The following is a 55,555-nucleotide window of genomic DNA, read 5'->3' on the forward strand; positions in this document are numbered from 1 at the left end:
CGGCATCTTTATGTGCCGCGTTGATCTTCTCTTGAACGAGTTGCAGGCCTTCGCGCCGGACGTGCTGCAGGCCGCGCGCGAGGCGGTAGAGAATGCCCATGTCGATCTCGACTTTGTGCGTCTGGACATCGCGAGCTTCGGGCGCAGCCCGGACATTTCCATCGACTATGCCGTCATGGAAAAGACCGACAACGCCGCCGTCGTTCCCTCCTCATTCTCCTGGTCCGATCTCGGCAGCTGGGATGCGGTCTGGAAGCTCGGCGAAAAGGACGAAAACGGCAATGTCGTGATCGGCAATGCCACGGTGATGAACTCGGAAAACTCGCTGGTGCTGTCACGCCACAGCCATCTCGCCGTGCAGGGCCTGAAGGATGTCGCAGTCATTGCCGCCGAAGATGCGGTCTATGTCGGTCGCCTCGACGAGGCGCAGCAGGTGGGCAAGCTGGTAAAGCACCTCGCGTCCATCAAGGCCACGTCCAACCTCACCGAAACCCATCCGACATCCTATCGCCCCTGGGGCGGTTATACGTCGCTTCTGAACGGCGACCGGTTCCAGGTGAAGCGCCTGTTCGTTCTGCCGGGCAAGAAGCTGTCTCTGCAGAAGCATTTCCACCGCTCGGAGCATTGGGTCTGCGTGAAGGGAACCGCCGAAGTCACGATCGGTGACAGCGTTACCTTCGTCCGGGAAAACGAGTCGGTCTATATCCCGCAAGGGGAGCTGCATCGTCTCTACAATCCCGGCAAGATCATGCTGGAAATGATCGAGGTTCAAACCGGGTCTTATCTCGGTGAGGACGATATCGTCCGCGTCTCTGACGAGTTCGGCCGCGACAAATCGTAAGATTGCGACTTACCCCTTCCGGGCCCGTCAGGATGGCGGACCCGGAAGGGCAAATTTCTCAGTGCGGGCGGGGAGTGGTACTTCCGTTACCGCTCCGATATTGCTTCGTTTCCTCCACAATGCGGTCGCGTGCGACGTCGTGAACCTCGGCCGCGACCGAGGCCACCTTCTGCGAAACGTCCGAGGCGACATGTTCCGCCTCGTCCAGCGCGCTGGACGCCCGGGCGGCGACATTGCCCTTCACCTCATCCGACATCTCACCCATCATCTCATCTTCCCGCTCCGTTCGCGGAAGGGCTGCTCCGATGGCCGCGCCGATCGCAAAAGCCAGCGCTCCGCCGATGAGTGGCTGGTCCTGGAACTGGCGCATCAACCCGTCATTCATGCGCGCCGTCTGGTCCCGCATGGAGGCACCCATGGCCATCGACCCACGGCCCGCACTGCGACCGGCTTCGCGGATGTTGCGACCCATGCGGCTTGCCGAGTGGCCGAGACTTGAGACGGTATCGGACAACCAGCCCGACGCGTCGTCGAACAGCTTGCCTGTCTCATCGCGGATATCCTGAACGCGCCGACCGGTGGTATCGACGAAACCGCGATAGGTCTTGCCGCTTTCGTCCATGAAGTGACCGGCCCGCCGGCCCGTCTCATCCGTGATCGCGCGGAAGCGGGTACCAGTCGCGTCCTTGAAATGGCTGATCCGGCCGGAGCTGTCGTGCTCCACCGGCCCAGTCCGCTGGACCGGTGTCGTGACGGTCGCAAGCGGATAATCAACCTCTTCCCCAACGGCGTCGTCATGGCCGTTCGAGTGGTTCGGGCGGTTTCCGCTGGCCATCAGCCACGCAAGGCTGATGCCCATCAGGGCGACCGGCATCGGGTTGGTCTTCATCGATCCCGTGAGGTTGGTGAGGAACTCGGCACCGCCGCTGCCCTTGGCATAGGCGATGGCCTCGTCGACCAGCTGACCGGGCGACATGCGGTTCTGGATTTCGTCCAGCTTGGCGCCGATCCGCTCACGATCCTGCTCGATTTCACGCTCGATGTCTTCGGGGCGCGCTGTTTCGGAATGATAGGCCATCACGTTCTCTCCTTCAGGACCTGCGCATCGCGGCGAAGCGAGGTGGTGGTGCGGTCAAGGTTCAGGTTCTCGCCCTTCAGGGCATTCAGGCCCTTGGAGATCATGCCCCAGGCAATCAGAGCAATGACCACCCCGACGACAACCGCCGACAGCGATTCCGCTGCGTGTTCAGAAAATCCGCGGGCGACAAGGAAGGCTGCGAGCCCCGCAACAAGACCGGCCAGCAGTACGCCCACGGCGCCGATGGCAAAGATCACGCCGGCAATCAGCGCCTCCACCCCGGTCATGGCCTTCGACATCTTTTCGGAGACTTCGGCACGGGCCAGACTGATCTCCTTGCGAAACAATCCGGAGATGTCGCCGACCAGACCGGTCACAAGTTCGGAAAGGGAGCGGGAATCATGTGTATCAGCCATGGGAACCTCCGGCCGTCGGAGCGGCAGTTTTTGGGGATGTGGTGGGGGCGGTTGCAGGTGCGGGCGTGATGGGTCGCGTTCCGGTCGCGGAGGGATCACGGCCGCCGCCGCCCATTGACGATGCCGGCTGGCGCGCGCCTGCCTGACGTGACGCCATCGGGGACTGGCGGCTGGCGGAGGCGCCGACAAAACGGCTGGCGGCGAGGCCTGCGATGGCGGCAATGCCGAGGAAGGCGAGCGGCTGGCGGCGACCGAAATCTTCCGCCATCGCGGCAATTTCGCTCAAGCTTCTGCCCTGCAGATCATCCGCAAACCGGCCGACGCTATCGCCCAACTGACGGGTCATGCGACCAATCTCGGGCTGCTCCTGGCTTTCCAGCTCGGAGCCTGCCTTCTGCATGGCGCTCGCGATCCCGGAAACGCGATCAGCCGCATACCCCTTCTGGCGCTCTGCCGCGTCTTCCGCGCTGTGATAGACGCCGGAGATCTCATCCTTCGCCGTGGAGCGCATCGCCGCCATGTCTTCCTTCGCCTTCTGGCGCAGATCGACCTGAGGTTTGGGCGGCGCGGTACCGGTTGGGGTGTCAGCGCCACCGGTGTCTGCGGCGCGGGTCACATCCGGCTTCTGCTGGTAGCCGACGTAGGAGGGGGAGGTCTTTGGACCGTCACCCTTGAACTCGTTGTCCGTCATGGAACTCTCCCTTGCGTGTCCAGGTGATCGGCGTTGCGAAGAGCTCGCAACGATCGCAAACCGAACAGGTGGAGGGGCTGATTGTTCCAGCGGAATGGAGATGGGCGGCGACGAGGCGCAAGCGCGGGGCGATCAGCCCATCATCTTCTGTGTCATCCAGACACCGGCGGCGGCGGCGGTGCCCGTCAAGACGGTCCCCCATGCCATATCGACGATGCTCATCATCACCGGCCAGTTCTTGAGCGTCGCCATGTTGGTGATGTCATAGGTGCCGTAGGCGATGAGACCGAGGATCGCGCCGGAGACGAAGGCATTCAGCACCGTTCCGGATGCAAGATGCGGCTGGACGGCAAAATAGACGATGCCGCCGACATAGAGGAGATAGAAGACCCCGGCTACGGCGAGGTTCGGTCGCTCCAGCATGAGGTCGCCCAACTGGTCGCGGTAAAACGATGTCGCCACCTTGCCCAGCCAGAGAAGATCGAGACCGAAGAAGACTGCCGCGGTCGAAAGATAAGCCACAGCATAGACGAACATGGCAGTCTCCAGGGTCAGATCTTGAGGATTGGCTGAATGAGACGGACGATCCAGCTGGTGAACTTGAGCGGCGCCTCGGTGACGGCGAGGCAAATGCAGTCCTCGCCTTCGGTTGCCGTCGGCGTGTGCAGGAGATCGCCGTCGGCCTCCTCGAGGTCGCCGCGGGCAAACAGGTCTTCGCCATCCGTGAAGGCGCCGGAGAGAACCAGCGTCAGCTCCCGCCCATCATGGGTATGTTCCGGCACCGGCTTTCCAGCCGGGATCTTCAACAGGCGAACCTGCGTTTCGGAATCACCGGTGTCGATGCGGATCTGGAAGGCGCCACGGCCGAGCGCGCGCCATTTCAACTTGTCCACATCGCCGCCCAGATAGGAGCGCAGTGGTTCTGGAATGACACCCGTTGCCGGCGCCGCCTTCCTGTCCCGGATCACGGCTCTCTTGCGTTCGCTCACCGCTGCCGCCGGGTCGCAGACGATGCGCGCACGCATCTTCTCCCAGTCCGAACCGGAGACCGGGTGGTCCGCGACGATCTTGTCGAGAAGGGCACCTGCTGCACCTTCCATGGCGTCCAGCCTGCGCCGACAGTTGGGGCACAGGGCGAGATGCGTCGCAACGGCAAGGCTCCAGCCTTCCGACAGATTGCCGGAGGCGTAATCGAGAAGAAGCGTGTCGCTGATGTGGTGTCGAATACTCATCGTTTACCCTCCAGCGTCGTCCGCAACTTGTCGAATGCGAGCCGGATCCGTGATTTGACTGTTCCCAAAGGCAGGCCCATGTCCTCGGCAATGGCCGAATGGGAGGCCTCATCGAAGAAGGCGCGTTTCAAGACGTCCAGTTGCTCCGCAGGCAGCGTTTCCATCGCCTTGCGCAGCAATTCCGCATCCTGCCGGCCCTCCAGTTCAATGTCGGCCGGAGCAACGTCATCCCTGACGAAGGCCGGGTCGTTTTCATCGAAGACGGGGCGCTTGCGCCGGAAGGCATCGATCCGCAGGTTTCGGGCGATGGTGAAGATCCAGGCCGAGGCGTTGCCGCGCGCCGGATCAAACTGCGTCGCCTTGTTCCAGACGGCCATCATGGTTTCCTGCATCAGCTCTTCGGCCATCTGCGTGTCGCGGGTCTTCATGGCCATGAACGAGCGTATGCGGGGGCCGTAATGCCGAAAGATCGTCTCGAAGGCATCCACGTCGCGTTCCTGACCCACCTGGGCCAGAAGAACCGCAAATTGGGCCGGCGAAAGCTCCGTTTCCGATTGTGTCTTGTCCGTTCGTTTCATCCTGGCGCCATGCTTGACCGTCGAACGTGAGCGAGCGCTCACTTTCTGATCGTTGTGGCACGTCGGGGCCAGGATGGAAACAGTCAAGCTCATGGCCTGCTTTACGCCCCCTCCTCCGCGACGGATCAGCGGAAGAAAAGAAAAATTGCAGAAATCCGTTTGGACGCAGCTGGCGTAGAGCCCAAGCAGAACCCAACAACGGACATTGCAAATGGTTTCAAAACATTCCGGTCGTCGTCGTATTGCCGTTATCGGCTCCGGGATCAGCGGCCTGTCCGCGGCCTGGCTGACATCCAAGGCTCATGACGTGGTGCTGTATGAACACGGCGACCGGCTGGGAGGCCATTCCAATACCGCGCTCGTTGCCACGGCCGATGGCGACATTCCGGTCGATACCGGCTTCATCGTTTTCAACGACAAGAACTATCCGAACCTCGTTGCGCTGTTTCAGCATCTCAGCGTCGCGACCGAGGCGTCCGACATGTCGTTTGCGGCCTCCATCGACGATGGCGGCTTCGAATATTCCGGAACCGGCCTCAAGGGCCTGCTCGGCCAGCGCAGCAATGCCGCGCGGCCGCGCTTCTGGCGCATGCTCTCCGACGTCCTCCGCTTTTATCGCGAGGCAGAAGCAACGCTTGCACGTTCCGATCTGGAACGGGTGACGCTTGGTGAGTATCTCGACCAGCAGCGTTTCTCAAAAAGCTTCATCGATGATCACCTCTTGCCGATGGGCGCGGCGATCTGGTCGATGACGACGACCGACATGCGCTCCTATCCGCTGCATGCTTTTCTGCGGTTTTTCGTCCATCACGGTCTCATTCTGCTGTCGGGGCGTCCGCAGTGGCGGACGGTGACCGGCGGCAGCCGCGCCTATGTATCGCGCCTGGCCGAGGCTTTCCGGGGTGAAGTCCGGCTCGGTTGCGGCGCGGCCAGCATTGAGCGCAAAGCCGATGCCGGTGTCCGCGTCAAGGATACGAAAGGGGGCGAGGATCATTTCGATGAGGTGATCATCGCGACCCACGCCGACCAGGCGCTTCAGCTTCTCAGCGATGCAGACACGGCAGAACGCGGCATTCTCGGTGCCTTTCGCTACACCGACAATGTCGCCATCCTGCATTCCGACGAGCGCCTTATGCCAAAACGCAAGGCGGTCTGGTCCAGCTGGAATTATATTGGCGGCAAGCGCCAGAATGATACCGCACCGCTGTGCGTGACCTACTGGATGAACCGGCTGCAGAACATTGACGAGCGTCATCCGCTGTTCGTGACGCTGAATGCCTGCCGCGAGGTTCGGGAGGAGAAGGTGATCGGGACCTATCATTACACCCATCCGCTCTACGACATGGCGGCGATGACGGCGCAGCGCCAGCTCTGGGATCTTCAGGGCCGCCGCAACACCTGGTTCTGCGGGGCCCATTTCGGCAGCGGCTTCCACGAGGATGGCCTGCAGTCGGGTCTGGCGGTCGCCGAAGCCGTGTCGGGCGTGCGGCGCCCCTGGGCGGTGCAAAACGAATCGGGCCGAATTTTCGCGACCCCGCTTCTGGCAGCGGCCGAATGACGGGCGGCTCGGCCATCTATTTCGGCAGCGTCGTTCACCAGAGACACCGGCCGAAAAAGCACCACCTGCGCTACCGGGTGTTTTCGCTGCTCCTCGATCTCGATGAACTCGAAAGCCTTGACCGGGGGCTGACGCTGTTCGGCTACAACCGTCCCGGCATCTTCAGCTTCTGGGACAAGGATCATGGCCGTGGCGAAAAGGGCGGTCTTCGCGCCTGGGTGAGCGCGCATCTCGCCGAGGCTGGCATAACGGCCCAGGCGATCCGCGTGCGCGTGCTCTGCTACCCGCGCATCTTCGGGTACGTCTTCAATCCGCTGACCGTGTATTTCTGCGAGGACGGTGACGGGAGGCTGCTGGCCTTGCTCTATGAGGTCTGCAATACTTTCAAGGAACGGCATACCTATGTCATTCCCGCAGCAGGCATCACGGAGGGGGCGGTGCGGCATTCCTGTTCGAAGGCGATGTATGTGTCTCCCTTCATGCCGATGGACTGCACCTATGACTTCGACATTACGCCGCCTGGCGAGCGCGTGACGATTTCCATCAGCGAACACGACCTAGACGGCAAGCTGCTTTTCGCCAGTTTCAGCGGAAAGCATTCGCCCCTGACGGATGGCACGCTGTCGCGCGCGCTGTTCACCTATCCGCTGATGACGATGAAGGTCATGGCGGGCATCCACTGGGAAGCCTTGCGGCTCTGGCTGAAGGGTGTGCCGATCCATCGGCACCGGCCCGCAGACAACCGCATCGCAAGCTCCGTGGAACATCCGGTCTTGAGTGGAGGAACGCAGACATGACGCATGCCGGACATGGAGACCCGATCCTGTTTGCCGAACGCACACCGCTTTGGGAACGCATGCTCTGCCGCATGCTGGCACGCACCCGGCACGGGCGCCTCACCATCATCTTCCCGAGCGGGCGTGAGCACCATTTCGGCGAGGGCAGCCTGGGCCCGAATGCCACCATCCGCTTCAATCGCTCCCGCGTGCTGCGCCGTATCGTCGCCGGCGGCAGCCTGGGTTTTGCGCGCTCGTACATGGATGGCGACTGGTCGACGCCGGATCTCGGCCAGGTTCTCGATCTCGCCATCGCCAACGAGAAGGACTGGGCGAAACTGGCGCGGCCCATGGCGCTGATGGCGCGTGTGGCCCACTGGCGCCACCGCCTTCGGCACAATTCGAAATCCGGCAGCCGCCGCAACATCGCCTTCCATTACGACCTCGGCAACGGCTTTTACCGCCACTGGCTGGATCGCTCGATGACCTATTCGTCGGCGATCTACACGCATCCCGAAATGAGCCTCGAAGAGGCGCAGCGGGAAAAATACGGCCGTATCATCCGCGAACTGAAGATTGGCCCGGACGATCATGTGCTGGAGATCGGCTGCGGTTGGGGCGGCTTCATGGAACAGGCGATCCGCGACACGGGCTGCCGCGTGACAGGCCTGACCCTCTCGAAGGAACAGGCTGCCTTTGCCGAGGAGCGGCTGGCGAATGCGGGTCTTGCGCACAAGGGTGAGATCCGGCTGCAGGATTACCGCGATTGCCGCGGCCAGTTCACCAAGATCGTCTCGATCGAAATGTTCGAGGCGGTGGGCGAGGAACACTGGCCGGTCTATTTCGAGCAGGTGCGTGAGCTGCTGCAGCCCGGTGGGCAGGCGATGATCCAGGTTATTACCATCGATGAGAGCCGCTTCGAGCACTATCGCCGTCATGCGGATTTCATCCAGACCTATATCTTTCCGGGCGGCATGCTGCCAACACTCACGGGATTTGCAGAGATTGCCCGCTCAGCTCGGCTGACGGTGGAGGACTGCTTCCGTTTCGGCCGCGATTACGAGCGCACGCTTCTCGTCTGGGACAAGGCCTTCCGCGCCACCTGGCCGAAGATCGCACCGCTCGGCTTCGACGAACGGTTCTTCCGCACCTGGCACTATTACCTGCATTATTGTGCCGCCGGTTTCAGGACCGGCCGCATCGACGTGGCGCAGTTCAAGCTGGAGAAGGCTGCTGCTTGATCTATCGGCTTCGTGAAGAAGGGCTCGGCAGGAATGCCGGGCCCTTTTCGTCAGCACTGACCGTGACGAAGACTATTGCGGTTTGCGCAGCATGCGGCGCGTCAGACGGAAGAGCAGGCTCTTGGGTAGGGCGGCCAGCAGCTTGATGCCAAGCGCCATCTTCCAGGGAAAGATGATCTCGTAGCGGCTGGTCTTCAGGCCGGCAACGATCGCATCGGCGGCTTCTTCGGACGAGACGAGGAAGGGCATCGGAAAATCGTTCTTCTGCGTGAGCGGCGTGTCGACAAAACCCGGATTGATGATGCGCAGGCGAATCCCTTCGCGCTCCAGTTCCGGGTAAAGCGCCTGACAGAGATTGTTGAGGGCCGCTTTGCTCGCTCCATAAAAGCCGCCACCCGGCAGGCCGACCAGCCCCGCCACCGAGGCGATCACGGCAATCTCGCCCTGATGGCGGGCAATCATATCCGGGATGACGGCTTCCATGGTGTTTGCCGTGCCGACCACGTTGAGGTTGATCGTGGTGGCGAGATCGCGGGCGTCGAAGCGGCGCACACTGTCGCGCTTGTAGGTACCGGCGGAAAAGATGGCGAGATCGATCGGGCCGTGCGCCGAGCGGATGGCGTCTGCGGTGCCAAGCGCTGCGTCGCGATCCGTGATATCCAGCGGGAAGGCAAAGACGCGGCCGGCGTGCTGTCCGGCCAGTGCCTGCAGTTTCTCGGCACTGCGGGCGCTGACGGCCACCCGCCAGCCCTCGCGCGCAAGCCGTTCGGCGACGGCCTTGCCGATGCCGGAACTGGCGCCGGTGACCCAGGCCAGTCTGCCGGTCTGTGATGCGCTTGTCTCGTTCATGAAAACCTCCGTGTTTGCTGAATACTACGCGGCGGAGGCTGTTTGGTTCTTTTGCTATCTACGGAGGATGCTGCCAAACCCTTGGGCTTTGTCTCAGGGCGAGGCATCGCCCGGGTTCTCCTTCTCCTCGTCGCACGGGGAGAAGGTGGCCGGCAGGCCGGATGAGGGGCAGATCTGTGCGTGGCTTCAATGGCTGAGGCCCCTCACCCCGGCCCTCTCCCCGCCTGCGGGGAGAGGGGGCGCGACAAAGGCTGTGCCAGGACAGAGCCCCTCTCCCGTTTGCGGCGAGGGGTCTTTCCCAACGGCAAACGCGCGTGGAAGGCGTCAGGCCTTGCCAAATCCGCCGGCCGTCGGGGTGCGGACGGTGATCGCCTCGCCGCTCGCCAGATGCGTCTGGGCGCAGCCGGCCAGTTCCTCGATGGTACCATTGAGACGACGCACGAGGGTTCGCCCCAGTTCGCCCGGCTCGCCGCCCTCCAGCCCATGCGGACGGATGGTGCGATGGGAGGAGAGGATCGCGCAATCCATCGGCTCGAGGAAACGGATGGTGCGGTCCGTGCCGTCGCCGGCATGGAAGCGGCCCTTGCCGCCGGAGCCCTTGCGGATATGGAAATCCTCCAGCAGCACCGGATAGCGGGTTTCCAGGATTTCCGGGTCCGTCAGGCGCGAGTTGGTCATGTGCACATGCACCGCATCCGTGCCGTTGAAGCCGCGGCCATCGCGGAACTGACCGGCTGGCGAACCGGAGCACAGCGTCTCGTAATACTGGTAGGTCTCGTTGCCAAAGGTGAGGTTGTTCATGGAGCCCTGGCTGGCGGCCATGGCGCCGAGCGCCCCGAACAGCGCGTTCGTCACATGCTGGCTGGTCTCCACATTACCGGCGACGACCGCGGCCGGATAATGCGGCTTCAGCATCGAGCCTTCCGGAACGATGATGCGGATCGGCTTCAGGCAGCCGGCATTCATCGGGATCGCGCTTTCGACCATGACACGGAAAACATAAAGCACCGCGGCGCGCGTGACGGGTTCCGGCGCGTTGAAGTTGTTCTTCTTCTGCGCGCTGGTGCCGGTGAAATCCACGGTCGCCTCACGGGCTTGCTTGTCGACCGTGATCTTCACCTTGATGACGCTGCCCTGGTCCGTCGCGTAGGAAAATTCCGAGTCCGACAACTTTTCGAGAACGCGGCGGACACTTTCCTCGGCATTGTCCTGCACATGGCCCATATAGGCCCGGACGACATCAAGCCCGAACTGCGCGATCATCTTGCGCATTTCGTGCACGCCCTTTTCGTTAGCCGCGATCTGGGCACGCAAGTCGGCTACGTTCTGGGCGACATTGCGGGCCGGATAGGGATGATCCGTCATCAGACGTATGATGCCTTCCTCGTCGAACCGGCCCTGATCCACCAGGCGCACATTGTCGAACAGTACGCCTTCCTCATCGACGGTGGTGGCAAGCGGGGTCATCGAACCCGGCGCCGTGCCGCCGACATCGGCATGGTGGCCGCGGGAGGCGACGTAGAAGAGGATATCTGTGCCCGCCTCATCGAAGACCGGTGTCACGACGGTGATATCCGGCAGATGGGTGCCGCCGTTATAGGGGGCGTTGAGGGCAAAGACGTCGCCGGGGCGGATTTTCCCCTGGTTGGCGGCAATCACCGTCTCGACGGAGCGGTCCATCGAACCGAGATGCACCGGCATGTGCGGCGCATTGGCGACCAGCGCGCCGTTTGCATCAAAAACGGCGCAGGAGAAATCGAGCCGTTCCTTGATGTTGACGGAGGAGGCCGTGTTCTGCAGCGTCACGCCCATCTGCTCGGCGATCGACATGAAGAGGTTGTTGAAGACTTCGAGCAGCACCGGATCGGCGGCCGTGCCAACGGCATTGGCGCGCGACAGAGCCTTCACCCGCTTCAGCACCACGTGATCGAGCGCCGTCACCTCGAAGGCCCAGCCTTCCTCGACCACGATGGTCTGGTGCGGTTCGACCAGCAGGGCAGGCCCCATCGCCTTGGCGCCCGGGCGAATATCCTTGCGCAGGAAGACCGGGGCTTCCCGCCAGGCGCCGCCGGAGAAGAAGCGGGTGTCCAGTGCCGGCACGGGTTTGGCCTGGTCGAGCTCATGGCGCGGTTCCTGCGAATCCGCCCCGCCGCCAATGGCTTCCACCTCGTAGGATTCAAAGACGATCTCGCGGCCTTCGAAGATGAAGCCGAACTGTTTGCGGTGAGCGGCCTCGAATGCCGCCGCCATGGCGTCTGCCGTATCGAGCGTCACGGAGAGCGTGGTATCGGTGCCCTGGTAACGCAGATGGGCGCGGTGCAGCACCGCGACATCCGCGCCCGGCACACCCTGCGCCTGCAGTTCGGTCATCACGGCATCGCTCAGTTCCGTCTGGAGGGACGGCAGGCTTTGCAGCGCTGTTTCCAGCGTCGCCGACACCGTGCGCTGACGGTTGGCGCGGATATCGGCAAGGCCCATGCCATAGGCGGAGAGGATGCCGGAGAAGGGATGGATCAGCACTGTCGAAATGCCGAGCGCATCGGCGGTCAGGCAGGCATGCTGGCCGCCGGCACCGCCGAAGCAGGTCAGCACATAGTTGGTGACATCATAACCGCGCTGCACGCTGATCTTCTTGACGGCATTGGCCATGTTCTCGACCGCGATGGCGAGGAAACCATCGGCCACCGCTTCGGGCGTGCGCCCGTCGCCGATCTCGGCTGCAAGCTGCTCGAAGGCCGTGCGCACGGCCTCGGCATCCAGCTTTTCATTGCGGCCCGGGCCGAAGATCGCCGGGAACAGGTCCGGCGAGAGCTTGCCGAGCATGACATTCGCATCCGTCACCGTCAGCGGTCCGCCGCGGCGATAGGCCTTTGGCCCCGGATTAGCGCCGGCGGAATCCGGCCCGACACGGAAGCGGCCGTTTTCGAAATGCAGGATGGAGCCGCCGCCGGCGGCCACGGTGTGGATCGACATCATCGGCGCACGCATGCGAACGCCGGCAACCTCCGTCTCGAAGGACCGCTCCAGTTCGCCGTCATAATGGGAGACATCCGTCGAGGTGCCGCCCATGTCGAAGCCGATCATCCGGTCGAAGCCGGCAAGCTTCGAGGTCTCGACCGCACCGACGACACCGCCGGCCGGGCCGGAGACGATCGCATCCTTGCCCTGGAACAGGCTGGCGGCGGTCAGCCCCCCGGAGGATTGCATGAACATCAGCTGCGCGCCGTCATCGCCGCCGGCCCCGAGCTCGCCTGCGACCTGCTCCACGTAACGGCGCAGGATCGGCGAGAGATAGGCGTCGACGACAGTGGTATCGCCACGTCCGACCAGCTTGATCAGCGGCGACACTTCGTGGCTGACGGAGACCTGGGTGAAACCGATCTGGCGGGCAATCTTCGCCACCAGCTGCTCATGGGCGGGGAAGCGGTAGGCATGCATGAAGACGATGGCAATGGCGCGGAAACCGGCATCGAACTCAGCCTGCAGTTGGTTTCTCACCACGTCCGCATCCGGCTCGGCCTCGACGACGCCATCGGCCCGCACGCGTTCGTCGATTTCGACGACGGCCCTGTAGAGCAGTTCCGGCTTCAGGATTTCCTTGGCAAAAATGTCGGCGCGCGCCTGGTAACCGATCGCCAGCGCATCGCGGAAACCGCGCGTGGTGACGAGCAGCGTGTTTTCGCCCTTGCGCTCCAGAAGCGCATTGGTGGCAACGGTCGTTCCCATCTTGACCGCACCGATCATCCCCGGCGGAATCGCATCCCCGGCCTTCAGCCCCAGAAGCTCGCGAATGCCCTGGACGGCGGCATCGCGATAAGCCTCCGGGTTTTCCGACAGAAGCTTGTGCGGGATCAGCCGTCCGTCCGGCGCGCGACCGACGATATCGGTGAACGTGCCGCCGCGATCGATCCAGAAGTCCCATTTTTTCTGCGTCATGTTCCCGTCTCCAGTTTCTGATTTGGCTTAACAGAAACATTTCATCGACAAATCGTCAATGTTAAGTTGACGAAAAATCCTTCTTCCGTCATCATGCCTTCTCAACGGTGTCAGAGGCGGAAAAGCCCGACCGAAAACGGCAACCGAGGGGAAGCCAATGACTGCTTTTTCTGCGTCAAGCGGGGGGATTTGCCATGTCTTCCGCTAAATCCACACGACACCACGCCCTCTTTCCCGACTGGCTGACGGCACTGCTGGACGGGATTTACCGTCTGTCCGGCTGGCTCGCCGGCGTATTTCTGGTGGCGATCTTCCTGATCATGATTTCGCTGTCCGCCGGGCGTCCTCTGGGCATAGACGTGCCGGCAGGCGACGATTTTGCGTCCTGGTGCATGGCGGCCTGCGCCTTCCTGGCACTTGCCCACACCTTCCGCTCCGGCGAACTGATCCGCATGGAACTGCTGATCGACAAGCTTGGCGGTCTGCCGCGGCGCCTGGTGGAAATCACCTGCACGGCGCTTGGGACCGCCGCCAGCGGATACTTCGCCTGGTACGCCATCGAAATGGTCCTCGTTTCCTTCGAGTTCAACGACATGTCGCAGGGGGTGATTGCGGTTCCGCTCTGGATCCCGCAGCTCGGCATGGCCGCAGGGCTTGGCATCCTGGCGCTCGGTTTCGTCGATGAACTCCTCCATCTGCTTGCCGGCGGCGCACCACGCTATGAGAAACCGAAACCGGTGACGACGGACGAGTTCGTCGAGCGCGTGATGGAAAGCGGGGTCTGACGATGGAGAGCATCCACCTTGTCGAAGTCTCCGGCCTCATTCTCGGCGCGCTGGTTTTCCTGCTGGCCGGCGGGCTTTGGATCGGCATCACCCTGCTGCTCTGCGGCTTCATTGCCATGCAGTTCGCCCCGCCCGGCATTTCCATCGGCGCGGCGCTTGCCACCAATGCCTGGAGCGGCAGCGCTTCCTGGAGCCTGACAGCCCTTCCGCTGTTCGTCTGGATGGGCGAAATCCTCTTTCGCACGCGGCTTTCGGACGAGATGTTCCGGGGTCTTTCTCCCTGGCTGAACTGGCTGCCGGGCCGGCTCATCCACGTCAACGTGCTGGGTTGCGGCCTGTTCGGCGCCGTCTCCGGCTCATCGGCGGCAACGACTGCGATGGTCGCCAAAATCACGCTGCCGGAACTGAAGACACGCGGGTATGACGAGATGATCAGTCTCGGCTCGATTGCCGGGGCCGGCACGCTCGGCCTTCTGGTGCCGCCGTCGATCCCGATGATCGTCTATGCGGTCGCGGCGAATGTCTCGATCATCCAGATGTTCATGGCCGGCCTTCTGCCGGCCGTCATCGTGATGGCGCTTTACATGAGCGCGATCGGGGTCTGGGCGCTGATGAACCCCGGCAAGATGCCGAAAAAGCCGGCGCCCATGCCCTTGCGGCAAAAGCTCAAGGAAACACTGAACCTCATTCCGCTCGGTCTCCTCATCTGCTCCGTCTTTGCAGCCCTGCTGATGGGCTGGGCCACGGCCACCGAATGCGCGGCCTGGGGTGTTCTCGGTTCCCTGGTTCTGGCCGCCTCGCAACGGTCGCTCTCCTGGAAATCCTTCCGTGACAGCGTGATGGGCGCCACCCGCATGACCGGCATGATCATGCTGATCCTGACCGGTGCCGGCTATATGTCGATCGCCATGGGCTATACCGGCATTCCGAACGCGCTGGCCGAATGGGTCAATGGCTTCCAGCTCAGCCCCTATGCGCTGATCGCGGTGCTGACGGTCATGTATATCCTGCTTGGCTGCGCCATCGACGGGTTGTCGATGATCGTGCTGACCACGGTGGTGGTGCTGCCGATGATCCAGCAGGCCGGGTTCGATCTCATCTGGTTCGGCGTCTTTCTGGTGCTGATGGTGGAGATGGCGCAGATCACGCCGCCGGTCGGCTTCAACCTCTTCGTGCTGCAGACGATGAGCGGCCGGGACAGCCTGGCCGTGGCGCGCGCCGCCCTGCCCTTCTTCCTGCTTCTCGTCGTTACCGCCGTTATCATCACGGTCTTCCCGGATATCGTGCTGATCCTGCCAAAACTGGCTTTTCCGGGATAACATCAACCAAGGGGAACTTGAGACCATGACACTGACGATGCCAATCCTTCGCCGTCTTTCGCTTGCTGCCGCAAGCCTATTTGCCCTCAGCGGCCCGTCCTTGGCCGAAACCCAGTGGGTTCTGCCCTCTGCCTATCCGCCGGCGAACTATCACGTCGAAAACCTCAATGCCTTTGCCAAGGATGTCGAGACCGCGACCAAGGGTGAGTTGAAGATCACCGTCTATCCAAGCGCCTCGCTGTTCAAGGCGCCGGATATCAAGCGCGCCGTCCAGACAGGTCAGGCGCAGGTGGGCGAGGTCCTGCTCTCGCTGCACGAAAACGAAAACCCGGTCTTCGGCCTCGACGTGGTGCCCTTCCTCGCCACCAGCTTCGAACAGTCGAAGAAGCTGTGGGCGGCTTCCAAGCCGGCAATCGAAAAGGCCCTCGACGGCCAGGGCCTCAAGCTGCTTTACGCCACCCCGTGGCCGCCGCAGGGCATCTACACGAAGAAGGATCTCAATACCGTTGCCGACATGAAGGGGCTGAAGTGGCGTGCCTATAACGTCGGCACCTCGCGGATTGCCGAACTGGTCGGCGCGCAGCCGGTCACCATCCAGGCAGCCGAACTGCCGCAGGCGCTGGCAACCGGCGCCGTGGACGGCCTGATGACATCGAGCGCGACCGGCGTCGATTCGAAGATCTGGGAATCGCTCACCCACTATTACGATACCCAGGCCTGGCTGCCGAAGAACGTGACCTTCGTCAGCAAGAAGGCGTTTGCCGCGCTCGATCCGGCGGCCCAGAAGGCTGTGGAAGAGGCTGCTGCCGCCGCCGAAGCCCGCGGCTGGAAGCTCGCCGAGGAAAAGACCGCCGCCTACATGGCGACGCTGAAGGAGCACGGCATGACCGTTGCAGCGCCGAGCGCCGACCTGAAGAAGGGCCTTTCCGACGTTGGCGAAAAGCTGACGCAGGACTGGTTGAGCAAGGCCGGAGCCGATGGCGCCACGATCGTGGACGCCTATAAGAAGATGTGATTTATGAGGTGCCGCCGGGCTGTTGTGCCCGGCGGCATTCTTGCGCGGGAGACATAAAAGCATGCCGAACCTCGAGGATCTGACGGGCCCGATTGTTTCCTCGGAACACCTGGCAAGCGGTGCGCTTCCCGCGCTGTCCGAGATCGAATTCGGCCTCGTGATGCTGAACCACGCCTTCAGCCGCTGGATGGTGCGCTGCATGGCGGCCTCCGGCGTTCCGGACCTTTCCCCCGTCGATACGCTCGTGCTGCACAACGTCAACAGCCGCGGCAAACCGAAAACGCTTGCCGATATCGCGCTCGTCCTCAATATCGAGGATACCCACGTCGTTACCTACTCGCTGAAGAAGCTGGAGCGGCTGAAGCTGATCAAGTCCGGCAAGCGCGGCAAGGAAAAGCTGGTGATGGTGACGGACGCCGGCGCCGATGCCTGCCGCCGCTACAAGGCCATGCGCGAAACCTTGCTGGTGCGATCCGTTCTGTCGACGGAGGTGTCCGCCGAGACCCTGTCTGAAATTGCCGCACGCCTTCGGGCGCTCTCCGGGCACTATGATCAGGCTGCCCGCGCCGCCGCCTCGCTCTGACCTCTCCTCACGGTTTCGCCCGGTTCCGGTGGCTGCGGCATCTCTTGCTCCGCTGAGCAGGACATGCGAAAGCCCTTGCCTTCCGGCGGATTTGCCGCACTCCTTTCCACGACCAAAGAGACAAAAATGCCCCAGAAGATCATTATCGATACCGATCCCGGCCAGGACGATGCGCTGGCCATCCTGCTGGCCCTGGCAAGCCCGGAGATCGAGGTTCTGGGGATTACGGCTGCGGCCGGCAATGTTCCGGTGGCGCTGACTTCGAGGAATATCCGCAAGGTCTGCGAACTGGCGGGCCGCACCGACGTGAAGGTGTTCGCCGGTTGTGACGGACCGATGGAAGGCAGCCTGTTCACCGCCGAATACGTGCATGGCGCAACCGGCATGGACGGCGCCGACCTGCCGGAGCCCGGCATGCCGCTGCAGTCCCAGCACGGCGTCGATTTCATCATCGAAACGCTGATGGCGCATGAGCCCGGCACGGTGACGATCTGCACGCTTGGCCCGATGACCAATCTCGGCACCGCGCTTGACCGCGAGCCGGCGATCGCCGCACGGATCCGAGAGATCGTGCTGATGGGCGGCGGCCTGTTTGAAGGCGGCAACGTGACGCCGGCTGCCGAGTTCAACATCTTCGTGGATCCAAAGGCCGCCAAGATCTGCTTCGGCTGCGGCGCGCCGATCGTGATGATGCCGCTCGACGTGACGCACCAGACGCTGACGACGGCGAGCCGCGTTGCCGCCATCAAGGCGCTCGGCACGCCGCTTGCCAATGCTGTGGTCGGCTGGCTGGAATTCTTCGAGCGTTTCGACGAGCAGAAATACGGCACCGATGGCGGCCCGCTGCATGACCCGAACGTGATTGCCTACCTGCTGAAGCCGGAGCTTTACGAGGGGCGTCTCTGCAATGTGGAGATCGAAACGGAATCGCCTCTGACCAAGGGCATGACGGTGGCCGACTGGTGGGGCGTGACCGACCGGCCGAAGAACGCCACCTTCATGCGCCACGTCGATGCCGACGGCTTTTATGCGCTTTTGACGGAACGGCTGGCGCGGCTGCCGGCAAAGGGCTGATCAAGCAACGAGCGCGTAGGGTTGAACCAGGCAATCGGCGGGAATGTGCCATTCCTGCCGAAGCCTGTTGATCATATCGAGCGTCAGCGCCCGCTTGCGCCGCAACACTTCCGAGGCCCGCGACCTCGAACCGAAAAGCTCAGCCAGATCCGATTGCGTGCGGCCCGTGGTGTCCATGTAGAACTGCAGGAGATCGATCGGATCGGAGGCTTCGAGTTCAACAACCCGGTTCTCATAGGCTTCGATCAGGTCCGACAGAATGTCGAACCGGTCGGCCTCTTCCGTTCCGGCCTGCGGCGGCTCCTGGAAGTAAGGTTCGACTTCCGCCAGCGCCCATTCAAGATCTGCCTCGTTTCTGATTGGCCTGATATCCTTCATCAGATGGTCTCCGCATTGATCCTGTCATATTCGGCATGGGTGCGAAGACCGCAAGAGGGAGCGCGTTACGTGCCCCCTCTCTCGCCAGAGATCAGGCGCCTTTCTTCAGCGCCGCATAAGCCACCGCCATGCGGGCGGCAAGCGCTGCATTGTTCTTCACCAACGCGATGTTGGCCTTCAGGCTTTCGCCCTTCGACAATTCGTTGATGCGGGCGAGCAGGAAGGGCGTGAGCTCCTTGCGGCCGATGCCCTTTTCCTCTGCCTCGCGAACGGCATCGGCGATCGTGCCATCGATGAAGTCCGGCGTCAGGGCAAATTCTTCCGGGATCGGATTGGCGATCATCAGGCCTGTGCCGGTGCCGAGCCTGTGGTGCAGGTGCATCGCTGCGGCAATCTCTTCCGGCGTATCGAGGCGATGATCGGCCTTGTAGCCGCTCTTTCGAGTGAAGAAGGCTGGGAAATCCTCCGTGCCATAGGCGATGACCGGCACGCGCTGGGTTTCCAGATATTCGAGCGTCTTGGCGATATCGAGGATGGATTTGACGCCGGCGCAGACGACGGCGGTCTTCGTGCGGCCGAGTTCGGTCAGATCGGCGGAAATGTCAAAGGTCTGTTCGGCGCCGCGATGCACACCGCCGACGCCGCCGGTCGCAAAGATGTCGATGCCGGCAAGATCGGCGAGCAGCATGGTGGCGGAGACCGTCGTGCCGGCGGAGGCCTTGCGCACCATGGCCACGGCGAGATCGCGGCCGGACGCTTTCACCACGCCCGTGGCCTGTGCCAGCGCCTGCAGTTCGTCATGTTCGAGACCGGCCCGCAGTTCGCCATCGATGACGGCGATCGTCGCCGGGACGGCGCCGTTTTCCCGCACCACGGCTTCGACCGCGAGTGCCGTCTCCAGATTGGCCGGATAGGGCATGCCATGGGTGATGATGGTGGATTCCAGCGCGACGACGGGGCCGCCGGCGGCCAGCGTCTCGGCGACTTCGCGGCTCAGTTTCGGTTTCAGAAGGGTCATGGATCATCCTTTCCTGTCGGCGAGCCGATGGAGGTTGGCTTGAAGAAAATGCGGCGAAAGTTCCGCGTGAACGCTGGCGGCCGTTTCGGTTGTCAGCGCGCCAAGAAGTGCGCCGGTGCGGGCAGCCTCGACGGTGGTGTCGCCCGCGAGCAGGCGGTGCAGGGTTCCGGCAATCATGGCGTCGCCCGCCCCGGTCATATCGACGGGAGCCGCCGTAACCGACGGCACATGGAGAGCTTTGCCATCGGAAGCCACCGCCATGCCCTGGCTTCCCATGCTCACCACCGCTTCTGAAACACCACGCGTCGTCAGGGCACTCGCTGCCTCGAAGGCATCCTTCGCCGGCGGCAGGCCCTCGCGCTCCAGGAGCGCATTGGCTTCATCGAGGTTCATGAACAGAAGATCGATGCCAGCGAGATCGGATGGCAGCCGCACCACCTTCGGCGTAGAAACGGCATCGATCGCCAGCCGGAAGCGGGCGCCTTTTCTCCGCGCGATTAGGTGATGCAGCACCTCGGCCGGCAGATTGCAATCGGCAAAAACGAGGCTTGAGGCGGCCAGATGCGGCCAGGCGCGATCGATATGGGCGGGCTGGAAGAGATCGAAGATGCCCATATCGGCAAGCCCGATGACCAGATCGCCGGCAGGATCAAGCACGGCGGCATATTCGGCGGTCGGCCGTTCGCTGGTGGTCACCACCTGGCTCACATCCACGCCACGCGCTTTCAGCTGCGCCAGAAGGGCCTGGCCCGTCTCGTCCTCTCCGATGATCGAGATGAAACTGACCGGCGTGCCGAGGAGCGCCAGATTTTCCGTCACGTTACGGGCGACGCCGCCAAAACTTCTAGCGCCATCGACCGGATTGGAGGTGGCCGGAATAACCGTGTGTCTTGCGCGGTATTTTCGATCGAAGACGGCGCCACCGATGCAGGCGGCCCGCGACGGCTCCGGCAGCACGTAACCGCGCCCCAGAATATGCCCCTTGGCGACCAGCTGGACGATGTGCGCAGCGACCGTGGAACGCGCCAATCCCAGCTGGTCGGCAATCTCCTGCTGTCCTGCAAAGGGGTTGTCCTGAATGATCTTCAGGACCGCCTGTTCCTGCGCGCCCAGTTCGCTCATTGTCGCCTCGATCTCATTGTCTCCTACGAATACAACATATGTTTATTCTGTCAACATCTGTTTTGATAGCGCTTTCTCTCGCCCCTTGTGTCTGAAGAACACGAAAGGTGAGCGGGTGTAAGGAACGAAAATCCGCAGATCGGTGTTGTTGGGCCATTGGATTATCAGAGAGGAGACAACCCAATGCGTAAGTTGATGCTGACTTCTGCCGCTGTTCTTGCAGCGCTTTTCGCAACACAGGCACCGGCCCAGGATGGCACCGTGAATGGGGCTGCCGGCGGCGCGATTACCGGCGCCATCGTCGGCGGTCCGATTGGTGCAGCCGTCGGCGGCATTGCCGGTGCGGCAATCGGTACGGCCATCGATCCGCCGCCGCAGGAAGTCGTCACTTATGTTCGCCAGCAGCCGGCACCGCAGCCGGTGGTGATGGAACGCCAGGTGGTGGTGGGTGAAGCCATCCCGCAGACGGTGGTTCTGACGCCGGTTCCGCAGCATCAGGATTACGCTTATGCTGTGGTCAATGAACAGCGCGTGATTGTTGACCCGAAGACCTACAAGGTCGTCCAGATCATCGAGTAATCACAGGCAGGGGCTGGCGTCGCCCGACGCCGGCCCTTTGCTTAAACGAGAACCGCCTGTTCGACGCGGTCCTCCTGACCGAAGAAACGCAGATAACGCTGCACCTCATCCGGATCGCCGGTTGCCTTGCGCGGATTGTCGGACAGTTTGACGGCCGGACGGCCATTCGCTTCACTGACCTTGCAGACAATCGAGATCGGCTTCAGCCCGTCAATCTGGCTTGGTGCACACCCGGCGAAATCATTGGTGAGGTTGGTGCCCCAGCCAAAGCCCATTCGCACCTCGCCTTCGAAGTGCCGATAGGTATCGATGATGGCATCGACGTCCAGACCGTCGGAAAAGATCAGAAGCTTCTGCTTCGGATCGCGGCCCATCTTCTTCCACCAGGCAATGATCTTCTCCCCGCCTTCGATCGGCGGCGCACTGTCGGGGCGAAAGCCTGTCCAGTCCGCTACCCATTCCGGCGCATCGCGCAGGAAGGATGCGGTACCGAACGCATCCGGAAGTACGATCAGCAAATTGCCGCCGTAGAGCCGGTTCCAGTCCTTCAAGACCTTGTAGGGTGCGGCCCTGAGTTCCGCCTCGCTATTGGCGAGCGCTGCCACCACCATTGGCAGTTCGTGCGCATTGGTGCCGACGGCTTCCAGATCCGAATCCATGGCGAGCAACACGTTGCTGGTGCCGGTAAAGGCCGGGCCGATGCCTTCCTTCAGCGCCTCCACGCACCAGCGCTGCCACAGAAAGCTGTGGCGGCGACGGGTGCCGAAATCGGAGATGCGCAGACCCGGCAGCGTTTTCAGCCGATCCACCTTTTCCCACATCTTCGCCTTGGCGCGCGCATAGAGCACATCGAGCGTAAAGGGGCCGAGCGATTTCATTGCGGCGCGTGAACGCAATTCGTTGATGATGGCGAGCGCCGGGATTTCCCACATAGTGGTATCCGTCCAGCGGCCATGAAAGGTCAGCTCATACTGGCCATCCCGCTTGGAGAGTTCGTATTCCGGCAGTTGATAATGGGCGAGCCAGGACAGAAATTCCGGCTCGAAGATCTGCGAACGGCCATAAAACGTGTTGCCGGCGAGCCAGATCAGTTCCTTCTTCGACAGGCGGAGCGAACGCGCATGATCCAGTTGATTGCGCAGTTCCTGTTCGTCGATCTCATCCGCGAGCCTGACGCTTTTGGTGCGATTGATCAGCGAGAACGTGACATCCGTCTCCGGATACAGCTTCCAGATCATCTGCAGCATCAGGAGTTTGTAGAAATCCGTATCGATGAGGCTGCGGATGATCGGGTCGAGTTTCCAGGCATGGTTATACACACGCCGGGCGATATCGGTCTTTGCTGCCATGTCTGCCTCTGCCCCGGCTCTTTCAAGCGGCTGGGGCATCCTTCCCTCGACCAAGAGGTTTCAGCACGACAACCTCCGCGCCCGTTATCGAAAAAAGCCGAAGCAAAGTCCAGAGATCGAACCATCAAATCGATTGATGGTGTCGATCACCCGTTCGCTGGCAATGCTTCCATCACGGATTGGACGAGGGCTGCGCGTTCGGATTGACCGGCGTTGTATCGCCGGCTGGCGGTGTGGCGGTCTGTTCGGCGGGCGGCTCCGTTGCCTGGCCCCACCATTCGGCGGCACCCCAGGCGACCATCGCCAGCACCAGACCAATCGCCAGCACCATGAAGACGGGCGTGCCGCGCCTCCCCTGGCGTGCTTCCGTGGCGCTCAGTGGCGTTTCGCCTGCCTGGGTTGGACGCGTCGTGCGTGTGGTGGTCGTGGTATCGGGATTGGGTTGGCGTTCCTGCATGCCGCGCTCCTCCGCTGAGCCTGGGCAATCCAGGCGGGTCATTGGATAGGCAACGGTCCGAAACGGCGCTTTGTTCCCAAACCCCTTACTGGCTGATGCTCGGGGCGTTGATGGTCTTCAGGTTGAAGGCCGCCGCCATCAGCGCCTTGGTGTAGTCGCTCTTCGGGCTGGCGAAGAGATCAGATGAGGGGCCTTCCTCCATCACCTTGCCGCCGCGCATGACGATGACGTGGTTGGCGAGCGCCCGGACCACCTTCAGATCATGGCTGATGAAGAGATAGGCGAGATCATGCTTCTTCTGCAGATCGCGCAGCAGGTCGACCACCTGCGCCTGCACGGTCATGTCGAGCGCCGAAGTGGGCTCGTCCAGCATGACGAAACGCGGCTTCAACACCATGGCGCGGGCAATCGCAATGCGCTGGCGCTGACCCCCGGAAAACTCGTGCGGATACCGCCAGCGGGTGGCTGGATCGAGACCCACTTCATCGAGCGCCGCAGCAACGGCCTCATCCCGCTCCTCGGCCGACATCTGCGGCTCGTGCACCTTCAGTCCTTCGGCGATAATTTCCCCAACCGACATGCGCGGACTGAGCGAACCGAAGGGATCCTGGAAAACCACCTGCAGCCGGTCGCGCAAGGGGCGCATCTGCTTGAAGGAGTAGTGTCCGATGTCGCTGCCGACGAAACTGATCCGGCCTTGCGAGGAGATGAGCCGCGCCAGCGCCAGACCGAGCGTCGTCTTGCCCGAGCCGGATTCGCCGACGACGCCGACCGTTTCGCCGGCACGCAGCGTCACATCGATGCCATCTACCGCCTTCACGTGATCCACGATGCGGCGGAAGAAACCGGCCTTGATGGGGAACCAGACCTTGATGTCCTGCCCCTCCATCACGACCGGGCGCGACGGATCGGCAAGCGGCGGCTCGCCGCGCGGTTCGGAGGACAGAAGATGGCGGGTATAGTCATGCTGCGGGGTCTCGAAGACAGCCTCGACCGCCCCGGTTTCGACGATCTTCCCCTTGGTCATGACGCAGACACGGTCGGCAAACCGCCGGACGATCCCGAGATCGTGCGTGATAAACAGGATCGACATGCCGTATTCATGCTGGAGTTTTTTCAGAAGCTCCAGGATCTGCGCCTGTACCGTCACGTCCAGCGCGGTCGTCGGCTCATCGGCGATCAGCAGTTTGGGGCGGTTGGCCAGCGCCATGGCAATCATCACCCGCTGGCGCTGGCCACCCGAGAGTTCATGCGGATAGGCCTTCAGCCGCTTTTCCGCCTCGCGGATCCCCACCTGCTGCAGGAGTTCCAGCGTGCGCGTCCGGGCTGCCTGCGGCGTCATCGCCTGGTGTAGTTCGAGGATCTCCCCCACCTGCTGCTCGATCGTGTGGAGCGGATTGAGCGAGGTCATCGGCTCCTGGAAGATCATCGTGATGTCATTGCCGCGCACCGCGCGCAGCTCTCGTTCGCTCACCCTCAATAGGTCGCGGCCCTCAAAGAGGATTTCGCCGGACGGATGGCTTGCCGCCGGATAGGGCAGCAACTGCAGGACGGAATTGGCGGTGACGGATTTTCCCGATCCGCTCTCGCCCACAAGCGCCACCACTTCGCTAGGGGCGATGTCGAAGGAGACCCGATCGACGGCGAGCGTTTCGCTGCCTCCCTGGTGGAAGGCGACGGACAGATCGCGGACGGAGAGGAGCGGATTGGTCATGCGGTCATACTTTCCAGCAGGGCCGTGAGAGTGGGTTCGTCGGGACGGATGATGGTGAGCGGCGTCAGGTCAACAGCGCCCAGAAACGGATGTTCCAGCGCCGGCACATCCGCGAACGCCTTATCCGCCGTGAGCAATTCAGGACAGCGTTCGGTGATGGCCGTTGCTAGATGAATTGCGTCCGGCAGCTTCAGCCGCGGTTGTTTCACTCTCAGCAGCGGTGCCAAATCCAGGACGTTCTGGTCCACGTCACAGACCCTTAGCCATGAACTGCTGAGGGACCAGGACATGTAGATCGAAGCCATAGCCCGATCCTGGTCACGAAGCGGCTTCACCATCAGTTCCGTAAAGGTTAACCTGCTGGTGACGAAGAGAGGCGCCGCGCCGAGGGGCTGTCGAGAGATCACCTGCGGCAGGATGCGCCCCGCATCGCTATTGCCATCGCCAAAGCTGATCAGCACGTTGGTGTCGAGATAGATTTTGCGGAGAGTCCGCATCAGTCATCCCACTCATCGCGAAGGGCACGGATCTCGGCGACAGCCTCTTCCTGCGAGACAGGCGCCGGATTAGACGCCCTGAGAACACGCAGTTGCTCCAACAACGCGTCCCGGGAGAGGGCCTCGCGCTCTGCCGGCTTCTGCGACCAAAAATTCTCGGACCAAGCGTCAAGTTGACGTCTTGCGGCCTCGGCTTCGCCGTCCACCTCCAGCACCACCCGCACGGTAGCGCCCGGCTCAAGTCCCTCTCGCAGGTCTTCCGGCAGTTTCTCCACGGGATAATGCTCACGCACAATCTTGTTCATGGCGCGCCTCTTGGTGTTGTGCGGGTGCCACTCTGCCATAGAACGGGGCGCAAGACGATGCCGCTCACCGGAAGGTCTTCCTCGGATCAAAGGCATCGCGCACCGCTTCGCCAATGAAGATCAGAAGCGACAGCATGATCGACATGGCGAAGAAGGCCGTCAGCCCCAGCCATGGCGCCTGCAGGTTGTTCTTGCCCTGCGCGATCATTTCGCCGAGCGACGGCGAACCGGGCGGCATGCCGAAGCCGAGGAAATCGAGCGAGGTCAGCGTCGCAATCGAACCCGACAGGATGAAGGGCAGGAAGGTCAGCGTCGCCACCATGGCATTCGGCAGCAGGTGGCGGACCATGATCGTCCAGTCGCCGACACCAAGCGCCCGGGCGGCGCGCACATATTCGAAATTGCGCGCCCTCAAAAATTCCGCACGCACCACACCGACGAAGCCCACCCACTGGAAGAGCAGCATGACACCAAGCAGCACGAAGAAGCCCGGCGGCAGGATGGCGGCGATGATCAGCAGGATGTAGAGCGAGGGCATCGACGACCAGATCTCGATGAACCGCTGCATCAGTAGATCCGTCCAGCCGCCGAAAAAGCCCTGGATGGCGCCAGCGGTCACGCCGATCAGAGCGGACAGAACCGTCAGCGCCAGACCGAACAGCACCGAGATGCGGAAACCATAGATGAGGCGGGCCAGCACGTCGCGCGCCTGGTCATCCGTGCCCAGCCAGTTGAGGTTGCCGAGATTGCATTTCGGATCGGCAGCCCCTTGCGGGTAGGCGCTGCAGCGCTCCTCGGCACCCATCAGCCAAAAGGGCTTGGTTGGCGCGGAATGCGGGATTTCGGAATTGACGGTCTGGTAGGAGTAGCGCACCGGCGGCCAGATCATCCAGCCATTGGCGTTGATCTCCTCCTGGATGAAATCCGAACGGTAATCCGTGGTTGCCAGGAAGCCGCCGAACTTTTCCTCCGGGTAGTTGACGAGGACCGGCGCCAGAAGCTCGCCCTTGTAGGACACGAGGATCGGCCGGTCATTGGCGATCAGTTCCGCGCAGAGCGACAGCCCGAACAGGATGAGGAAGAGCCAGAACGACCAGTAGCCGCGCCGGTTGGCCTTGAAATTCTGCCAGCGGCGCAGATTGGTGGGCGAAAGCCGGGGCCGGCGGGCGGCGGCGCCCATAGTGGCTTCCCGGGACGAAACGGTGGCGGGAGCGTTCATCACACCTCCCTCTTTTCGAAATCGATGCGCGGGTCGATCCAGGTGTAGATCAGGTCGGAGACGAGACCGACGACAAGGCCGAGCAGCGAGAAAATATAGAGCGTGCCGAAGACGATCGGATAGTCGCGGTTGATGATGGCGAGATAGCCGAGGCGACCCAGCCCATCGAGCGAGAAGATGTTCTCGATCAGCAGCGAACCGGTGAAGAAGGCGGAGATGAAGGAGGCCGGAAATCCGGCGATCACGATCAGCATGGCGTTGCGGAAGACATGGCCGTAGAGCACCCGCCGCTCCGGCAGTCCCTTGGCGCGTGCGGTGACCACATACTGTTTCTTGATCTCATCGATGAAGGAATTCTTCGTGAGAAGCGTCGTGGTGGCGAAGGCCGAGAGCGAGAGCGCGATCAGCGGCAGCGTCAGGTGCCAGAAATAGTCGGTGATCTTCTGCCACCAGGGCAGTTCGCTCCAGTTGTCGGAGACGAGGCCGCGCAGCGGAAACCAGTCGAAGAAGGAGCCACCGGCAAACAGCACGATCAGCAGGATACCGAACAGGAAACTCGGCACGGCATAACCGATGATGATCACGCCGGACGTCCAGACGTCGAAGGTGGACCCGTCCTTGACCGCCTTGCGGATGCCGAGCGGGATGGAGATCGCATAGGACGCAATCATGATCCACACGCCGAGCGAGATCGACACCGGCAGCTTGTCGATGATGAGATCGATCACCGGCGTGTTGCGGAAGAAGCTTTCGCCGAAATCGAAGCGGATATAATTGCCCATCATCTCGAGGAAACGGGTGAGCGGCGGCTTGTCGAAGCCGAACTGCTTTTCCAGCCGCTCGATCAGTTCCGGATCGAGCCCCTGGGCGCCGCGATACCGCGCGTCATCGCCGCCGCCGATCTGTTGCACGTCGGAGCCGCCGCCGGACAGCCGGTCGCCGCTATCGGAACCCTGGATCTGGGCGATCACCTGTTCGACGGGGCCGCCCGGCGCGAACTGGACGACGAGGAAGGAGATGCCCATGATGCCGACGATCGTCGGGATCATCAAAAGCAGGCGCCGCAGGATATAGGCTCCCATCAGGCCGCTCCGCCCAAGCCCGCACGGGGGCTTCCGTTCTCAATCCGCTCCAATTCGCACTCTCTCCTGACGTCCTTCAAGAATCAGCTTCACCTGTTATGTGGCCTGTGTGGCAGCATTGGCGCAAGCATCTTGAACGGGGCTTTCGCCTGCCCTCACTTTGCCCACCAGAGGCTGGGGAAACCGATGCCATATTCCGGCAGCGGTTCGGGATGGGCCAGTTTAGCCCAATAGGCGATGCGCGTTTCGCCGGAATAGAACATCGGGATGACGAAGTGATTGGCAAGCAGCACGCGGTCGAGCGCATGCACGGCGGCGATCTGATCATCGCGCGTCGGTGCGAAGGTGACCATCTTGATCAGTTCATCGACGGCGGGATCGGCAATGCCGGCGAGGTTGCGCGAGCCCGGCTGATTGGCAGATTGCGATCCCCAGTAATTCGCCTGCTCATTGCCAGGATTCATCGTCTGCGCCCACACGCCGAAGATCATATCGAAATCGAAACTGCGGACGCGGTTCACATATTGCGAGGAATCGACGGTGCGAATGCTGGCATCGATGCCGATCTTCTTCAGGCTCGCCACGTAAGGCAGGACCGTGCGCTCCATGGAGGGGCTGTTCAGCAGGATCTCGAAGCGCATCGGCTGGCCGGTCTTGGTGTTGACCAAGCGATTGCCCTTGAGCTCCCAGCCGGCCTCTTTCAGCAGCCCGATTGCCTTGCGCAGGTTGTCACGCACCTTCTGCGGATCGCCGCCCACTGGGTTCGTATAGGGTTCGGTAAAGACGCGGGCGGGGATCTTATCCTTCAGCCCGTTGAGGATCTCCAGTTCCTTGCCCTGTGGCAGACCCTTGGCGGCAAGATCGGTCCCCCAGAAGAAACTATCGACGCGGTTCAGCCCGCCATAGGCGAGGTTCTTGTTCAGGTCCTCGAAATCATAGGCATAATTCAGCGCCTCGCGCACCCGAGCATCCTTGAACTGGTCGCGCCTGAGGTTGGGCACATAGGCCTGCATCACCCCTGTCGCCCGAAAGGCGTTGCGCAGCGCCTCGCGCTTGATGCGACCATCCTTGACCGCATCGAAGTCATACCGCGTTGCCCAGCGGCTGGAGCTCAATTCCTGCCGATAGTCGATATTGCCAGCCCGGAAAGCCTCGAACTCGACATCACTGTCGGCGAAATAGGTGTAGCTGATCACCTTGAAATTGTGCTGGCCGATATTGATCGGCAGGTCCTTGCCCCAATAATCGTCGCGCAACTCGTAACGAAGGGTCGAGCCGGCCTGGAAAGAGGCGAGCTTGTAGGGACCGGAGCCCATCAGCGGCTCCAGCGTCGTCCTCGAAATGTCGCGGTCCTTGCCGCTCGCATCCTTGCCCTGCCACCAGTGCTTCGGAAGAATCGGAAAATCACCGACGATCTGCGGCAGTTCCTTGTTGTTCTTCTCGTCGAAGCGGAAGGTGACTTCGCGTTCGCCGGTCTTTTCGGCGGAAATGACGTGACGATAATAGTTGGCGAGCGTGGTGCTGTTGGCCTTGGCGCTGTCGAAGCTGAAGACGACGTCGTCCGGGGTCACCGGCTGTCCGTCGGCCCATTTGGCTTCAGGGCGCAGGCGGAAAGTGACCGACGACCGGTCCTCCGGATAGGACAGCGTTTCCGCCAGAAGGCCGTAGCTGACGCCGATCTCGTCCTCCGACGACACCATCAGCGTATCGTATATCAGCGACAATCCGGAGGCAGGATTGCCGCGATCCACCAGCGGGTTGAAATTGTCGTAGGTTCCCTCGTCGGACAGTTTCAGCTCGCCCTGCTTCGGCGCATCCGGGTTCACATAGGGCAGGCGCTTGAAGTCGGCAGGGAGCTTCGGCGGTTCAAGCGTGCCGATCGCATGGCGCCAGGTCTGCTCCTGCGCATGGGATGCCATTGGCGACAGGCCAATGGCCGCACAGGCAAGAACAAGACAACCGGTTCGGATGCGCGCCAGGATCATTCGCAAGCCCCTTGATTATTGATGTGTTAGCTGGGGAGCATAGGGGCAAAAGACGGCGGAATACAGTCTCCCGGCCTCACATGGGCTGTCACAAGCTCTTTACAAGCCAGCGTGTCGCCGGTGATGGACGTCCACAAACGGACGATGGATTCACCTCAGCCGCAAATCAGTCTAGAATCACAGGCAGAACCATCGAAGGCCGCGCATGGCGGCCTCTTCGAAACAGATGTCGAGATCACGCTTGTCCAGACGCCAGATCCTTTCCGCAGCCCTTGCCCTCCTTGTCCCCCTGTCCCTGCCGCTTGCCGTCCGGGCCGACCAGGAGGCGAAAAAGGCATTCGGGGCCGTGCAGGCGCCCAATGCCGGCGCGCCGATGCCGATCGGCTCCTATGCCAAGGGCTGCGTCTCCGGTGCCGTGCAGCTGCCGGATGACGGACCGAACTGGCAGTCCATGCGTCTCGCGCGCAACCGGCACTGGGGCATGCCGCAGACGGTCGCCACGCTGGAACGGCTGTCGCAGGATGCCGCACGCCTCGGCTGGGGCCAGGGTATTCTCGTCGGCGACATGTCGCAGCCGCGCGGCGGACCGATGGCCTTCGGGCATGCCTCGCACCAGATCGGCCTTGACGTCGATGTCTGGTTCACGCCGATGCCGGAGCGGCGGATGACGGCCGAGGAGCGGGAAAAGCTGCCGTTCACCTCGATGCTCGACAAGAGCAAGTTCCTGACGGTCGATCCCCGCAAGTTCACGCCGACGGCTGCCCGGCTGGTGATGACGGCGGCGAGCTATCGTGAGGTCGAGCGGATCTTCGTCAACCCGGCGATCAAGAAGAAACTGTGCGACACCTGGACCGGCGACCGCAGCCTTCTCGGCAAGGTGCGACCGATGTATGGTCACGACGAGCATTTCCACATTCGATTGCAGTGCCCCCCCGGCGTGCCAAGCTGCAAGGCGCAGGCCGCTGTGGCTGCCGGCGACGGTTGCGACAAGTCGCTCGCCTGGTGGTTCACCGACGAGCCGTGGGCGAAACCGAAGCCGGACCCGAACAAGAAACCGCCGCCGCCCCCGCGCCCGGTGATGGTCTCGGACCTGCCGCAGGCCTGCAGCGCGGTGCTCGCTGCACCGGCGGCGAAAGGTGCGGCGGTCACCGCCACCTCCTTTGCACCGCCTGTCGAAACCGAAGCCGCCCCGGCGTCCGACCTACCGGTCCTGCCGCCGAATGCGCCTGCTCCGGTTCCCCGTCCCCGCGGATGAGGGTGCGGACGGCGCGTGCGCCATAAATCGATTTAAAGCCTTCCATTTGCGCCCGCCTTCAGTATAGAAAACGGCAATCTTCCAAGCCTGCGGAGCACGATCCCGTGTCGGACAAGCCATGCATCGCGCTGATCGCGCATGACCAGAAAAAGGCCGAAATGGCTTCGTTCGCGCTGAAGCATCAGGTGGCGCTCTCCCGCTTTCGCATCGTTGCCACCGGCACGACCGGGGGTCGCGTGCTGGAGGCGGCACCGGGTCTCGATGTCACGCGCCTCAAAAGCGGGCCGCTCGGCGGTGACCAGCAGATCGGCGCGATGATTGCGACCGGCGAAGTCTCGATGCTGATCTTCTTCACCGACCCGCTGACGCCGCTTCCGCATGATGTCGATGTGAAGGCCTTGACGCGGCTTGCGACGGTCTACGACATTCCGATGGCGCTCAACCGCGCCACGGCCGAAAAGCTCATCGATTTTCAATAAGCGCCCGCGACACGCGTCAGCCACGGAGTTCCTTGATGTCCCATCCAGTCGAGAGCCACCCGGCCTTTCCGATCCTGATCGGCGATATCGGCGGGACCAATGCCCGTTTCTGGATCCTGACCGACGCGGCCGCCGAGCCGCTGCAGTTTCCGAATGTGCGCACCGCCGAGCATGCCGGTCTCGAAGCAGCGCTGACCATCGATGTTTTCGCCAAAACGACGGTGAAGCCGCGTTCGGCAATCCTGGCCATTGCCGGGCCGATCGAAGGCGATGACATTCCGCTGACCAATTGCGACTGGGTGATCCGTCCGAAGAGCCTGATTGCCGAACTGGGCTTCGAGGACGTGATCGTCATCAATGATTTCGAAGCCCAGGCGCTGGCGATTGCCACGCTTCCCGAAGAGGCGCGCGAAACCATCGGCGTTTCGTCCGCCGCGCCGCTGGCCTCCCGCGTGGTGTTGGGTCCCGGCACCGGGCTTGGCGTGGCGGGACTTCTGAGAGCGCGCGACATGTGGTTTCCGATTCCGGGCGAAGGCGGGCACGTGGATCTCGGCCCCCGCTCGGCGCGCGATTTCGACGTCTTTCCGCATATCGAACAGATCGAGGGCCGGGTTTCGGCGGAACAGATCCTCTGCGGCCGCGGCCTCGTCAATCTCTACCGCGCGGTCTGCCAGGCCGATGGCGTGGAACCCGTCTTTTCGGACCCGGCGGATGTGACGGCGCAGGCTTTGTCCGGCGCCAATGGCCAAGCTGCCGAAACGCTGAGCCTCTTCGTGACCTACCTCGGCCGCGTTGCCGGTGACATGGCCCTGGTGATGATGGCCAAGGGCGGGGTTTACCTTGCCGGCGGGATTTCGCAGAAGATCGTTGCCGCGCTGAAGAAACCGGAATTCCGGGCGGCTTTCGAAGACAAGGCGCCGCACAGCGCGCTGATGCGGCATATTCCCACCTTCGTCGTCACGCACCCGCAGGCAGCGCTGGCCGGCCTTGCCTCCTATGCCCGGGCGCCCCAGAGCTTCGGACTGGCCACCGCCGGACGCCGCTGGCGCCGTTGACCCACAAGCCGACTTCATTGCAACATCGACGGTGAATCTTTCCCGCCTTCTAGCCAAAGATGGCGCGACTGGTTAAGACCGCCTCGCGCGGCACGAATGCCGCAACGGATAGGGGAACCCCTTTATTGGCAGCCATCGAGACAGTCAGCAAGCGCAAGCGTCACGTCGATCCGAGCACCCTCACCGCGGTGCTCAAACGCATCATTGCCGAAAACGGTCGTGAGCATATCGGCGGTTATGCCTTCGCCATCCTCTGTCTGGTGATCGTGGCGCTGTCGACGGCCTTTACCGCCTGGATCATGGAATCGGTGGTCAACGAGGCCTTCGCCAACAAGCGCGCCGATCTCGTGTGGATCATCTGCGCGACGATCTTCCTTGCCTTCCTGATGCGCGGTCTCGCGACCTATGGTCAGGCCGTGACGCTGTCGAAGATCGGCAACAACATCGTCGCGCAATACCAGCGCCGGCTCTATTCGCATCTGATGACGCTGTCGGTCGGCTTCTTCAACGAGTCGCGCTCGGCGCATCTGGCCGCGCAGATCAGCCAGAACGTCAACGGCATCCGTGACGTGCTGAACCTGACCGTGACTTCCACCGCCCGCGACTTCCTGACGCTGATCGCGCTGATCGGCGTGATGGTCAGCAAGGACCCGGTGCTGTCGCTGATCGTCTTTGCCGTCGCGCCGCCGCTCCTCTATGCGCTGCGCTACGTGTCGAAGCGGCTGCGCAGTGCTACGAAGGAATCCGTGGAACTCAACAGCCACGTGGTGGGCGCCATGCAGGAAACCGTGCAGGGCATTTCCATCGTGAAAGCCTTCACCATGGAAGGCGAGCTCAGCCGCAAGGTGAACACCATCATCGACGCGGCGGAAAACCGTGCCAACCGCATCGCGCGGCTGACGGAGCGCACCTCGCCCTTGACGGAAACCTTTGCCGGCCTGTCGATTTCCAGCGTGATCGCCTATGCGGCCTTCCGTTCGATCTATGACGGTGTGCCGCCCGGCGCCTTCTTCGCCTTCGTTGCGGCGCTCTTGATGGCCTATGATCCGGCCCGCCGGCTGGCCAAGCTGCAGGTGCAGCTGGAGCGCGCCGTGGTGAATGCCCGGATGATCTACGAGCTTCTCGACCTGCAGCCGCTGCAGCGGGAACGCCCGGACGCGAAGGATCTGGTCGTGACCAAGGCGCGGATCGAGCTGAAGGGCGTCACCTTCCGCTACGGCGAGGGCGATGCGATCCTCAAGGGCGTCGATATCGTCGCCGAGGGCGGTGAGACGACGGCGCTGGTTGGCCCGTCGGGCGCCGGCAAATCGACGATCATCGCGCTCATCCCGCGCTTCTACGATCCGGCAGAGGGTGCGATCCTGATCGATGGACAGGACATTTCGCATGTGACGAAGGCATCGCTGCGCCGCCAGCTCGCCTATGTTTCGCAGCAGCCCTACCTGTTCGAAGGCACGATCCGCGACAACATCCGCTACGGGCGACCGGAAGCCACCGATGCCGAGGTGGAGGAAGCCGCAAAGCTTGCCTATGCGCATGATTTCATTCTGGCCCAGCCGCGCGGCTACGAAACATCCGTCGGCGAAAACGGCGTGACGCTGTCTGGCGGGCAACGCCAGCGCCTGTCGATCGCCCGTGCGCTCGTGCGCAATGCGCCGATCCTGCTGCTCGACGAGGCCACCTCCGCGCTCGACAACGAATCGGAAGCCGCGGTGCAGAAGGCGCTCGATACGGCCATCAAGGGCCGCACGGTCGTCGTGGTCGCGCACCGTCTTTCCACCGTCGTCAAGGCGGACAAGATCGTCGTGATGGCGGACGGGCTTGTGGTGGAAGAGGGTAATCACGAGACGCTTGCGCGCCGACCGGACGGGCTTTACGCTCGTCTGAACAATCTTCAGACGCCCGTCTGACACGACCATCCGAACGGATGGCCATTCACTGAGGAGCCGATTTCCCGCATGAGCGAACAGGACATGAAGCTGGTGGTTGTGGGTGCCGCCGGACGTATGGGCCAGACCATCATTCGCGTGATCCAGGACACCGCCGGCGTGAAACTGCACGCGGCGCTGGAGCGTCCTGGCTCCTCATTCATCGGCAAGGATGCCGGCGAGATTGCCGGTGCTGGTTTCCTCGGCGTGCCGGTGACCGATGATCCGATGCAGGCCTTCCTCAATGCCGAAGGTGTGATCGACTTCACCTCGCCGGCCGGCACCGTGGAATTTGCCGCGCTCGCCGCCCAGGCGCGCATCGTGCATGTGATCGGCACCACCGGCTGCTCGGGCGCCGATGACGAGAAGATTGCAGCTGCCGCCCGTCATGCCCGTGTCGTGAAATCCGGCAATATGAGCCTCGGCGTCAACCTGCTCGGCGTGCTGGCAGAACAGGCGGCGAAAGCACTTCCGGCCGCGGGCTGGGATATCGAGATCCTCGAAATGCATCACAAGCACAAGGTCGATGCGCCCTCCGGTACGGCGCTGCTTCTCGGCGAAGCGGCAGCCAGGGGCCGCGGCATCGATCTCGCCTCGCAGTCGGTGCGCGTCCGTGACGGGCACACGGGCGCGCGTCCCGTCGGCACGATCGGTTTCGCGACACTGCGCGGCGGCTCCGTCGTGGGTGAACATTCGGCGATCTTCGCCGGCGAAGGCGAACTCGTCACGCTCTCCCATTCAGCGCTTGACCGTTCGATCTTCGCGCGCGGCGCCATTGCCGCGGCGCTCTGGGCACGGCATGAAAAGCCCGGCTTCTACACCATGCTCGACGTGCTCGGGCTCTCCCACTGATCTGATTTGGAGGAAATTATGAGCGGAACCCTCGTCCTCGTTCGCCACGGGCAGAGCGACTGGAACCTGAAGAACCTGTTCACCGGCTGGAAGGACCCGGAGCTGACGGCACTCGGCGTCACCGAAGCCGAAACCGGCGGGCAGGCTCTGGCCGATGCCGGACTGAAGTTCGACATCGCCTTCACCTCCGGCCTCAAGCGCGCCCAGGACACCTGCCGCATCGTTCTCGATAAGGTCGGCCAGCCGGATCTCGAAACGATCCGCGACATTGCGCTGAACGAGCGCGATTACGGCGATCTCTCCGGGCTCAACAAGGACGATGCCCGGGCGAAGTGGGGCGAGGAGCAGGTGCATATCTGGCGCCGCTCCTACGACATCCCGCCGCCGGGCGGCGAAAGCCTGCGCGACACGGGCGCCCGCGTCTGGCCCTATTATCTCACCGAAATCCTGCCGCGCGTGCTGAAGGGCCAGACGGTGCTGGTCGCCGCCCACGGCAATTCTCTGCGGTCTCTGGTGATGGTGCTGGATCGCCTGTCGAAAGAGGAGATCCTGAAGCTGAACCTCGCCACCGGTGTGCCGATGGTCTACAAGCTGAACGCCGATTCCACCGTTGCTGCAAAGCAGGTTCTGGGCGATATGTCCGGCGCCCATTGAGGCAATCGACCCGCTCCTGATCACAGGCGCTGCCCGATCCGGCGGCGCCTTTTTTACTTGGCGTACCAGTAGGCGGTGACGAGACCGCTGGCGGCAAAGACGCTGATGAAGGTGGTGAAAAGGACTGTCGCTTCCATGACGTTCTCTCCTGTTTTGCATCCTCAACGCAGATGAACCGGATTTCGTTGCATGCGCCTCGTCCTGCCCAGCCGGATCCATCTGCAACGAGACTGTCATGGTTTTCCGCTAGCGCTTGAGCAAATCCACTGATCCTGAAGAGACATCTCCATGCGATACGCCCTCTATTTCACACCCCCGGCAACCGACCCTCTCACTAAAGCGGCTGCCGCCTGGCTTGGGCGAGACCCTTTCACTGAAACGCACCGTCCGGCACCGGAGGGGCTCGATGAGGAAATCTGGCAAAGCCTGACGGCCGAACCGCGACGTTATGGCTTCCACGCGACACTGAAGGCGCCGTTTCACCTGGCTGCCGGGACGACGGAAGCCGAGCTGGTGGAAGCCTTCCGTTCTTTCTGCGCATCCACGGCGCCAGTGGCGATCCCGAGCTTGGCACTTCGCGCGCTTGGTCCGTTTTTCGCCCTGGTGCCCAGGGACGATTCGGCGGATATCGACAGCCTGTGCACCGCCATTGTCGAAACATTCGAGCCGTTCCGGGCGCCGCTGTCACCCGAGGACGTTGCGCGGCGCAGACCCGAACGGCTGACGGAACGGCAGAGAGAGCTGCTGACCCGTTTCGGCTATCCTTACGTGCATGAGCAGTTTCGGTTTCACATGACGCTCACCGGTCCGGTTGTCGATCAGCAGCATGCCGGCGTGTCCGCTCTGTTGAGCGAACGGTTTGGCCCGTTCCTGGACCGGCCTCTGGACATCGCCCATCTCGCCCTGTTTGCCGAGCGGGAACGCGGAGCGCCTTTCCACGTTCTTGTTCATAATAGTTTGGAAGGTCGTGAAGCGATCTTGGCGCGCTGATTAGCGCTAACAACAAGATCTAATCCCCCGAATGCTCTAGTAGCCTCTGGCTTCACTCCTTACTACACTAAACGCATTGGTTGTTTTTCCACATGCGAACATAATCGAGTGAGGACATGGGTAAACTTCAGGCCGAGGACGACAGAACGCTGCAATTGGTCCATGAACTGGAGACACGTCTGGTCGTGCTTGAAATTGTCTCCATGTCTGCTCTCGCCATGGCGCTCGATACATCGGAAAACGCTGATTCCGAGCAGGCTCGTGCTCTGGCCGGCTTGATCATCGAAACCGTGGAGCAGCGGTGTCACGAACTCGGATTCGGCGACCACGCACGCAAGGCGGCCGCCGGCTACGCCGAGCGGTTGATGGGAACCGCCGTGGCTTCGCTGTATCCGACGACGCAATAGGCTGACAGAGCCAGCTTATCTCTAGAAAATCAGTGGGCTTCGTCCCAGTTCAGAGCGGCGCGGGCATCCACCTTCAGCGGCACGCGCATGGATAGCGCCGGCATGGCGGCATGCTCCATGGTCCGAACGATCACGGGCATGGCAAGATCCACGGCCTCGTCCTCCACCTCGAAGATCAGTTCGTCATGCACCTGCAGCAGCATGCGGACCCGTTCGGAAAGGCCGGCGGCCTCCAGCGCGGGTTCCACCTGCACCATGGCGCGGCGGATCACGTCCGCTGCAGACCCTTGAATCGGTGCATTGATCGCCGCTCGTTCGTTGAAGGCGCGAACGGAGGGGTTGGACGACTTGATTTCCGGGTAGTGCGCCCGGCGGCCGAAGATGGTTTCCACATAGCCATGTTCGCGGGCGAAAGCCTTGGTGCTTTCCATGTAGTCGCGGATGCCCGGGAAGCGCTCGAAATACTTCTTGATGTATTCGCCTGCCTCGGAACGCTCGATCGACAGCTGGTTGGCAAGACCAAAGGCGGAAATGCCGTAGATGATGCCGAAGTTGATGGCCTTGGCCCGCCGGCGCACTTCCGACGGCATGCCTTCGACCGGAACGCCGAACATTTCCGACGCCGTCATCGCATGAATGTCGATGCCATCGGCAAAGGCCTGACGCAGTTGCGGGATCTCCGCGACATGCGCCAGCACGCGCAACTCGATCTGGCTGTAATCGGCAGACAGAAGCTTATGACCGGGCGTCGAGATGAAGGCCGTGCGGATCTTGCGGCCTTCGGCATTGCGCACCGGGATGTTCTGCAGGTTCGGCTCGGAGGACGACAGGCGGCCGGTGGTGGTGGACGCCAGCGAATAGCTGGTGTGGACCCGCTTCGTCTGAGGATGCACGTAGGATGGCAGTGCATCCGTATAGGTGCTCTTCAGCTTGGTCAGCTGGCGCCAGTCGACGATTTTGCGCGGCAGTTCGATGCCCTGCGCCGCCAGATCCTCCAGCACCTGCGCCGATGTCGACCACTGGCCGGTTTTCGTCTTCGAGCCGCCTGGCAGGCCCATCTTGCCGAACAGGATATCGCCCAGCTGTTTTGGTGAGCCGATGTTGAAGCGTTCACCCGCCAGTTCGTAGATCTCGTCCTCGAAGCTTGCGGCCTTCTGCGCCAGCTCGCCGGAGAGGCGGGAAAGGATCTGGCGGTCGATGGTGATGCCGCGCTCTTCCATATGGGCCAGAACCGGCACGAGCGGCCGCTCGAGCCGCTCATAGACGCGGGTCAGACCTTCGGCCACCAGGCGCGGCTTCAGCACCAGCCAGAGCCTGAGTGTCACATCGGCATCTTCCGCCGCATAGGCGGTCGCCTTGTCGATATCCACCCGGTCGAAGGTGACGGCGGATTTACCGGAGCCTGCTACATCCTTGTAGGCGATCGGCGTGTGGCCAAGCCAGCGTTCCGACAGCGCATCCATGCCATGATTGCCGGCACCGGCCTCCAGCACGTAGGAGATCAGCATCGTATCATCGAAGCCGGCCATGGAGATGCCATGGCGCTTCATGACGAGATAGTCGTATTTCAGGTTCTGGGCGACCTTGAGGACCGACGGATCTTCGAGCAGCTCCTTCAGAAGCGCGAGCGCCACATCCATCGGCACCTGGCCGTCCACCAGCTTAACGCCATCGCTGAACAGGTCATCGCCGCCGGATTTGTGGCCGAGCGGCAGATAGGCGGCGCGGATCGTCTTCGAGGCGGGTGTCGCCGTATTGTCCTGGATGGCGAGCGAAACGCCCACCAGGTCCGCCTGCATCGGATCGAGCGAGGTCGTTTCCGTATCGAAGGCGACGAGGCCGGTTTCGCGGGCAACCGCAATCCAGCTCTTCAGCGTTTCCACGTCGCGGATCGTCACATAGGCCGCATGGTCGATCGGCTGGGCGGAAAAAGCCTCGTGGCGTGCGGCGGCAATTTCGGCGGCGCGTGCGCCATCCGGGGACGCACTCTTGGCTGCGGCATTACTCTTGGGGGCCGGAGAGGCCGCGTCGGCACGTTCCAGATCCTGGTTGTGCTCCGCACCCGGATCGAGATCCGGCCCATGCGCGGCCGGTCCCCATTCCACCAGGATTTCCGCCGGTTCAATGGCGCCGGCATCGCATTCGCACGCTTCCGCCACACGCCGCGTCAGCGTGCCGAACTCCATGGCCTTCAGGAAGGCGACGAGCTTCGGCCCGTCCTGCTTTTCTAGCACTAGCGCATCCAGCCCGAGCTCCAGCGGCACATCGGTGCGCAATTCCACGAGCTTGCGGGAGAGCCGCGCCTTTTCGGCATTCTCGATGATGTTTTCGCGGCGCTTGACCTGCTTGATCTCCGCGGCGCGGGCAAGCAGCGTTTCCAGATCGCCGAACTCTTCGAGAAGCTGGGCCGCCGTCTTCGGGCCGATGCCGGGGATACCCGGCACGTTGTCCACCGAATCGCCGACCATGGCCTGGAGGTCGATCATCTTTTCCGGCGGCACACCCCATTTTTCGATGACGTCCGGAATGCCAATCTGCTTGTCCTTCATGCTGTCGTACATATGGACGTTCGACGTCACCAGCTGCATCAGGTCCTTGTCGGACGAGATGATGGTCACGTCGGCACCGATCGCTTCGGCGGCACGGGCATAGGTCGCGATGATATCGTCGGCCTCGAAGCCTTCCGTTTCGATGCAGGGCAGATTGAAAGCCCGCGTGGCCTGGCGGATCAGGCCGAACTGCGGCACCAGTTCCTCCGGCGGGGCGGAACGGTTGGCCTTGTAATCCGCGTAGAGATCCTTGCGGAAGGTTTGCGACGAATAATCGAAGATCACCGCGAAGTGGCTTGGCGTCACCCCGACATTCGTGTCGCGCGCATTGGTCAGAAGCTTCCACAGCATGTTGCAGAAACCGGAGACCGCGCCGACCGGCAGGCCATCGGATTTGCGCGTCAGCGCGGGCAAAGCATGGAAGGCCCGGAAGATGAAACCGGAACCATCGACAAGGAAGAGGTGATCGCCTTTTTTCATGGGCGATGGATAGCGCGACCGGGCTCAAAGGTCTACGCATTCGCGTCCCCTGCCCCCAAATTTACCGGAAGCGATGGCGGGAGCCAGCCGCGGCGGAGGTCGGATGCGGCGATGTCCGCCCCCTCCAAAAAGCCATCCGCCCACAGCGATCTGCCGCTCACCGGAACGTTACCTCATTGTAATGGAGGCTTCCCTTGAAATGCCGCATTACGCTGGCCATCTCCTCCGTACCGGCGATTGATCACGCCGCAGTCTGATAGCCGGCCTGTCCCCCGCCGCGTCAGACCGGGCAAAGGCCTCACCCCCTCTCCGGGCCTTTGTCCCTTTATTACCGCCACGGCCAGCCCCCTCCCAGGCCGTGGCGGTTTTCATTTCATATCTCCCCGACAAACGAAGTGATTTCCCGTGGTGCGGGAAATGAATACGATGCTATATAATTCCGGACGGATCGAATCGTGGACAGGCCTTTGCGCCGTTCAGGATGCGGTCTGCCGATTTTGTTCTTGCGTCTCCTTCTGATCAGCCACGGGCATAGGACAGCCTGCCATGGGCTTCGAGCGTTCGGAATCCGCCTTGTACCTCGCCAACCAGCTCGCCAAGGGTCTGTCGCGCGCCCTGCAGAAGCGTGCGGCCGCGCTCGGCTTCTCGCCCGGACAGTTTCCGGTGCTGCTGGCGCTTTGGGAAGAAGACGGGCTGACCCAGCGGCAGTTGCTGGACCGGCTGGAAGTGGAGCAGGCGACGCTCGCCAACACGCTGTCGCGCATGGAGCGCGATGCCCTGATCGCACGCAGCCCCCATCCGAACGACCGGCGCGCCCAGATCATTGCGCTGACGGAGCGCGGACGCGAGCTGGAAGCGCTGGCGCTTGATGCCGCGGCCCAGGCCGACGACGAGGTGTTCAAGGGCTTCCGCCGCTTCGAACGGGAGCTTCTGAAGGAATACATGCGCATGGCAATTGCCAACAGCCGCGCGCCGGACAAGGGCTGACCGCTTCCATAAGGGCGCAAAAGTCTCTAACCTGCCGACAGTCGAACATCAATTCGCAAGGCAGATCCCCCCATGACCGATATCTCTTCCGTCCTCGCTCAGGCCGACAGCAATCTGGCGTCGAGCCTCGACCGGCTGTTCGAGCTGGTGCGCATTCCCTCGATCTCGACCGATCCGGCCTACAAGGCCGATTGCCGCAAGGCCGGCGAGTGGCTGGTCAAGGCGCTGACGGAGCTCGGCTTTACGGCATCGCTGCGCGACACGCCCGGCCATCCGATGGTGGTGGCGCATCATGACGGCGCGACCTCGACGGCACCGCATGTGCTGTTCTACGGCCATTACGACGTGCAGCCGGTCGATCCGCTGGAGCTTTGGGAAAACGATCCCTTCGACCCGCAGGTGAAGGAGATCGGCAATGGCCGCAAGATCCTGACCGGTCGCGGCACGTCCGACGACAAGGGCCAGTTGCTGACCTTCGTGGAGGCCTGCCGGGCCTATAAGGAGGTCCACGGCTCGCTGCCGGTGAAGATCACCATCCTGTTCGAGGGCGAAGAAGAATCCGGTTCGCCGTCGCTCAAACCCTTCCTGGAAGCCAATGCCGACGAACTGAAGGCGGAATATGCGCTCGTCTGCGACACGAGCATGTGGGATGCCGAGACGCCGGCGATTGCCGCCACGCTGCGCGGCCTTGTGGGCGAGGAACTGACAATCACCGCTGCCGATCGCGACCTGCATTCCGGCCTCTTCGGCGGCGCGGCGGCCAATCCGATCCACATCCTGACGACGATCCTCGCTGGACTGCGCGACGAGACGGGCCGTATCACGCTCGATGGCTTTTATGACGGGGTCGAGGAGACGCCGGAGAACATCAAGGCAAGCTGGCAGACGCTCGGCCGCGATGCGAAGAACTTCCTCGGCGAAGTGGGCCTGTCGGAGCCATCCGGCGAAAAGGGCCGCTCGGTGCTCGAACTCACCTGGGCGCGGCCGACCTGCGAGGTGAACGGCATCTGGGGCGGCTATACGGGAGAAGGCTTCAAGACGGTCATTGCCGCCAAGGCTTCAGCGAAGGTGTCCTTCCGCCTGGTCGGCACACAGGACCCGGCCAAAATCCGGGAAAGCTTCCGTGCCTTTGTGCGTGCGCAGATCCCCGCCGATTGCAGCGTGGATTTCCACGAGCATGGTGGCTCGCCGGCGATCCAGCTGTCCTACGATTCGCCGGTCCTGACCAAGGCGAAGACCGCGCTGTCGGAAGAATGGCCGAAGCCCGCCGTCGTCGTCGGCATGGGCGGCTCGATCCCGATCGTCGGCGACTTCCAGACCTATCTCGGCATGGATTCGCTCTTGGTCGGGTACGGCCTCATCGACGACCGCATTCACTCGCCGAACGAGAAGTATGACCTGACCTCGTTCCACAAGGGCATCCGGTCCTGGATCCGCATTCTGGCGGCGCTTTAAGGGGGGAAAGAGGGCGCTCCGTCATTTGCGGCAAGCGCCCTCAAAAAGCAAAAAGGCCGGGGACAACCCGACCTTTTCCGTCCCGTTTCAGCGTTGCCAGTACATCCGTGGTCAACTCAAAACGGTCTAGGCATTTCGACCGCGTCAACGTCCATGAGGTTCATGTCGTCGTCGCTGATGTCCCATCGTCTCCTGACAAGGTTAACATCCGGTTAAGACGTTCAACCTTCGCAAACGGTGCAACCTTCGTTGCAGACATCGGCCGTCCTGCCGCTTGATCCTGAAATGGGAACGGCGCCCCGCAATTGCAAGGGCGCCGCACCAAATTCATCAGCAAAAACTGAAAAACGAATCAGGCTGCCTGCAGGCGGTCAGCCGAAACGCGGCCCGAACGCTTGTCGGTGACCAGTTCATAGGCGATCTTCTGACCGTCCTTGAGGCCAGCCATGCCGGCGCGCTCAACAGCGGAGATGTGCACGAATACGTCCTGTGCGCCGTCGTCCGGCTGGATGAAGCCGAAGCCCTTGGTTGCGTTGAACCACTTTACTGTACCGGTAGCCATTACGATGTCCTTTCGCTCGCAACGTTGACTTTGGTCCCGGGAAAATCCGAGACGGTTAGGCTCGTATTTGAAGAAAGTCTGTCGTAAGCGCCGTCAGCGCTGTAGTGCCGCTTGTCAAACAAATATCGATTTGAAGGAGGTAGCGTTGGGTCCGGCGGGTGTCAAGGTGGACCGCAGAGCGGCTTTCGGCCGCAATTCGATGGTCTTGATTCGCACGAAAGCCTGAAACGAAAGAAGCTCGGCGCGGGAGGAGGTGCGCCGAGCTTCTAAGACTGACCAGCAACTGGGAGGAGGAGGTGTTGCCGGTCCCCTCGCAAGACGCTGGGAGGAGGAGTGCGTCTGGCGATGATTGGAAGATAGCTGATTCCCGCCCAAAAAACAGCCAGGATTTCGCACTGCAGCATTGCATTATTCGCATAGCTCCACGAAAGCCTTGTCTTCATTCTGCCGTCGAAATAGGCTGCCCCTATGAGCCTCGAATCCGTTCAAGCATTTTTCGCCACACACGCGCCCGACGTGGCCGTGATCGTCACCGAACAAAGCTCGGCGACCGTCGTGCTGGCCGCAGCCGCCCACAATGTCGAACCGGACCAGATCGCCAAGACGATCTGCTTGCGCGCCGGCGATGAGGTCGTGCTTCTCGTGGCTTCCGGCAACAGCCGGCTCGACAACCGCAAATTCCGCGACCGTTTCTCGTCCAAGCCGCGCATGCTGGGTGCAGACGAGGTCGTTGAGCAGACCGGCCATCCGGTGGGCGGCGTCTGCCCCTTTGGCCTCGCCAATCCGCTCAAGGTCTATCTGGACGAATCGCTGAGGAAATATCCGATCGTCGTGCCGGCAGCCGGCGCGACGAATTCGGCAGTTCATCTGTCGCCGGACCGCATGGCCGAACTGACTGCGGGAACCTGGGTGGATGTCTGTCAGGAACCGAAGGCTGAGGCCGCTCAATAATAGCGGCGGTACCAGGCCTGCTTCTGTTCCAGATTGGTGGTCGCCACCAGATAGCCGATCGCAAATCCAATGCCGGCAATCACCGTCATGAGCGTCGTTGCGGTCGCCGGATGTTCGCGGATGGCGCCGGCGACCGAAACCGCTTCGTCCTGGACATAGTGCGCGGCCTGCTCGGCATTCTTTGACACGCGCTGATAGGTATCGGCACCGAAGTCGGACAAGGTTGCGCGGATGCTCGCAATTTCGGCGCGCAATGCGGAAATTTCGAATTTCACGGCATCATTCACATCATGGGATGCATCACTGCCGACCATTTCGCCGGGTCTGCCGCCTACGGATTCAACCATGTGGGTCTCCCTCTTTCGTACTGGCTGTTGCTGTGCGTTCTGCCGCGACAACGAGCCAAACCGCAGGAGGTTCCACAGCAGGTTCCAGGCGATGAAACGGCATCAACGCGGAACGCTGATGCGTGAGCGTCAAAAGGAATGTGCGGCGCGGGAGGAGCCTCAACGCGCCTGGGCCAGCGTTTCTGCCAGAGAAGCCAGCGCTTCCTTCTCGCTCATCCCCTTTTGCAACGAGTTGACGAGGATGAGGGCCAGCGCCTCCCCGTCCGGGCTGGATTTGCTGATCTGGTGCTGCGCGCAGGCAGCATCGAACACCTGCTGCAAAAGAGACAGCTGGTCGGGATTAACGGGTCTTCGGATAACCTGTGTACGCACGACATCCTCCAAAATGCGGCGACCCTCGCTTCAAAGCCGCCGACAAACGTCCTGTTACTCCCGCCACGAGCCAATCATTATCACGGCCGCCCAAGCCAAGTCCGAGCACGCCCGACTGGCAGTTCTCACTCCGAAAACAGCATAGTGTGCTTGATGGCAACCGAATGGCAATTATTAATCTTCATAGATGATTTAGCGTAGCCTTAAAAAACTATGAATAGCATGAGCATTTCCATCTTTCGCCCGTGGAAATTCGGCAAATGTCGCTCTAGACGCTAGCAAGAACACGCGAAGCCCAAAAAAGTTCTTCCTGTAACGGGTCGCATGCCCTCGCGGACGCGCAACCATTGGCCCAATGCCATCGCGCATTGGTGTTAACGCCCCCTTAAATCGCCGCATTTACCCTGCACCGAGGTCTCATCAGACGGGTAGGGCTTGGCGACCGGCGATTTGCGTCGATGGCTCCGATCTTCGCCTCCGAAGACCCTCCGTCACGTATTCCCCGGTTGCTCGCGGGAATTGGCCGCAGACAGACTGGGGAGTAAGACCGAAGCAATGGCATCGGGAAGCAGATCACGCCGGCGCGTTGACCCCTCTTTCGACGACGAACGTCCGTCGGACGACGACCTCGTCATTGATGCCGGCGATCGGATCGTCGGCAATGGTGGCCGCCGGCCGGACGCCCGCCGAAAGACAGCCGAGGACACGGGAGCCGAGCGCGAACTGCGATCCAGCAAGCGCAACCACAAACGGCGCAGCGGCGGCGGGCTTTTCGGCGCGATCCGTAGCCTGATCTACTGGTGCATCGTGCTGGGCATCTGGGCCGGGATCGGCGTGGGCGGTCTCGTTCTCTATTATGGTGCGCAGATGCCTGCGGCGAGCACCTGGACCATCCCGAACCGACCGCCCAACGTGAAGATCACGGCCCTTGACGGAACGCTGATCGCCAATCGCGGCACGACCGGCGGCGAAGCGATTGCGCTCGAGGAAATGTCGCCCTTCCTGCCGCAGGCGGTGATGGCGATCGAGGACCGCCGCTTCTATTCGCACTTCGGCGTCGATCCGCTGGGGCTTGCACGTGCCTTCGTCAACAACCTCCTCGGCGAGAGCATCCAGGGCGGCTCGACGATCACCCAGCAGTTGGCGAAAAACCTGTTCCTCTCCCCGGACCGGACCTTCGAGCGCAAGATCCAGGAGGTGCTTCTGTCCTTCTGGCTGGAGCACAAGTTTACCAAGGACCAGATCCTGGCGATGTATCTGAACCGGATGTTCTTCGGTTCGAATGCCTATGGCGTGGAAGCCGCCTCGCAGCGTTACTTCAAGAAATCGGCGCGCGATGTGAACCTGGCCGAAGCGGCAACGCTGGCCGGTCTCCTGAAAGCTCCGACGCGGCTTTCGCCGGCGCGCGACCCGCAGGCAGCCGAGGCGCGCGCGCAGGTGGTTCTGGGCGCGATGCGCGAGGAAGGCTATATCACCGAAGAGGAAGTCAAGACGGCGATGTCGCAGCCGCCGACCAAGGCGCGCAGCTACTGGTCGGGTGCCGAACATTACGCCGCCGACATGGTGATGGACGAGGTGAAATCCCTGATCGGCGACGTCAAGAGCGACGTCACGGTTCAGACGACGCTGGACATGCGCCTTGAGAAGGATGCCGAAAAGGCCTTGACCGACGTGCTGTCCAAGGAGGGCGGCAAGCTGAACGCCTCGCAGGCCGCGCTTGTCTCGATCGATGCGACCGGCGCGATCCGCGCGGTCGTCGGTGGGCGCGATTATGCCCAAAGCCAGTTCAACCGCGCCTTCAAGGCCAAGCGCCAGCCGGGTTCTGCCTTCAAGCCCTTCGTGTACGCGGCCGCCGTGGAAGCTGGCTATCGGCCCGACACCGTGATGATGGACAGGCCGGTCAAGATCGGCAACTGGACGCCGGAAAATTACGAAAACAAATATCAGGGACCGGTGCCCCTGGCGAAGGCGCTCGCCGAATCATTGAACACGGTTGCGGCGCAACTCGTGGTGCAGGTTGGGCCGAAGAATGTCATCAGCATGGCCCATCGGCTGGGAATCGAATCGGAGATGCAGCCGAACGCCTCGATCGCACTCGGCACTTCGGAAGTCTCCCTTGTGGAGCTGACCTCCGCCTATGCGCCCTTCATGAATGGCGGCCTGAAAGCCACGCCGCATCTTGTGACCCGCATCACGGATACCGACGGCAAGGTGCTCTACGACGCCGACTTTTCCAGCCCGCCGCGGGTGCTGAGCGAGCAGGTGGTTGCCACGATGAACGGCATGCTGAGCGGCGTCCTCACGCAAGGGACCGGCAAAGCGGCCCGGCTTGCCAATTGGCAAGCCGCCGGCAAGACCGGCACGACGCAGTCCTTCCGCGACGCGATCTTCGTCGGCTACACCTCGACACTGACGACCGGCGTCTGGTTCGGCAATGACGACGGCACGCCGATGAAGAAGGTGACCGGCGGCAACCTGCCGGCCAAGGCCTGGAAGGAATACATGACGGCCGCCCTTGACGGCTACCGCCCGACCCCGCTTCTCGGCGTCGGCGTGCAGCCCGCCGCCCCGCCGGGCGAACCGCAGAACCAGTCGATCGGCGACATTATTTCGGGCGTCTTCTCCGGCCAGTCGACCGGCCCGTCCACCAGCGAGTATCCGGCCGCACCGCAGCCAACCGAGGCGCTTCCCTCCCGCGCACCATCGCAGGAATATCCCATGGCACCGCCCGCCGGGCTTCCGCAAAACGGCGAGTACCGGGACTACCGCGAGTACCGTCCGCCGGGCGATGAACGTTATGGCGCACCCGTGCCACCGGCAGAGGTGGGCGGTGGTCCCGTTCCGCCCGCAGAGGTCGGCGGCCCCGCCGGATCATCGCGGCCAAGACACACGACCCTGCTCGACATCATCATGGGTCAGTGAGAGACATTCCCCACACCATACAAGGGCTTATTTTTGCTGGCCTGCGGGGCTTGTACCGCCTTGCAGTCCCGAAAACCGGTCCTTATATACGCCGCATGACAGCAGCGGATGCTGCGAAAAATCCAAGTCGAGGAACTGTCACAGGAATGCCTTCATGCGGGGTTCCGACAGTTCGCTTTCAGGAGAGAGAAGAAAATGGCAAAAGTAATTGGCATCGACCTCGGCACAACCAACTCCTGCGTCGCCATCATGGATGGCAAGGACGCCAAGGTGATTGAGAACGCCGAAGGTGCGCGCACCACGCCTTCCATGGTGGCCTTCAGCGACGACGGCGAACGCCTCGTCGGCCAGCCGGCCAAGCGCCAGGCGGTCACCAACCCCACCAACACGCTCTTCGCTGTCAAGCGCCTGATCGGCCGCCGCTACGAAGATCCGACCGTCGAGAAGGACAAGGGCCTCGTTCCCTTCGAAATCTCGCGCGGCGACAATGGTGATGCCTGGGTCAAGGCGAACGGCAAGGGCTATTCGCCTTCGCAGATCTCCGCGATGATCCTGCAGAAGATGAAGGAAACCGCAGAAGCCTATCTCGGCGAGAAGGTCGAAAAGGCCGTTATCACCGTTCCGGCCTACTTCAACGACGCCCAGCGCCAGGCGACCAAGGATGCCGGCCGCATTGCGGGTCTTGAAGTTCTGCGCATCATCAACGAGCCGACGGCTGCCGCCCTCGCCTACGGTCTCGACAAGAAGGACGGCAAGACGATCGCCGTCTACGACCTGGGTGGCGGTACCTTCGATATCTCGGTTCTCGAAATCGGCGACGGCGTCTTCGAAGTGAAGTCGACGAACGGCGACACCTTCCTCGGCGGTGAAGACTTCGACATGCGTCTCGTCGAGTACCTTGCAGCCGAGTTCAAGAAGGACAACGGGATCGACCTGAAGGGCGACAAGCTGGCCCTGCAGCGCCTGAAGGAAGCTGCCGAAAAGGCAAAGATCGAGCTGTCGTCCTCGCAGCAGACCGAAATCAACCTGCCCTTCATCACGGCAGATGCCTCCGGTCCGAAGCACCTGACGATGAAGCTGACCCGCGCCAAGTTCGAAAGCCTGGTCGATGACCTGGTTCAGCGGACCGTCGCACCGTGCAAGGCAGCCCTCAAGGATGCCGGCATCACGGCCGCCGAAATCGACGAAGTCGTTCTCGTCGGCGGCATGAGCCGCATGCCGAAGGTCCAGGAGACCGTGAAGCAGCTGTTCGGCAAGGAACCGCACAAGGGCGTGAACCCGGACGAAGTGGTTGCCATGGGTGCAGCCATCCAGGGCGGCGTTCTGCAGGGTGACGTCAAGGACGTCCTGCTGCTCGACGTGACCCCGCTGTCGCTCGGCATCGAAACGCTCGGTGGCGTCTTCACCCGTCTGATCGACCGCAACACGACGATCCCGACGAAGAAGAGCCAGGTCTTCTCGACCGCCGAAGACAACCAGCAGGCCGTGACGATCCGCGTGTCCCAGGGCGAGCGTGAAATGGCGGCAGACAACAAGCTGCTTGGCCAGTTCGACCTCGTCGGCCTTCCGCCGGCACCGCGCGGCATGCCGCAAATCGAAGTGACCTTCGACATCGACGCCAACGGCATCGTTCAGGTTTCGGCAAAGGACAAGGGCACCGGCAAGGAACAGCAGATCCGCATCCAGGCCTCCGGTGGTCTCTCCGACGCGGACATCGAAAAGATGGTCAAGGACGCCGAAGCGCATGCCGAGGAAGACAAGAAGCGTCGTGCCGGCGTAGAGGCCAAGAACCAAGCCGAAAGCCTCATCCACTCGACGGAAAAGTCTCTGAAGGAATACGGCGACAAGGTTTCCGAGACCGACCGCAAGGCGATCGAAGATGCCATTGCCAGCCTGAAGACCGCCGTTGAAGCGTCCGAGCCGGATGCCGACGATATCCAGGCCAAGACCCAGACGCTGATGGAAGTCTCCATGAAGCTCGGCCAGGCGATCTACGAAGCCCAGCAGGCGGATGGCGGTGCCGAAGGCGGCAAGCCGGAAGACGGCGTGGTCGATGCCGACTACGAGGAAATCAAGGACGACAAGAAGTCGGCCTGATGGTCTACTGGTTGAATCAAGTAATCGCGTGAAGTATCCGGCTGCCGTGTGCAGCCGGAACCCTTTCGGGAGCCGTTACCTCCATGGCAAAAGCTGACTATTACGAAACGCTGGGTGTCGGCAGATCAGCTGACGAGAAGGAGCTGAAAAGTGCCTTCCGCAAGCTTGCGATGAAGTTCCACCCGGACAAGAATCCGGGCGACGCGGAAGCGGAGAAGAAGTTCAAGGAGCTCAACGAGGCCTACGAGACCTTGAAGGATCCCCAGAAGCGCGCAGCTTATGACCGCTTCGGCCATGCGGCCTTCGAGCAGGGCGGCATGGGTGGTGGCGGCTTCGGCGGCGGCCAGGGTGGCTTCGGCGGCGCAGGTGGCTTCTCCGATATCTTCGAAGACATTTTTGGCGAGATGATGGGTGGCGGCCGTGCCCGCCGGTCTTCCGGCGGCCGTGAACGGGGCGCCGATCTTCGCTACAACATGGAAATCTCGCTGGAGGAAGCCTATAGCGGCAAGACCGCGCAGATCCGCGTGCCGACGGCGGTCACCTGCGACGTCTGCTCCGGTTCCGGCGCCAAGCCCGGCACGCAGCCGAAGACCTGCGGCACCTGCCAAGGCTCCGGCCGGGTTCGCGCCAGCCAGGGCTTCTTCTCGGTGGAGCGGACCTGTCCGACCTGCCACGGCCGCGGACAGATCATCCCCGACCCCTGCACGAAGTGCCACGGCCAGGGCCGTGTGACGGAAGAGCGCTCGCTCTCGGTCAACATTCCGTCGGGCATCGAGGACGGCACGCGCATTCGCCTGCAGGGCGAAGGCGAAGCCGGCGCACGCGGCGGTCCGTCGGGTGACCTCTACATCTTCCTGTCGGTCAAACCGCACCAGTTCTTCCAGCGCGACGGGGCCGACCTCTATTGCACCGTGCCGATCTCCATGACGACGGCAGCCCTCGGCGGCACCTTCGATGTGGCGACACTCGACGGGACGAAATCGCGCGTGACGGTGCCGGAGGGCACGCAACCCGGCAAGCAGTTCCGCCTGAAGGGCAAGGGCATGCCGGTTCTGCGCTCGTCGCAGACGGGTGATCTCTACATCCAGATCCAGATCGAGACGCCGCAGAAGCTGACCAAGCGCCAGCGCGAACTGCTGCAGGAATTCGAGGAAATCTCCTCCAAGGAGAACAATCCGGAATCCACCGGCTTCTTTGCCCGGATGAAGGAATTCTTCGAAGGCTAAGGCCTCTGCGAACATCATCCAGTGATCATGTCAGACGCCGGCTCAGCCGGCGTTTGCTTTTTTGGGTTGCTTTAACCGGAAAAACCGCCAGCCTGCAGATAGGCCTGCTCCTCCGGCGTCGTCTCGCGCAGGAGGATGGCATTGCGGTGCGGAAAGCGACCGAAACGCTGAATGATATCGCGGTGCTCGATCGCGAACCGCATCGTCTTCTCGTCCAGCGGCTCACAGAGACGGCAGCAGAGTTCCTGGTCTGCCAGCACTTCCGAATGCATGAAGGGCAGGTAGAAGAAGACCTTCAGCGTGTCCTCGACGCTCCCGTCCCATTGTTTTTCCAGAGCCTGACGGGCGTAATGCAGCGCCAGCGGATCGGTCGCATACATATGCGCCGTGCCGCGAAAGCAGTTGCGAGGAAACTGGTCGAGCAGCAGGATCAGCGCAAGCGTACTCTCCGCGCAGTCCAGCCAAGGGACCAGTTCCTGCCTTGCTGCGGCAAAATGCAGATCGCGAAACCGGTCGTGAAAGGATGCGTCAAACTCGGCATCCTTGTCGAACCATTTCTCCGGTCCCGCCCGTTTCCAGAAGGACAGGACTTCGTCTGCGGCGTCATGATGTTGCGTCATCGTCGGGCTCAATAATGCGGAGGCTTGGTGATGGCGGGGGCCTCCAGCGACGCCTCCTCCAGCGAAAGGAACCGTTCGGCCAGGCGATCGAGCTTCAGGCGCGTCTGGTCCAGTACCTTCCACTGCTCGGCAATCTGTTCCGAGAGTTCTTCGATGGTCTTGGCCTGATAGGCCACGGTTTCTTCGAGCGTGATGATGCGGTCGAGATCGGATGTCGATTTTTCGGTCATGGTCTCTCTCCTATCTGAGTGGCCAAGTGCTGAAAAGATCGGATGCACTGCCTATCAGAGAAGATCCTTCTTCCGCTTGTAGGGCATCAGCATCACGGCGGAGGCCGTGACCGCGCCCGCGAAGGTGAAGGAGAGCGGCGTCGCCAGGATGAAGATCACCAGCCAGGGAGTGCGGGACCTTGCAATGCGGGTGCCGAGATCGGCGAAATCGAACCAGATCATCGACAGCGCGATGGTAAGGCCCAGAAGAAAGCCGAAGATCGCGTTCATCGCCAGAAACCGCAGCATGGACCGGTGATCGGCCCGTGCTTCCTCCGGTGTCAGTTCCTCATGCCTGCTCATTTCCGCCTCCCGGAACAGGTGAACTGTCGCGAAGTCTAACATAACAATCTGTTCCCGGTTCCATGGAAAATTTTGCTCGCGTGCAAGGCCGGATGGCAGCGCGCGCCATGCTCTTCCGGCTTGCCATGTCCACGGCAAGAGGCTAGCTGCATGTGTTCAAAACCGCTCAAGGCGCCATGGCTGAGAAGACCTTCCTCACACGGCTGAAGCTTGCCGACTTCCGCAATTATGCGGAGGTTTCGCTTGGCTTTGACGCGCGCCATGTGGTGCTGACCGGCGATAACGGGTCCGGCAAGACCAATCTGCTGGAGGCGGTCTCCTTCCTGTCGCCCGGACGGGGCCTGCGCCGCGCCGTTCTCTCCGATGTCACCCGGGTCGGCGCCACCGGCGGTTTCTCCGTTTTTGCCGAACTCGTCGGCCGCGAGGGCGAGGTCGCGATCGGTACCGGCATCGAAGCCGGCGAAGAGAGCACGAGCCGCAGGCTGCGGCTGAACGGCACGCCGGCGAAATCCGTCGAGGAACTGACCGATCATCTGAACGTGCTCTGGCTGACGCCCTCCATGGACGGGCTGTTTACCGGCGGCGCTTCGGACCGGCGGCGTTTTCTAGATCGTCTGGTCCTTTCCCTCGATCCGGCACATGGGCGCCGCGCCGCCGATTACGAACGCGCCATGCGTGGCCGCAACCGGCTGCTTTCGGAAGGCCGGTTCGACCCCGCCTGGCTCTCCGGCATTGAGGTGCAGATGGCCGAGCTCGGCATTGCCATGGCTGCCGCCCGCCGCGAGATGCTGGGGCTTCTGACGGCCCTCATCGCCCGCAGCAGCGAATCACCCTTCCCCTCGCCGCAGCTCTCTCTCTCCGGTTTCCTGGATGACGAGGCGGAGCGCCCGTTTGCCGAGTTGGAGGACGTCTTCCGCGAGACGCTGCGGGAGACCCGGCACCGCGATGCGGCTGCGGGACGCACGCTGACGGGCCCGCACCGGGTCGATCTTCTGGTGCGCCATCGGGACAAGGACATCGAAGCGGAGCGCTGCTCGACCGGCGAACAGAAGGCGCTGCTTGTCGGCCTCGTTCTCGCCCATGCGCGCCTCACCGCCGACATGACCGGGTATGCGCCTGTCCTGCTGCTCGACGAGATTGCCGCGCATCTGGACGAAGGGCGTCGTGCGGCCCTGTTCGATCTCGTCGATGGTCTTGGTGGGCAGGCCTTCATGACCGGCACGGATCGTGCCATGTTCGCGGCACTTGGCGAGCGGGCGCAATTCTTCACCGTCAGCCAGGGCCGCGTCCTGACCTGATTTTCAACACATAGGCATCAAACCCGGACCTCTCATGGAAACGCTGACCCCTGACGAAATCGAACGCTACAAGCGGCACATCCTGCTTCCCGAAGTGGGCGGCGAAGGGCAGCAGCGGCTGAAGGCCGCCCGCGTGCTGGTGATCGGGGCCGGCGGGCTAGGTGCACCCGTGTTGCAATATCTGGCGGCGGCCGGCGTCGGCACGCTCGGCATTGCCGATGACGACCGTGTGTCGCTTTCCAACCTGCAACGGCAGGTGATCCATGACAGCGGAACGCTGAACGACCTGAAGACGGAAAGCGCTGCCCAGGCCATCGTTCGACTCAACCCGCATGTGCGGGTGGTGCGGTTCGAGGAGCGTTTCGACGCAAGCTTTGCCGCAAGCCACCTGAAGCGGTTCGACCTGCTGATCGACGGATCCGACAATTTCGACACGCGCTATGCGGCGGCCGATGCGGCGGAAGCGGCGGAAATTCCGCTGGTCACCGGTGCCGTCGGGCGCTTCGATGGAACGGTGACGGTGCTGGCTCCCTACGAGACGGATGAGGAAGGCGTTCTGAACCCGACCTACCGCGATCTCTTCCCGATCAAGCCGCCGCAGGGGCTGCTACCGAACTGCGCCGAGGCCGGCGTGATCGGGGCACTCACCGGCGTCATCGGCACGCTGATGGCGATGGAGGCGATCAAGGTGATCACCGGGATCGGCGAGCCGCTAGTGGGACGCCTGCTCAGTTATGATTCGCTCGGCGCCAGCTTCAACACCATCCGCTACCGCCGCCGCCAGAGGGCGTGAGACAATGATCGAGATTTCCCGCATCGATGAGACCCGGTTCGACGACTGGGATGGGCTTCTGGGGCTGATCATGTCGGCATTTGCCTATATGGATGGTGTGATCGACCCGCCCTCCTCCGCCCATCGGCTGACGCCCGCCTCGCTGAAGGAAAAGGCCGCCGCGGAAATCGGCTATGTCGCGACCGAAGGCGGGCGCCTGCTGGGCTGCATCTTCTGCCGACCGGAGCCGAACGGCCTCTATATCGGCAAGCTTGCCGTGTCGCCGGATGCGCAGGGCAAGGGCATCGGTCTTCTGCTGCTGCAGACCGCCGAGCGGGAGGCCCATGCACGTACTCTGCCACTGCTGCGGCTGGAGACCCGGATCGAACTCACCGGAAATCACCAGCGATTCGCAGCCTGGGGTTTTGTCCGCACGGCTGAAAGGTCGCATCCCGGTTATGATCGCGTCACCTTCATCGAGATGCAGAAGCCACTATTTCGCTGAAGCGACGACAGTGCGCGATGTCAAACGTCGTCATCGGCTGAAGATCACCTTTGTCCTGGCGACGGGCAGCAGATATTTCGTCACCCAGGCGGTGTTCACGAGCCGGCCATCCGGCTCCAGCACCATCTTGTCGTAGAAGCGCACCTTGTTGGGTTTCGCCGGAGTGCCGAGGTTTACCAGGTAGTTGAACCGCGCCACCTTGCCGTCGATCACCACGTCCGTCGTGCCGATCACGTCCTCCCGCGTGCCGGTATAACGGCCGGGGCCGGTCTTGGTGAACCGCCAGGTCTTGGTATCCTTCTCACCGTCGGAGAACTTGAAATCCTCGCGAAGGACAAGGGTCTTGCCATCCCAGCGTCCGGTGAGATCCACACTGAAGGACCGCTTCACACCGTTGATGGCGCTGAACTCGCCCGTCGCCTTGGTCTTTCCCATGAAATACTGTTCAAGTGCCAAATCAGCCGCTTCCGCGGTCTGCGTTACCGTCGCCATCGTCAGCCCCATCGTCAGCCAGAATAGACCCTGTTTCATGTCCGGCCTCCT

Annotated in this window: 54 protein-coding genes (1 of these 54 only partly in view); 27 read left to right on the forward strand and 27 right to left on the reverse strand. The window is 62.4% G+C overall.

The genetic code is table 11. The annotated features are described in order from the left end of the window. On the forward strand, positions 1–841 hold the 3' portion of the coding sequence (locus G6N78_RS04765) for a mannose-1-phosphate guanylyltransferase/mannose-6-phosphate isomerase (RefSeq protein WP_165216147.1). 593 nt of this gene lie to the left of the window's left edge; the window shows 841 of its 1,434 coding nt (coding positions 594–1,434); its start codon lies beyond the left edge, outside the window; it ends in the stop codon at positions 839–841. Positions 842–899: 58 nt separating this feature from the next. Here the strand turns inward: G6N78_RS04765 and G6N78_RS04770 are convergent, their stop codons facing one another. The 6 genes from G6N78_RS04770 to G6N78_RS04795 all read right to left on the reverse strand — a co-directional run bounded on the left by G6N78_RS04770 (position 900) and on the right by G6N78_RS04795 (position 4,836). Beyond that, positions 900–1,919 carry a DUF3618 domain-containing protein gene (locus G6N78_RS04770; protein WP_165216149.1) on the reverse strand — a complete coding sequence of 340 codons (1,020 nt, stop codon included), beginning with the start codon at positions 1,917–1,919 and terminating at the stop codon, positions 900–902. Then, the gene (locus G6N78_RS04775; protein WP_165216150.1) at positions 1,919–2,335 is read right to left on the reverse strand and encodes a phage holin family protein; all 417 of its coding nucleotides are present in this window, start codon (positions 2,333–2,335) and stop codon (positions 1,919–1,921) included. The genes G6N78_RS04770 and G6N78_RS04775 overlap by 1 nt, the downstream gene beginning before the upstream one ends. After that, a complete protein-coding gene (locus tag G6N78_RS04780) occupies positions 2,328–3,026 on the reverse strand; it encodes a nutrient deprivation-induced protein (RefSeq protein WP_165216152.1) in 699 nt (232 codons plus the stop codon). Before G6N78_RS04780 ends, G6N78_RS04775 begins: the two co-directional genes overlap by 8 nt. 132 nt (positions 3,027–3,158) lie before the next feature. Then, positions 3,159–3,563 carry a DUF2177 family protein gene (locus G6N78_RS04785; protein ID WP_206531605.1) on the reverse strand — a complete coding sequence of 135 codons (405 nt, stop codon included), beginning with the start codon at positions 3,561–3,563 and terminating at the stop codon, positions 3,159–3,161. A 14-nt stretch (positions 3,564–3,577) separates the two neighbouring features. Further along, on the reverse strand, positions 3,578–4,258 hold the full coding sequence (locus G6N78_RS04790; RefSeq protein WP_165216153.1) for a ChrR family anti-sigma-E factor: 681 nt from the start codon (positions 4,256–4,258) through the stop codon (positions 3,578–3,580). Continuing rightward, positions 4,255–4,836 carry a sigma-70 family RNA polymerase sigma factor gene (locus G6N78_RS04795; RefSeq protein WP_234905881.1) on the reverse strand — a complete coding sequence of 194 codons (582 nt, stop codon included), beginning with the start codon at positions 4,834–4,836 and terminating at the stop codon, positions 4,255–4,257. Before G6N78_RS04795 ends, G6N78_RS04790 begins: the two co-directional genes overlap by 4 nt. Before the next feature lie 211 nt (positions 4,837–5,047). On the opposite strand from G6N78_RS04795, the gene G6N78_RS04800 reads away from it, so the two are divergent. From G6N78_RS04800 to G6N78_RS04810, 3 genes are read left to right on the forward strand one after another with little or no spacing between them, the layout of a single operon-like run. Continuing rightward, positions 5,048–6,394 (forward strand): NAD(P)/FAD-dependent oxidoreductase, encoded by a 1,347-nt coding sequence (locus G6N78_RS04800; protein ID WP_165216155.1) that lies wholly within the window; start codon positions 5,048–5,050, stop codon positions 6,392–6,394. Then, complete coding sequence (locus tag G6N78_RS04805; RefSeq protein WP_165216156.1) at positions 6,391–7,191, forward strand: DUF1365 domain-containing protein; 801 nt, start codon at positions 6,391–6,393, stop codon at positions 7,189–7,191. The genes G6N78_RS04800 and G6N78_RS04805 overlap by 4 nt, the downstream gene beginning before the upstream one ends. Further along, positions 7,188–8,411, forward strand: a complete 1,224-nt coding sequence (locus tag G6N78_RS04810; protein ID WP_165216158.1) for an SAM-dependent methyltransferase — start codon at positions 7,188–7,190, stop codon at positions 8,409–8,411. The genes G6N78_RS04805 and G6N78_RS04810 overlap by 4 nt, the downstream gene beginning before the upstream one ends. Positions 8,412–8,483: 72 nt before the next feature. Here G6N78_RS04810 and G6N78_RS04815 read toward each other — a convergent pair whose 3' ends face one another. Together G6N78_RS04815 and G6N78_RS04820 are read right to left on the reverse strand one after the other, a co-directional pair. Then, positions 8,484–9,260, reverse strand: a complete 777-nt coding sequence (locus tag G6N78_RS04815; RefSeq protein ID WP_165216160.1) for an SDR family NAD(P)-dependent oxidoreductase — start codon at positions 9,258–9,260, stop codon at positions 8,484–8,486. A 324-nt stretch (positions 9,261–9,584) separates the two neighbouring features. Beyond that, on the reverse strand, positions 9,585–13,196 hold the full coding sequence (locus G6N78_RS04820) for a hydantoinase B/oxoprolinase family protein (RefSeq protein WP_165216161.1): 3,612 nt from the start codon (positions 13,194–13,196) through the stop codon (positions 9,585–9,587). 194 nt (positions 13,197–13,390) lie between these two features. Here G6N78_RS04820 and G6N78_RS04825 point away from each other — a divergent pair, with 194 nt between their 5' ends. The 5 genes from G6N78_RS04825 (at position 13,391) to G6N78_RS04845 (ending at position 17,972) form a co-directional block, all read left to right on the forward strand. Then, the gene (locus G6N78_RS04825) at positions 13,391–13,981 is read left to right on the forward strand and encodes a TRAP transporter small permease (RefSeq protein ID WP_165216163.1); all 591 of its coding nucleotides are present in this window, start codon (positions 13,391–13,393) and stop codon (positions 13,979–13,981) included. A 2-nt stretch (positions 13,982–13,983) separates the two neighbouring features. Beyond that, positions 13,984–15,300, forward strand: coding sequence for a TRAP transporter large permease (locus tag G6N78_RS04830; protein WP_165216164.1), 1,317 nt, complete (start codon positions 13,984–13,986; stop codon positions 15,298–15,300). Positions 15,301–15,325: 25 nt separating this feature from the next. Continuing rightward, positions 15,326–16,315, forward strand: a complete 990-nt coding sequence (locus tag G6N78_RS04835; protein WP_234905882.1) for a TRAP transporter substrate-binding protein — start codon at positions 15,326–15,328, stop codon at positions 16,313–16,315. 61 nt (positions 16,316–16,376) lie between these two features. After that, positions 16,377–16,898, forward strand: coding sequence for a winged helix DNA-binding protein (locus tag G6N78_RS04840; RefSeq protein ID WP_165216165.1), 522 nt, complete (start codon positions 16,377–16,379; stop codon positions 16,896–16,898). Positions 16,899–17,024: 126 nt separating this feature from the next. Next, the gene (locus tag G6N78_RS04845) at positions 17,025–17,972 is read left to right on the forward strand and encodes a nucleoside hydrolase (RefSeq protein ID WP_165216167.1); all 948 of its coding nucleotides are present in this window, start codon (positions 17,025–17,027) and stop codon (positions 17,970–17,972) included. Here G6N78_RS04845 and G6N78_RS04850 read toward each other — a convergent pair whose 3' ends face one another. The 3 genes from G6N78_RS04850 to G6N78_RS04860 all read right to left on the reverse strand — a co-directional run bounded on the left by G6N78_RS04850 (position 17,973) and on the right by G6N78_RS04860 (position 20,490). Continuing rightward, complete coding sequence (locus G6N78_RS04850; protein WP_165216168.1) at positions 17,973–18,350, reverse strand: helix-turn-helix domain-containing protein; 378 nt, start codon at positions 18,348–18,350, stop codon at positions 17,973–17,975. A 91-nt stretch (positions 18,351–18,441) separates the two neighbouring features. Next, entirely contained in the window at positions 18,442–19,368 is a 927-nt protein-coding gene (locus G6N78_RS04855; RefSeq protein WP_165216170.1) for a pseudouridine-5'-phosphate glycosidase, read from the reverse strand. Between the two features lie 3 nt (positions 19,369–19,371). Next, positions 19,372–20,490 carry a carbohydrate kinase gene (locus tag G6N78_RS04860; protein ID WP_165216171.1) on the reverse strand — a complete coding sequence of 373 codons (1,119 nt, stop codon included), beginning with the start codon at positions 20,488–20,490 and terminating at the stop codon, positions 19,372–19,374. A 183-nt stretch (positions 20,491–20,673) separates the two neighbouring features. Between G6N78_RS04860 and G6N78_RS04865 the strand changes: the two genes are divergently transcribed. After that, a complete protein-coding gene (locus G6N78_RS04865) occupies positions 20,674–21,069 on the forward strand; it encodes a DUF1236 domain-containing protein (protein ID WP_165216173.1) in 396 nt (131 codons plus the stop codon). Positions 21,070–21,110: 41 nt separating this feature from the next. Here G6N78_RS04865 and pncB read toward each other — a convergent pair whose 3' ends face one another. The 8 genes from pncB to G6N78_RS04905 all read right to left on the reverse strand — a co-directional run bounded on the left by pncB (position 21,111) and on the right by G6N78_RS04905 (position 29,677). Continuing rightward, on the reverse strand, positions 21,111–22,418 hold the full coding sequence (pncB, locus tag G6N78_RS04870; protein WP_165216174.1) for a nicotinate phosphoribosyltransferase: 1,308 nt from the start codon (positions 22,416–22,418) through the stop codon (positions 21,111–21,113). Between the two features lie 172 nt (positions 22,419–22,590). Continuing rightward, positions 22,591–22,875 carry a hypothetical protein gene (locus G6N78_RS04875; protein ID WP_165214234.1) on the reverse strand — a complete coding sequence of 95 codons (285 nt, stop codon included), beginning with the start codon at positions 22,873–22,875 and terminating at the stop codon, positions 22,591–22,593. An 85-nt stretch (positions 22,876–22,960) separates the two neighbouring features. Continuing rightward, positions 22,961–24,589: an ABC transporter ATP-binding protein gene (locus G6N78_RS04880; RefSeq protein ID WP_165216176.1), complete on the reverse strand. Its 1,629-nt coding sequence runs from the start codon at positions 24,587–24,589 to the stop codon at positions 22,961–22,963. Beyond that, positions 24,586–25,086 (reverse strand): type II toxin-antitoxin system VapC family toxin, encoded by a 501-nt coding sequence (locus G6N78_RS04885; protein WP_165216177.1) that lies wholly within the window; start codon positions 25,084–25,086, stop codon positions 24,586–24,588. The genes G6N78_RS04880 and G6N78_RS04885 overlap by 4 nt, the downstream gene beginning before the upstream one ends. Continuing rightward, a complete protein-coding gene (locus G6N78_RS04890; protein WP_165216179.1) occupies positions 25,086–25,391 on the reverse strand; it encodes a hypothetical protein in 306 nt (101 codons plus the stop codon). Before G6N78_RS04890 ends, G6N78_RS04885 begins: the two co-directional genes overlap by 1 nt. Before the next feature lie 64 nt (positions 25,392–25,455). Next, positions 25,456–26,571: an ABC transporter permease gene (locus G6N78_RS04895; protein ID WP_165221296.1), complete on the reverse strand. Its 1,116-nt coding sequence runs from the start codon at positions 26,569–26,571 to the stop codon at positions 25,456–25,458. A gap of 38 nt (positions 26,572–26,609) precedes the next feature. After that, on the reverse strand, positions 26,610–27,692 hold the full coding sequence (locus tag G6N78_RS04900) for a microcin C ABC transporter permease YejB (RefSeq protein ID WP_165216180.1): 1,083 nt from the start codon (positions 27,690–27,692) through the stop codon (positions 26,610–26,612). 155 nt (positions 27,693–27,847) lie between these two features. Beyond that, a complete protein-coding gene (locus tag G6N78_RS04905) occupies positions 27,848–29,677 on the reverse strand; it encodes an extracellular solute-binding protein (protein ID WP_165216182.1) in 1,830 nt (609 codons plus the stop codon). 226 nt (positions 29,678–29,903) lie between these two features. Between G6N78_RS04905 and mepA the strand changes: the two genes are divergently transcribed. The 8 genes from mepA to G6N78_RS04945 all read left to right on the forward strand — a co-directional run bounded on the left by mepA (position 29,904) and on the right by G6N78_RS04945 (position 37,297). Continuing rightward, on the forward strand, positions 29,904–30,932 hold the full coding sequence (mepA, locus tag G6N78_RS04910; protein ID WP_165221298.1) for a penicillin-insensitive murein endopeptidase: 1,029 nt from the start codon (positions 29,904–29,906) through the stop codon (positions 30,930–30,932). A 158-nt stretch (positions 30,933–31,090) separates the two neighbouring features. After that, on the forward strand, positions 31,091–31,411 hold the full coding sequence (locus G6N78_RS04915; RefSeq protein ID WP_370691508.1) for a methylglyoxal synthase: 321 nt from the start codon (positions 31,091–31,093) through the stop codon (positions 31,409–31,411). Positions 31,412–31,446: 35 nt separating this feature from the next. Continuing rightward, positions 31,447–32,466 carry a glucokinase gene (locus tag G6N78_RS04920; RefSeq protein WP_165216185.1) on the forward strand — a complete coding sequence of 340 codons (1,020 nt, stop codon included), beginning with the start codon at positions 31,447–31,449 and terminating at the stop codon, positions 32,464–32,466. Between the two features lie 134 nt (positions 32,467–32,600). Then, positions 32,601–34,376, forward strand: coding sequence for an ABC transporter ATP-binding protein (locus G6N78_RS04925; RefSeq protein ID WP_370691509.1), 1,776 nt, complete (start codon positions 32,601–32,603; stop codon positions 34,374–34,376). A 48-nt stretch (positions 34,377–34,424) separates the two neighbouring features. Continuing rightward, a complete protein-coding gene (dapB, locus tag G6N78_RS04930) occupies positions 34,425–35,246 on the forward strand; it encodes a 4-hydroxy-tetrahydrodipicolinate reductase (RefSeq protein WP_165216188.1) in 822 nt (273 codons plus the stop codon). Between the two features lie 18 nt (positions 35,247–35,264). After that, positions 35,265–35,900: a 2,3-bisphosphoglycerate-dependent phosphoglycerate mutase gene (locus G6N78_RS04935; protein ID WP_165216189.1), complete on the forward strand. Its 636-nt coding sequence runs from the start codon at positions 35,265–35,267 to the stop codon at positions 35,898–35,900. Between the two features lie 288 nt (positions 35,901–36,188). After that, entirely contained in the window at positions 36,189–36,890 is a 702-nt protein-coding gene (locus tag G6N78_RS04940; protein ID WP_165216190.1) for a DUF1045 domain-containing protein, read from the forward strand. A gap of 116 nt (positions 36,891–37,006) precedes the next feature. Next, positions 37,007–37,297, forward strand: coding sequence for a hypothetical protein (locus G6N78_RS04945; protein ID WP_165216192.1), 291 nt, complete (start codon positions 37,007–37,009; stop codon positions 37,295–37,297). Positions 37,298–37,326: 29 nt separating this feature from the next. On the opposite strand, the gene polA is transcribed toward G6N78_RS04945, so the two are convergent. Further along, entirely contained in the window at positions 37,327–40,326 is a 3,000-nt protein-coding gene (polA, locus tag G6N78_RS04950; protein ID WP_165216193.1) for a DNA polymerase I, read from the reverse strand. 546 nt (positions 40,327–40,872) lie between these two features. Between polA and G6N78_RS04955 the strand changes: the two genes are divergently transcribed. Together G6N78_RS04955 and G6N78_RS04960 are read left to right on the forward strand one after the other, a co-directional pair. Further along, positions 40,873–41,313: a MarR family winged helix-turn-helix transcriptional regulator gene (locus G6N78_RS04955; protein ID WP_165216195.1), complete on the forward strand. Its 441-nt coding sequence runs from the start codon at positions 40,873–40,875 to the stop codon at positions 41,311–41,313. Between the two features lie 72 nt (positions 41,314–41,385). Further along, positions 41,386–42,768 carry a dipeptidase gene (locus G6N78_RS04960; RefSeq protein WP_165216196.1) on the forward strand — a complete coding sequence of 461 codons (1,383 nt, stop codon included), beginning with the start codon at positions 41,386–41,388 and terminating at the stop codon, positions 42,766–42,768. 352 nt (positions 42,769–43,120) lie between these two features. On the opposite strand, the gene G6N78_RS04965 is transcribed toward G6N78_RS04960, so the two are convergent. Next, a complete protein-coding gene (locus tag G6N78_RS04965) occupies positions 43,121–43,330 on the reverse strand; it encodes a cold-shock protein (RefSeq protein WP_165216198.1) in 210 nt (69 codons plus the stop codon). A gap of 468 nt (positions 43,331–43,798) precedes the next feature. On the opposite strand from G6N78_RS04965, the gene G6N78_RS04970 reads away from it, so the two are divergent. Next, positions 43,799–44,281 (forward strand): YbaK/EbsC family protein, encoded by a 483-nt coding sequence (locus tag G6N78_RS04970; RefSeq protein WP_165216199.1) that lies wholly within the window; start codon positions 43,799–43,801, stop codon positions 44,279–44,281. Here G6N78_RS04970 and G6N78_RS04975 read toward each other — a convergent pair. Together G6N78_RS04975 and G6N78_RS04980 are read right to left on the reverse strand one after the other, a co-directional pair. Beyond that, a complete protein-coding gene (locus G6N78_RS04975; RefSeq protein ID WP_165216201.1) occupies positions 44,275–44,628 on the reverse strand; it encodes a hypothetical protein in 354 nt (117 codons plus the stop codon). The genes G6N78_RS04970 and G6N78_RS04975 overlap by 7 nt on opposite strands. A 159-nt stretch (positions 44,629–44,787) precedes the next feature. Then, positions 44,788–45,000 carry a hypothetical protein gene (locus G6N78_RS04980; RefSeq protein WP_165216202.1) on the reverse strand — a complete coding sequence of 71 codons (213 nt, stop codon included), beginning with the start codon at positions 44,998–45,000 and terminating at the stop codon, positions 44,788–44,790. Positions 45,001–45,555: 555 nt separating this feature from the next. Between G6N78_RS04980 and G6N78_RS04985 the strand changes: the two genes are divergently transcribed. The 3 genes from G6N78_RS04985 to dnaJ all read left to right on the forward strand — a co-directional run bounded on the left by G6N78_RS04985 (position 45,556) and on the right by dnaJ (position 51,245). Beyond that, the gene (locus G6N78_RS04985; protein ID WP_165216204.1) at positions 45,556–47,922 is read left to right on the forward strand and encodes a transglycosylase domain-containing protein; all 2,367 of its coding nucleotides are present in this window, start codon (positions 45,556–45,558) and stop codon (positions 47,920–47,922) included. A gap of 195 nt (positions 47,923–48,117) precedes the next feature. Continuing rightward, positions 48,118–50,019: a molecular chaperone DnaK gene (gene dnaK / locus G6N78_RS04990; RefSeq protein WP_165216211.1), complete on the forward strand. Its 1,902-nt coding sequence runs from the start codon at positions 48,118–48,120 to the stop codon at positions 50,017–50,019. An 83-nt stretch (positions 50,020–50,102) separates the two neighbouring features. Then, positions 50,103–51,245, forward strand: coding sequence for a molecular chaperone DnaJ (gene dnaJ, locus G6N78_RS04995; RefSeq protein WP_165216212.1), 1,143 nt, complete (start codon positions 50,103–50,105; stop codon positions 51,243–51,245). Between the two features lie 71 nt (positions 51,246–51,316). On the opposite strand, the gene G6N78_RS05000 is transcribed toward dnaJ, so the two are convergent. The 3 genes from G6N78_RS05000 to G6N78_RS05010 are packed head-to-tail and all read right to left on the reverse strand — an operon-like array spanning position 51,317 to position 52,437. After that, the gene (locus G6N78_RS05000) at positions 51,317–51,865 is read right to left on the reverse strand and encodes a DUF924 family protein (protein WP_165216214.1); all 549 of its coding nucleotides are present in this window, start codon (positions 51,863–51,865) and stop codon (positions 51,317–51,319) included. 8 nt (positions 51,866–51,873) lie between these two features. Then, complete coding sequence (locus G6N78_RS05005; RefSeq protein WP_165216215.1) at positions 51,874–52,095, reverse strand: SlyX family protein; 222 nt, start codon at positions 52,093–52,095, stop codon at positions 51,874–51,876. Between the two features lie 54 nt (positions 52,096–52,149). Beyond that, positions 52,150–52,437 (reverse strand): hypothetical protein, encoded by a 288-nt coding sequence (locus G6N78_RS05010; RefSeq protein WP_165216217.1) that lies wholly within the window; start codon positions 52,435–52,437, stop codon positions 52,150–52,152. 176 nt (positions 52,438–52,613) lie between these two features. Here G6N78_RS05010 and recF point away from each other — a divergent pair, with 176 nt between their 5' ends. From recF to G6N78_RS05025, 3 genes are read left to right on the forward strand one after another with little or no spacing between them, the layout of a single operon-like run. Then, complete coding sequence (gene recF / locus G6N78_RS05015) at positions 52,614–53,735, forward strand: DNA replication/repair protein RecF (RefSeq protein WP_165216218.1); 1,122 nt, start codon at positions 52,614–52,616, stop codon at positions 53,733–53,735. 34 nt (positions 53,736–53,769) lie between these two features. Further along, entirely contained in the window at positions 53,770–54,528 is a 759-nt protein-coding gene (locus tag G6N78_RS05020; RefSeq protein WP_165216220.1) for a molybdopterin-synthase adenylyltransferase MoeB, read from the forward strand. Between the two features lie 4 nt (positions 54,529–54,532). Continuing rightward, the gene (locus G6N78_RS05025) at positions 54,533–55,012 is read left to right on the forward strand and encodes a GNAT family N-acetyltransferase (protein WP_165216221.1); all 480 of its coding nucleotides are present in this window, start codon (positions 54,533–54,535) and stop codon (positions 55,010–55,012) included. Between the two features lie 30 nt (positions 55,013–55,042). On the opposite strand, the gene G6N78_RS05030 is transcribed toward G6N78_RS05025, so the two are convergent. Continuing rightward, entirely contained in the window at positions 55,043–55,543 is a 501-nt protein-coding gene (locus tag G6N78_RS05030; RefSeq protein ID WP_165216223.1) for a DUF3833 family protein, read from the reverse strand. Positions 55,544–55,555 lie beyond the last annotated feature (12 nt).

Origin of the sequence: Allorhizobium pseudoryzae (assembly GCF_011046245.1) — a bacterium.
In the GTDB taxonomy this organism is placed as follows: Bacteria; Pseudomonadota; Alphaproteobacteria; order Rhizobiales; family Rhizobiaceae; genus Neorhizobium; species Neorhizobium pseudoryzae.

Excerpts from the sequence above, each read along its gene's own strand:
- dapB (WP_165216188.1), top strand. The coding sequence starts at position 34,425 with ATGAGCGAACAGGACATGAAGCTGGTGGTTGTGGGTGCCGCCGGACGT.
- G6N78_RS04905 (WP_165216182.1), bottom strand. The coding sequence starts at position 29,677 with ATGATCCTGGCGCGCATCCGAACCGGTTGTCTTGTTCTTGCCTGTGCG.
- G6N78_RS04825 (WP_165216163.1), top strand. The coding sequence starts at position 13,391 with ATGTCTTCCGCTAAATCCACACGACACCACGCCCTCTTTCCCGACTGG.
- G6N78_RS04975 (WP_165216201.1), bottom strand. The coding sequence starts at position 44,628 with ATGGTTGAATCCGTAGGCGGCAGACCCGGCGAAATGGTCGGCAGTGAT.
- G6N78_RS04890 (WP_165216179.1), bottom strand. The coding sequence starts at position 25,391 with ATGAACAAGATTGTGCGTGAGCATTATCCCGTGGAGAAACTGCCGGAA.
- dnaK (WP_165216211.1), top strand. The coding sequence starts at position 48,118 with ATGGCAAAAGTAATTGGCATCGACCTCGGCACAACCAACTCCTGCGTC.
- G6N78_RS04845 (WP_165216167.1), top strand. The coding sequence starts at position 17,025 with ATGCCCCAGAAGATCATTATCGATACCGATCCCGGCCAGGACGATGCG.
- G6N78_RS04945 (WP_165216192.1), top strand. The coding sequence starts at position 37,007 with ATGGGTAAACTTCAGGCCGAGGACGACAGAACGCTGCAATTGGTCCAT.
- polA (WP_165216193.1), bottom strand. The coding sequence starts at position 40,326 with ATGAAAAAAGGCGATCACCTCTTCCTTGTCGATGGTTCCGGTTTCATC.
- dnaJ (WP_165216212.1), top strand. The coding sequence starts at position 50,103 with ATGGCAAAAGCTGACTATTACGAAACGCTGGGTGTCGGCAGATCAGCT.
- G6N78_RS04790 (WP_165216153.1), bottom strand. The coding sequence starts at position 4,258 with ATGAGTATTCGACACCACATCAGCGACACGCTTCTTCTCGATTACGCC.
- G6N78_RS04955 (WP_165216195.1), top strand. The coding sequence starts at position 40,873 with ATGGGCTTCGAGCGTTCGGAATCCGCCTTGTACCTCGCCAACCAGCTC.
- G6N78_RS04820 (WP_165216161.1), bottom strand. The coding sequence starts at position 13,196 with ATGACGCAGAAAAAATGGGACTTCTGGATCGATCGCGGCGGCACGTTC.
- G6N78_RS04815 (WP_165216160.1), bottom strand. The coding sequence starts at position 9,260 with ATGAACGAGACAAGCGCATCACAGACCGGCAGACTGGCCTGGGTCACC.
- G6N78_RS04830 (WP_165216164.1), top strand. The coding sequence starts at position 13,984 with ATGGAGAGCATCCACCTTGTCGAAGTCTCCGGCCTCATTCTCGGCGCG.
- G6N78_RS04795 (WP_234905881.1), bottom strand. The coding sequence starts at position 4,836 with ATGAAACGAACGGACAAGACACAATCGGAAACGGAGCTTTCGCCGGCC.
- G6N78_RS04920 (WP_165216185.1), top strand. The coding sequence starts at position 31,447 with ATGTCCCATCCAGTCGAGAGCCACCCGGCCTTTCCGATCCTGATCGGC.
- G6N78_RS04770 (WP_165216149.1), bottom strand. The coding sequence starts at position 1,919 with ATGGCCTATCATTCCGAAACAGCGCGCCCCGAAGACATCGAGCGTGAA.
- pncB (WP_165216174.1), bottom strand. The coding sequence starts at position 22,418 with ATGGCAGCAAAGACCGATATCGCCCGGCGTGTGTATAACCATGCCTGG.
- G6N78_RS05025 (WP_165216221.1), top strand. The coding sequence starts at position 54,533 with ATGATCGAGATTTCCCGCATCGATGAGACCCGGTTCGACGACTGGGAT.
- G6N78_RS04875 (WP_165214234.1), bottom strand. The coding sequence starts at position 22,875 with ATGCAGGAACGCCAACCCAATCCCGATACCACGACCACCACACGCACG.
- G6N78_RS04805 (WP_165216156.1), top strand. The coding sequence starts at position 6,391 with ATGACGGGCGGCTCGGCCATCTATTTCGGCAGCGTCGTTCACCAGAGA.
- G6N78_RS05000 (WP_165216214.1), bottom strand. The coding sequence starts at position 51,865 with ATGACGCAACATCATGACGCCGCAGACGAAGTCCTGTCCTTCTGGAAA.
- G6N78_RS04785 (WP_206531605.1), bottom strand. The coding sequence starts at position 3,563 with ATGTTCGTCTATGCTGTGGCTTATCTTTCGACCGCGGCAGTCTTCTTC.
- G6N78_RS05010 (WP_165216217.1), bottom strand. The coding sequence starts at position 52,437 with ATGAGCAGGCATGAGGAACTGACACCGGAGGAAGCACGGGCCGATCAC.
- G6N78_RS04960 (WP_165216196.1), top strand. The coding sequence starts at position 41,386 with ATGACCGATATCTCTTCCGTCCTCGCTCAGGCCGACAGCAATCTGGCG.
- G6N78_RS04970 (WP_165216199.1), top strand. The coding sequence starts at position 43,799 with ATGAGCCTCGAATCCGTTCAAGCATTTTTCGCCACACACGCGCCCGAC.
- G6N78_RS04780 (WP_165216152.1), bottom strand. The coding sequence starts at position 3,026 with ATGACGGACAACGAGTTCAAGGGTGACGGTCCAAAGACCTCCCCCTCC.
- G6N78_RS04880 (WP_165216176.1), bottom strand. The coding sequence starts at position 24,589 with ATGACCAATCCGCTCCTCTCCGTCCGCGATCTGTCCGTCGCCTTCCAC.
- G6N78_RS04855 (WP_165216170.1), bottom strand. The coding sequence starts at position 19,368 with ATGACCCTTCTGAAACCGAAACTGAGCCGCGAAGTCGCCGAGACGCTG.
- G6N78_RS04915 (WP_370691508.1), top strand. The coding sequence starts at position 31,091 with ATGGCTTCGTTCGCGCTGAAGCATCAGGTGGCGCTCTCCCGCTTTCGC.
- G6N78_RS04935 (WP_165216189.1), top strand. The coding sequence starts at position 35,265 with ATGAGCGGAACCCTCGTCCTCGTTCGCCACGGGCAGAGCGACTGGAAC.
- G6N78_RS04835 (WP_234905882.1), top strand. The coding sequence starts at position 15,326 with ATGACACTGACGATGCCAATCCTTCGCCGTCTTTCGCTTGCTGCCGCA.
- recF (WP_165216218.1), top strand. The coding sequence starts at position 52,614 with ATGGCTGAGAAGACCTTCCTCACACGGCTGAAGCTTGCCGACTTCCGC.
- G6N78_RS04965 (WP_165216198.1), bottom strand. The coding sequence starts at position 43,330 with ATGGCTACCGGTACAGTAAAGTGGTTCAACGCAACCAAGGGCTTCGGC.
- G6N78_RS04900 (WP_165216180.1), bottom strand. The coding sequence starts at position 27,692 with ATGGGAGCCTATATCCTGCGGCGCCTGCTTTTGATGATCCCGACGATC.
- G6N78_RS04895 (WP_165221296.1), bottom strand. The coding sequence starts at position 26,571 with ATGGGCGCCGCCGCCCGCCGGCCCCGGCTTTCGCCCACCAATCTGCGC.
- G6N78_RS04800 (WP_165216155.1), top strand. The coding sequence starts at position 5,048 with ATGGTTTCAAAACATTCCGGTCGTCGTCGTATTGCCGTTATCGGCTCC.
- G6N78_RS04850 (WP_165216168.1), bottom strand. The coding sequence starts at position 18,350 with ATGAAGGATATCAGGCCAATCAGAAACGAGGCAGATCTTGAATGGGCG.
- G6N78_RS04985 (WP_165216204.1), top strand. The coding sequence starts at position 45,556 with ATGGCATCGGGAAGCAGATCACGCCGGCGCGTTGACCCCTCTTTCGAC.
- G6N78_RS04775 (WP_165216150.1), bottom strand. The coding sequence starts at position 2,335 with ATGGCTGATACACATGATTCCCGCTCCCTTTCCGAACTTGTGACCGGT.
- G6N78_RS04940 (WP_165216190.1), top strand. The coding sequence starts at position 36,189 with ATGCGATACGCCCTCTATTTCACACCCCCGGCAACCGACCCTCTCACT.
- G6N78_RS05030 (WP_165216223.1), bottom strand. The coding sequence starts at position 55,543 with ATGAAACAGGGTCTATTCTGGCTGACGATGGGGCTGACGATGGCGACG.
- G6N78_RS04840 (WP_165216165.1), top strand. The coding sequence starts at position 16,377 with ATGCCGAACCTCGAGGATCTGACGGGCCCGATTGTTTCCTCGGAACAC.
- mepA (WP_165221298.1), top strand. The coding sequence starts at position 29,904 with ATGTCGAGATCACGCTTGTCCAGACGCCAGATCCTTTCCGCAGCCCTT.
- G6N78_RS04885 (WP_165216177.1), bottom strand. The coding sequence starts at position 25,086 with ATGCGGACTCTCCGCAAAATCTATCTCGACACCAACGTGCTGATCAGC.
- G6N78_RS05020 (WP_165216220.1), top strand. The coding sequence starts at position 53,770 with ATGGAAACGCTGACCCCTGACGAAATCGAACGCTACAAGCGGCACATC.
- G6N78_RS05005 (WP_165216215.1), bottom strand. The coding sequence starts at position 52,095 with ATGACCGAAAAATCGACATCCGATCTCGACCGCATCATCACGCTCGAA.
- G6N78_RS04860 (WP_165216171.1), bottom strand. The coding sequence starts at position 20,490 with ATGAGCGAACTGGGCGCGCAGGAACAGGCGGTCCTGAAGATCATTCAG.
- G6N78_RS04810 (WP_165216158.1), top strand. The coding sequence starts at position 7,188 with ATGACGCATGCCGGACATGGAGACCCGATCCTGTTTGCCGAACGCACA.
- G6N78_RS04865 (WP_165216173.1), top strand. The coding sequence starts at position 20,674 with ATGCGTAAGTTGATGCTGACTTCTGCCGCTGTTCTTGCAGCGCTTTTC.